Annotated in this window: 53 protein-coding genes and 1 tRNA gene (1 of these 54 cut by a window edge); 36 read left to right on the forward strand and 18 right to left on the reverse strand. The window is 39.8% G+C overall.

The window, feature by feature from the left end:
- A protein-coding gene (gene thiL, locus AAG807_RS09870; RefSeq protein WP_341903051.1) for a thiamine-phosphate kinase crosses the window boundary here: on the reverse strand, positions 1-625 show its 5' portion. 419 nt of this gene lie to the left of the window's left edge; the window shows 625 of its 1,044 coding nt (coding positions 1-625); it begins with the start codon at positions 623-625; its stop codon lies off the left edge, out of view.
- 115 nt (positions 626-740) lie between these two features.
- Between thiL and AAG807_RS09875 the strand changes: the two genes are divergently transcribed.
- Complete coding sequence (locus AAG807_RS09875) at positions 741-2,300, forward strand: PQQ-dependent sugar dehydrogenase (RefSeq protein ID WP_341903054.1); 1,560 nt, start codon at positions 741-743, stop codon at positions 2,298-2,300.
- On the forward strand, positions 2,297-2,773 hold the full coding sequence (locus AAG807_RS09880) for a hypothetical protein (RefSeq protein WP_341903057.1): 477 nt from the start codon (positions 2,297-2,299) through the stop codon (positions 2,771-2,773). The genes AAG807_RS09875 and AAG807_RS09880 overlap by 4 nt, the downstream gene beginning before the upstream one ends.
- Positions 2,774-2,835: 62 nt before the next feature.
- On the opposite strand, the gene AAG807_RS09885 is transcribed toward AAG807_RS09880, so the two are convergent.
- On the reverse strand, positions 2,836-2,964 hold the full coding sequence (locus AAG807_RS09885) for a hypothetical protein (RefSeq protein ID WP_341903060.1): 129 nt from the start codon (positions 2,962-2,964) through the stop codon (positions 2,836-2,838).
- A 70-nt stretch (positions 2,965-3,034) separates the two neighbouring features.
- Positions 3,035-3,532, reverse strand: a complete 498-nt coding sequence (locus tag AAG807_RS09890; RefSeq protein WP_341903063.1) for a hypothetical protein — start codon at positions 3,530-3,532, stop codon at positions 3,035-3,037.
- A 150-nt stretch (positions 3,533-3,682) separates the two neighbouring features.
- Here AAG807_RS09890 and AAG807_RS09895 point away from each other — a divergent pair, with 150 nt between their 5' ends.
- On the forward strand, positions 3,683-4,867 hold the full coding sequence (locus AAG807_RS09895; RefSeq protein ID WP_341903066.1) for an ATP-binding protein: 1,185 nt from the start codon (positions 3,683-3,685) through the stop codon (positions 4,865-4,867).
- A gap of 165 nt (positions 4,868-5,032) precedes the next feature.
- On the opposite strand, the gene AAG807_RS09900 is transcribed toward AAG807_RS09895, so the two are convergent.
- The 5 genes from AAG807_RS09900 to AAG807_RS09920 all read right to left on the reverse strand — a co-directional run bounded on the left by AAG807_RS09900 (position 5,033) and on the right by AAG807_RS09920 (position 7,529).
- Positions 5,033-5,293, reverse strand: coding sequence for a hypothetical protein (locus tag AAG807_RS09900; RefSeq protein ID WP_341903069.1), 261 nt, complete (start codon positions 5,291-5,293; stop codon positions 5,033-5,035).
- Between the two features lie 58 nt (positions 5,294-5,351).
- Entirely contained in the window at positions 5,352-5,915 is a 564-nt protein-coding gene (locus AAG807_RS09905; RefSeq protein WP_341903072.1) for a hypothetical protein, read from the reverse strand.
- Position 5,916: 1 nt separating this feature from the next.
- Entirely contained in the window at positions 5,917-6,303 is a 387-nt protein-coding gene (locus AAG807_RS09910) for a hypothetical protein (protein ID WP_341903074.1), read from the reverse strand.
- 236 nt (positions 6,304-6,539) lie between these two features.
- The gene (locus AAG807_RS09915) at positions 6,540-7,205 is read right to left on the reverse strand and encodes a hypothetical protein (RefSeq protein WP_341903077.1); all 666 of its coding nucleotides are present in this window, start codon (positions 7,203-7,205) and stop codon (positions 6,540-6,542) included.
- A gap of 251 nt (positions 7,206-7,456) precedes the next feature.
- Positions 7,457-7,529 (reverse strand) — tRNA-Gln (locus tag AAG807_RS09920).
- Between the two features lie 183 nt (positions 7,530-7,712).
- Here AAG807_RS09920 and AAG807_RS09925 point away from each other — a divergent pair.
- Positions 7,713-11,870, forward strand: a complete 4,158-nt coding sequence (locus AAG807_RS09925) for a DUF2723 domain-containing protein (RefSeq protein ID WP_341903080.1) — start codon at positions 7,713-7,715, stop codon at positions 11,868-11,870.
- 8 nt (positions 11,871-11,878) lie between these two features.
- Complete coding sequence (locus AAG807_RS09930; RefSeq protein WP_341903083.1) at positions 11,879-12,490, forward strand: polysaccharide deacetylase family protein; 612 nt, start codon at positions 11,879-11,881, stop codon at positions 12,488-12,490.
- Here AAG807_RS09930 and AAG807_RS09935 read toward each other — a convergent pair.
- Positions 12,477-12,992: a DUF2480 family protein gene (locus tag AAG807_RS09935; RefSeq protein WP_341903086.1), complete on the reverse strand. Its 516-nt coding sequence runs from the start codon at positions 12,990-12,992 to the stop codon at positions 12,477-12,479. The two genes, AAG807_RS09930 and AAG807_RS09935, sit on opposite strands and share 14 nt — an antisense overlap.
- Before the next feature lie 135 nt (positions 12,993-13,127).
- On the opposite strand from AAG807_RS09935, the gene AAG807_RS09940 reads away from it, so the two are divergent.
- Both AAG807_RS09940 and AAG807_RS09945 read left to right on the forward strand, forming a co-directional pair.
- Complete coding sequence (locus AAG807_RS09940; RefSeq protein ID WP_341903089.1) at positions 13,128-13,652, forward strand: heavy-metal-associated domain-containing protein; 525 nt, start codon at positions 13,128-13,130, stop codon at positions 13,650-13,652.
- A gap of 28 nt (positions 13,653-13,680) precedes the next feature.
- Positions 13,681-14,442, forward strand: a complete 762-nt coding sequence (locus AAG807_RS09945; RefSeq protein WP_341903092.1) for an alpha/beta fold hydrolase — start codon at positions 13,681-13,683, stop codon at positions 14,440-14,442.
- Here AAG807_RS09945 and AAG807_RS09950 read toward each other — a convergent pair.
- From AAG807_RS09950 to paaZ, 4 genes are all read right to left on the reverse strand, one after another.
- Complete coding sequence (locus AAG807_RS09950) at positions 14,408-14,992, reverse strand: hypothetical protein (protein WP_341903095.1); 585 nt, start codon at positions 14,990-14,992, stop codon at positions 14,408-14,410. The genes AAG807_RS09945 and AAG807_RS09950 overlap by 35 nt on opposite strands.
- A gap of 154 nt (positions 14,993-15,146) precedes the next feature.
- Positions 15,147-16,322: an energy transducer TonB gene (locus tag AAG807_RS09955; RefSeq protein WP_341903098.1), complete on the reverse strand. Its 1,176-nt coding sequence runs from the start codon at positions 16,320-16,322 to the stop codon at positions 15,147-15,149.
- A gap of 3 nt (positions 16,323-16,325) precedes the next feature.
- Positions 16,326-17,450 (reverse strand): energy transducer TonB, encoded by a 1,125-nt coding sequence (locus AAG807_RS09960; protein ID WP_341903101.1) that lies wholly within the window; start codon positions 17,448-17,450, stop codon positions 16,326-16,328.
- Between the two features lie 95 nt (positions 17,451-17,545).
- Entirely contained in the window at positions 17,546-19,621 is a 2,076-nt protein-coding gene (gene paaZ / locus AAG807_RS09965; RefSeq protein ID WP_341903103.1) for a phenylacetic acid degradation bifunctional protein PaaZ, read from the reverse strand.
- Between the two features lie 351 nt (positions 19,622-19,972).
- On the opposite strand from paaZ, the gene AAG807_RS09970 reads away from it, so the two are divergent.
- The 7 genes from AAG807_RS09970 (at position 19,973) to AAG807_RS10000 (ending at position 25,979) form a co-directional block, all read left to right on the forward strand.
- On the forward strand, positions 19,973-20,773 hold the full coding sequence (locus tag AAG807_RS09970; RefSeq protein ID WP_341903105.1) for a MotA/TolQ/ExbB proton channel family protein: 801 nt from the start codon (positions 19,973-19,975) through the stop codon (positions 20,771-20,773).
- Positions 20,774-20,815: 42 nt separating this feature from the next.
- The gene (locus AAG807_RS09975) at positions 20,816-21,499 is read left to right on the forward strand and encodes a biopolymer transporter ExbD (protein WP_341903107.1); all 684 of its coding nucleotides are present in this window, start codon (positions 20,816-20,818) and stop codon (positions 21,497-21,499) included.
- A gap of 10 nt (positions 21,500-21,509) precedes the next feature.
- Positions 21,510-22,142 carry a biopolymer transporter ExbD gene (locus AAG807_RS09980; RefSeq protein WP_341903110.1) on the forward strand — a complete coding sequence of 211 codons (633 nt, stop codon included), beginning with the start codon at positions 21,510-21,512 and terminating at the stop codon, positions 22,140-22,142.
- Positions 22,143-22,146: 4 nt separating this feature from the next.
- Complete coding sequence (locus AAG807_RS09985; RefSeq protein WP_341903113.1) at positions 22,147-23,001, forward strand: energy transducer TonB; 855 nt, start codon at positions 22,147-22,149, stop codon at positions 22,999-23,001.
- Positions 23,002-23,059: 58 nt separating this feature from the next.
- Positions 23,060-23,269, forward strand: a complete 210-nt coding sequence (locus AAG807_RS09990; RefSeq protein WP_341903116.1) for a hypothetical protein — start codon at positions 23,060-23,062, stop codon at positions 23,267-23,269.
- Positions 23,270-23,273: 4 nt separating this feature from the next.
- Positions 23,274-24,182 carry a substrate-binding domain-containing protein gene (locus AAG807_RS09995; RefSeq protein ID WP_341903118.1) on the forward strand — a complete coding sequence of 303 codons (909 nt, stop codon included), beginning with the start codon at positions 23,274-23,276 and terminating at the stop codon, positions 24,180-24,182.
- Positions 24,183-24,365: 183 nt separating this feature from the next.
- Positions 24,366-25,979: a hypothetical protein gene (locus AAG807_RS10000; RefSeq protein WP_341903120.1), complete on the forward strand. Its 1,614-nt coding sequence runs from the start codon at positions 24,366-24,368 to the stop codon at positions 25,977-25,979.
- A 421-nt stretch (positions 25,980-26,400) separates the two neighbouring features.
- Here AAG807_RS10000 and AAG807_RS10005 read toward each other — a convergent pair whose 3' ends face one another.
- Entirely contained in the window at positions 26,401-27,207 is an 807-nt protein-coding gene (locus AAG807_RS10005; protein WP_341903123.1) for a hypothetical protein, read from the reverse strand.
- A gap of 276 nt (positions 27,208-27,483) precedes the next feature.
- Between AAG807_RS10005 and AAG807_RS10010 the strand changes: the two genes are divergently transcribed.
- The 10 genes from AAG807_RS10010 to AAG807_RS10055 all read left to right on the forward strand — a co-directional run bounded on the left by AAG807_RS10010 (position 27,484) and on the right by AAG807_RS10055 (position 37,710).
- Positions 27,484-28,353 carry an energy transducer TonB gene (locus AAG807_RS10010; protein ID WP_341903126.1) on the forward strand — a complete coding sequence of 290 codons (870 nt, stop codon included), beginning with the start codon at positions 27,484-27,486 and terminating at the stop codon, positions 28,351-28,353.
- Positions 28,354-28,535: 182 nt separating this feature from the next.
- Positions 28,536-30,038, forward strand: a complete 1,503-nt coding sequence (gene atpD / locus AAG807_RS10015) for a F0F1 ATP synthase subunit beta (RefSeq protein WP_341903129.1) — start codon at positions 28,536-28,538, stop codon at positions 30,036-30,038.
- An 84-nt stretch (positions 30,039-30,122) separates the two neighbouring features.
- Positions 30,123-30,410, forward strand: a complete 288-nt coding sequence (locus AAG807_RS10020; protein ID WP_341903131.1) for a F0F1 ATP synthase subunit epsilon — start codon at positions 30,123-30,125, stop codon at positions 30,408-30,410.
- A 123-nt stretch (positions 30,411-30,533) separates the two neighbouring features.
- Positions 30,534-31,271 (forward strand): isoprenyl transferase, encoded by a 738-nt coding sequence (locus AAG807_RS10025; protein WP_341903133.1) that lies wholly within the window; start codon positions 30,534-30,536, stop codon positions 31,269-31,271.
- 8 nt (positions 31,272-31,279) lie between these two features.
- Entirely contained in the window at positions 31,280-33,880 is a 2,601-nt protein-coding gene (bamA, locus tag AAG807_RS10030; protein ID WP_341903135.1) for an outer membrane protein assembly factor BamA, read from the forward strand.
- Positions 33,881-33,922: 42 nt separating this feature from the next.
- Entirely contained in the window at positions 33,923-34,441 is a 519-nt protein-coding gene (locus AAG807_RS10035; RefSeq protein WP_341903138.1) for an OmpH family outer membrane protein, read from the forward strand.
- A gap of 89 nt (positions 34,442-34,530) precedes the next feature.
- The gene (locus AAG807_RS10040; protein ID WP_341903140.1) at positions 34,531-35,055 is read left to right on the forward strand and encodes an OmpH family outer membrane protein; all 525 of its coding nucleotides are present in this window, start codon (positions 34,531-34,533) and stop codon (positions 35,053-35,055) included.
- A gap of 110 nt (positions 35,056-35,165) precedes the next feature.
- Entirely contained in the window at positions 35,166-36,044 is an 879-nt protein-coding gene (gene ygiD, locus AAG807_RS10045) for a 4,5-DOPA dioxygenase extradiol (RefSeq protein WP_341903142.1), read from the forward strand.
- Positions 36,045-36,071: 27 nt separating this feature from the next.
- A complete protein-coding gene (murI, locus tag AAG807_RS10050; RefSeq protein ID WP_341903144.1) occupies positions 36,072-36,899 on the forward strand; it encodes a glutamate racemase in 828 nt (275 codons plus the stop codon).
- A gap of 10 nt (positions 36,900-36,909) precedes the next feature.
- Complete coding sequence (locus tag AAG807_RS10055; RefSeq protein WP_341903147.1) at positions 36,910-37,710, forward strand: sulfite exporter TauE/SafE family protein; 801 nt, start codon at positions 36,910-36,912, stop codon at positions 37,708-37,710.
- Here the strand turns inward: AAG807_RS10055 and AAG807_RS10060 are convergent.
- On the reverse strand, positions 37,707-40,106 hold the full coding sequence (locus AAG807_RS10060; RefSeq protein ID WP_341903150.1) for a DUF5686 family protein: 2,400 nt from the start codon (positions 40,104-40,106) through the stop codon (positions 37,707-37,709). The two genes, AAG807_RS10055 and AAG807_RS10060, sit on opposite strands and share 4 nt — an antisense overlap.
- A 104-nt stretch (positions 40,107-40,210) precedes the next feature.
- Here AAG807_RS10060 and AAG807_RS10065 point away from each other — a divergent pair, with 104 nt between their 5' ends.
- The 3 genes from AAG807_RS10065 (at position 40,211) to AAG807_RS10075 (ending at position 44,591) form a co-directional block, all read left to right on the forward strand.
- Positions 40,211-41,233, forward strand: coding sequence for a radical SAM/SPASM domain-containing protein (locus AAG807_RS10065; protein ID WP_341903153.1), 1,023 nt, complete (start codon positions 40,211-40,213; stop codon positions 41,231-41,233).
- 110 nt (positions 41,234-41,343) lie between these two features.
- Complete coding sequence (gene kbl / locus AAG807_RS10070) at positions 41,344-42,534, forward strand: glycine C-acetyltransferase (RefSeq protein WP_341903155.1); 1,191 nt, start codon at positions 41,344-41,346, stop codon at positions 42,532-42,534.
- A 164-nt stretch (positions 42,535-42,698) separates the two neighbouring features.
- Positions 42,699-44,591 carry a cellulose synthase family protein gene (locus tag AAG807_RS10075; RefSeq protein ID WP_341903158.1) on the forward strand — a complete coding sequence of 631 codons (1,893 nt, stop codon included), beginning with the start codon at positions 42,699-42,701 and terminating at the stop codon, positions 44,589-44,591.
- Between the two features lie 66 nt (positions 44,592-44,657).
- Here the strand turns inward: AAG807_RS10075 and AAG807_RS10080 are convergent, their stop codons facing one another.
- Positions 44,658-45,164, reverse strand: coding sequence for a hypothetical protein (locus AAG807_RS10080; protein ID WP_341903161.1), 507 nt, complete (start codon positions 45,162-45,164; stop codon positions 44,658-44,660).
- Between the two features lie 324 nt (positions 45,165-45,488).
- Between AAG807_RS10080 and AAG807_RS10085 the strand changes: the two genes are divergently transcribed.
- The 3 genes from AAG807_RS10085 (at position 45,489) to AAG807_RS10095 (ending at position 50,653) form a co-directional block, all read left to right on the forward strand.
- A complete protein-coding gene (locus tag AAG807_RS10085) occupies positions 45,489-46,328 on the forward strand; it encodes a gliding motility-associated C-terminal domain-containing protein (RefSeq protein ID WP_341903165.1) in 840 nt (279 codons plus the stop codon).
- A gap of 353 nt (positions 46,329-46,681) precedes the next feature.
- Complete coding sequence (locus AAG807_RS10090) at positions 46,682-47,680, forward strand: gliding motility-associated C-terminal domain-containing protein (protein WP_341903168.1); 999 nt, start codon at positions 46,682-46,684, stop codon at positions 47,678-47,680.
- Between the two features lie 12 nt (positions 47,681-47,692).
- A complete protein-coding gene (locus AAG807_RS10095) occupies positions 47,693-50,653 on the forward strand; it encodes a tail fiber domain-containing protein (RefSeq protein WP_341903170.1) in 2,961 nt (986 codons plus the stop codon).
- A gap of 54 nt (positions 50,654-50,707) precedes the next feature.
- Here AAG807_RS10095 and AAG807_RS10100 read toward each other — a convergent pair whose 3' ends face one another.
- Complete coding sequence (locus AAG807_RS10100; protein WP_341903174.1) at positions 50,708-51,274, reverse strand: 5-formyltetrahydrofolate cyclo-ligase; 567 nt, start codon at positions 51,272-51,274, stop codon at positions 50,708-50,710.
- 263 nt (positions 51,275-51,537) lie between these two features.
- Here AAG807_RS10100 and AAG807_RS10105 point away from each other — a divergent pair, with 263 nt between their 5' ends.
- From AAG807_RS10105 to AAG807_RS10130, 6 genes are all read left to right on the forward strand, one after another.
- Positions 51,538-51,897 carry a hypothetical protein gene (locus tag AAG807_RS10105; protein WP_341903177.1) on the forward strand — a complete coding sequence of 120 codons (360 nt, stop codon included), beginning with the start codon at positions 51,538-51,540 and terminating at the stop codon, positions 51,895-51,897.
- A 34-nt stretch (positions 51,898-51,931) separates the two neighbouring features.
- On the forward strand, positions 51,932-53,458 hold the full coding sequence (locus tag AAG807_RS10110; protein WP_341903180.1) for a SulP family inorganic anion transporter: 1,527 nt from the start codon (positions 51,932-51,934) through the stop codon (positions 53,456-53,458).
- Positions 53,442-54,068 carry a carbonic anhydrase gene (locus AAG807_RS10115; RefSeq protein ID WP_341903182.1) on the forward strand — a complete coding sequence of 209 codons (627 nt, stop codon included), beginning with the start codon at positions 53,442-53,444 and terminating at the stop codon, positions 54,066-54,068. The genes AAG807_RS10110 and AAG807_RS10115 overlap by 17 nt, the downstream gene beginning before the upstream one ends.
- Before the next feature lie 3 nt (positions 54,069-54,071).
- Complete coding sequence (locus AAG807_RS10120; protein WP_341903186.1) at positions 54,072-54,749, forward strand: DNA alkylation repair protein; 678 nt, start codon at positions 54,072-54,074, stop codon at positions 54,747-54,749.
- Positions 54,750-54,902: 153 nt separating this feature from the next.
- Positions 54,903-55,466, forward strand: a complete 564-nt coding sequence (locus AAG807_RS10125; RefSeq protein WP_341903189.1) for a sigma-70 family RNA polymerase sigma factor — start codon at positions 54,903-54,905, stop codon at positions 55,464-55,466.
- Positions 55,463-55,669: a hypothetical protein gene (locus tag AAG807_RS10130; RefSeq protein WP_341903191.1), complete on the forward strand. Its 207-nt coding sequence runs from the start codon at positions 55,463-55,465 to the stop codon at positions 55,667-55,669. The genes AAG807_RS10125 and AAG807_RS10130 overlap by 4 nt, the downstream gene beginning before the upstream one ends.
- Here the strand turns inward: AAG807_RS10130 and AAG807_RS10135 are convergent.
- Positions 55,666-56,103, reverse strand: a 438-nt coding sequence (locus AAG807_RS10135; RefSeq protein ID WP_341903194.1) for a T9SS type A sorting domain-containing protein, incomplete at its 5' end; no start/stop codon positions are given. The two genes, AAG807_RS10130 and AAG807_RS10135, sit on opposite strands and share 4 nt — an antisense overlap.

A 56,103-nucleotide genomic window follows, 5' to 3' on the forward strand; every position in this document is an offset into this window, starting at 1 on the left:
GAACAATGTAGTCCTTCCCATCCAAATCGGGCTGGATACTCGGGTTTGATTCAAAAACGCTCTTTTCACGTTCCAAAACCTGCAATCCCATATAAGCAGCACCCAAATCTCCCGATACAACCAACAAATCATTGGCAGCAGCTCCTGAGCGGTAAACCACTTTCGATTTATCCACAACTCCTATAGCCGTAACGGATATAACCAATCCGGATTTCGAAGAAGTCGTATCTCCACCTACCAAATCCACTTTATAATGCTGACAAGCCAATCGGATACCTGCATACAGATCTTCCAAAGCTTCCAACGGGAAACGATTCGAAACTGCTATTGAAACCGTAATTTGCTCCGGAGTTCCATTCATTGCTGCGATATCCGAAAGATTCACTGCCACCGCTTTATATCCCAAATGCTTGAAAGGAACATACATCAGGTTAAAATGAACCCCTTCAACCAACATATCCGTTGAAACCAGGGTGTATTGCTCTTCATTTCTTTCCAGTACCGCAGCATCATCGCCGATTCCAAAAGCTGTAGATTCTCTTGTAATCAAGAAGTTCTTCGTCAATAAATCAATTGTTCCAAATTCACCCAGGGATTCTAAATCCGTTCTTCTTTCTTCTGACATGTATTTAAATATATAGTGCAAAGATACACTTTACTCAAAAGAACCCGAGTTTGATTGCAAAAACGGATAAACTAACCAAGAAAGAATTACATTTATTGAAACAACTAAATCCATTATGAAGAACTTATTCTTCTTTATCCTACTGAATTCCTTTACCGGGATTTCCCAAACCTTTGTCCGATCCGAACTCCCTACTCCGGTATCAACACCTTGGGAAATTACTTTCGGACCGGATTCCATGTTGTGGATCACAGAAAACAACGGAAGGGTTTCACGGGTCGACCCAGAAACGGGAAATAAAACGATTGTTTACACTGCTCCGGATTATTTTGGTGGAAGTCCCTTGGAAAACTCGGTTCTTTGTCCTAATCTAAGCATCGGAGCCGGCACTTTGGGCTTGGCCTTACATCCCGATTTCACTTCTCCCGGTTCTTCCTATATCTTTTTCATGTATTCTTACAATTCAGGAACATCCGGAAGCCCGGCAACCCGTTTTAAGATCCGAAGATTGGAATGGAACCCAACAACCGATCAAGTCATCGCTTACCAGGATATCGTAACAGGAATTTCGACCGGATACGACCATTTGGGAGGAAGATTATTGGCTGTCAAGCAAAACAACACCCCTTATTTATTTGTATCCATCGGTGATCATGGGTCGTCGGAAACAAACAGTCCGCAATGCTATAATCCGCAATCGGATAACCCAAACAATTTTGCGCAGGATCCAACGACTGATAATGGAAAAATTCATCGTTATAACATGGATGGGAGTATTCCGGCAGATAATCCGATTCCGGGGAATTCGTTTTTCACCAGAGGTCATCGCAACCCGCAAGGTCTGGTTTATAACAGCGATCTGAACATCCTTTACGACATTGAACACGGAGACCGCACAGATGATGAAATCAACATCCTGGAAAAAGGAATGAATTACGGCTGGAAAAATGTCCACGGTTATCATTCGGACGACAATTTCCCCGGAGAAGCTGCCTACATCGCGAACTATATCACGCATCCCCAAATTCCAAATGACCACCTGGTAGAACCCATTTATGCTATTTGCGCCGTACAAACACCCAGCTCCAATAATGGAAACACGTGGTGCACCGTTGCTCCTTCCGATGGGATCTATTACAACAGCCATGCAATTCCGGTCTGGACAAACAGCATCCTGATGGTGACACTCAAAAAGGGCGATTCCACCGATATGGAACTTTATCAATTCAAACTGAATGCACAGGGAAGCATTGAAGCCTCAAACGCTCAGCACCCGAATCCCAAAAAATATTTTATGGCAGACCAGCAATTGAATGGACGATTGCGTGATATTGCCGTTTCTCCCGATGGAAAGAAAATTTACCTGATCAACAATGGTGGAGCTGCTTCAGCCACAGATAAAATAACGGTTTACACCTATGTTGACACAACCAACCTGGAATCTCTGCCCTTCACGATCTATCCGAATCCTTCCAATAAAACATTGGTTATTCAGCTTCCGGAAAACAAACCCAGTGTGATTCAAATTTTCGATGCAAAGGGAGCCAAGATCAATGAAATCGAGTCACAATCGGATCTGATCACGCTAAACATAACCGATTTAAAAGCAGGGTTGTATTGGTTGAGCTACGAGTCCGAAACTCTCAAAAGAATTGAACGGTTTGTGAAGGAATGATTAAAAGTATCAAAATTCAAAAATTAACGATCCTCCTTCTATTTATTGGAATGACGGCCTCTTTGTTCCTGCCATTTTACGCGGCAACTTCAGATGGCATGTTCTATTCTCAATTTACTGTATTAGGCGATTTTTATGAATCTGGCGACTACTTTTCAATCTACAATGGTTTCAATTCCTTATTTGGGATGTTCAACTTATTTTGTACATCAGTGATTATTCTACTCAGATTTTTTGCTCCTGCCAAATCAAAAGTATTCAGCATCATTTTACTAGTTATCCTAATTTGTTCTTTGCTATTCAAAGGAATTGAAATGGCGACATCAGAATATGTGCTCTCACCTCCGGATAAACTGCTTGCAGGTTTTTATGTATTCACTCTCTGTGAAGCCTTCATAGTATTCTTACTTTTTAAGCAGAATAAGCAATCTCTTAAAAAAGTGAATGAGGATTTACTGGATTATTTTAGGTAAAAAACCAAAAAGCTTTCCGCTATAGTGAAAAGACTTTTTAAATAACCTTAGATTATCCCCCCTTAATGCACCGGCGGAGGCGTATTTGACGGACAAGTCGGATTCGGACATTGGGTCAGCCCATCCGGTAAAGCTGTACCGCAAGCCGGACAAAACTTCTGTTCTTTTGAAAGATAAAATTGCTTTTTCATGATCTTCACTTTTTCGTTACCCTGTAAGTTAGGAAGAAATGAGCTGGAAGAAAGTTAAAGAGTGTTAGCGTTAATTGGAATCGGATTTCTTCTTCCTTGCAAAGACCCAGATAAACAACCCTGCAATCAGGCTGCAAACCAAAGCATAATCGTAGAAGTAAATTTGGTTCAAAGGAATATCACTTGCAACATCCGAAGCCAAGGGTTCCGATGCGATAACTCCAAAGGACAATAAGATGAGAATAAACTTGATAAGGAACCCGACCAGGTAAGCGAAACAGACAACCATCAGAATCAAGATCAGTTTACTATTCGGATAATCCGGGTTCTTAGTTCTTCTAACAAGCTGAAAAAATCCAAATGAAAGCAAAGGAAGTACCCCGAATGAAAGAGCGGTTTTCAACCGGATCGTAAATTCCTCATTCATCGAACTAACCGTGATCTTAAATGGCATTGCCGGATCGATTAATTGTTTCATTAAGGCATCATTCAACAAAGGAAAGATCAACCACATAATGAAGAAAAACAGAACGACAAGAATGGATGTAAGTAAAATCGGCTTTTGCATGGGGTGAAAATAGTGAAAAATACAGAAATCTATAGGCGAAGTCTGAAGAATCAAATCCGTACAAAAAACAAACGGAGAACTGATACAAACCAAGATCTTTGCATATTCATAAATAAATAACTATATTGCACTATAATTAAATATATTCTTATGGATCCTATTCTAAATCCCTATAATCCAGGAGCAGGAAGTCGCCCTTCTTATTTAGCAGGAAGAGATACTATTTTAACCAAAGCAAACATTTTGTTTAAGCGAGTTAAAGCCGGGCGGGCTCAAAGATCAATTATGCTTTATGGTTTAAGAGGGGTGGGCAAGACTGTATTACTTAACCGTCTCAATAACATGGCTACAGAAGATGGTTATATCGTGGAACAAATAGAAATGTCTGAAAACGACAAGTTCGATCTTAAAATGACAAATCATATTCGGAAGATACTTCTACAAATCAGTTTATTTGAGAATGCTAAGGATAAACTAAAGAAGGCATTCCGTGTCTTAAAATCTCTTTCTCTAACCCTACCCGATGGTCCCGAAATAAGTATTGATGTCGATGCAATAGCAGGAGAAGCCGATTCCGGAAATTTCGAAACCGATTTGACTGATATGTTTGTGCATATAGGCAATGCCGCTAAGGAAGAAGGAAAATCAGTTTGTATTTTAATAGATGAGACACAGTACTTAAAAGAATCAGATATGGCAGCATTGATAGCCTCGTGTCATAAAGTTTCCCAGCTTGAATTACCACTTGTTGTTATTTGTGCGGGACTACCATCAATTGCAGCAATGGCTGGCGACGCTAAATCATACGCAGAACGACTATTCGAATTCATCCCTGTCAGCAATCTAGTAAGCCCTGAAGTGGAATTAGCCATTTCTCAACCAGCTAAAGATTTGGGTGTTGAATTTACAGATGAAGCCGTTCAGGAATCAATTAATATTACTAAGGGGTATCCTTATTTCATCCAGGAACTAGGCAAACACACTTGGAATTATGCTTCAAAATCTCCTATTTCGGTTGATGATGTTGTTGCAGCAAAAACGGAGACATTAAATGAGTTAGATAACAGCTTTTTTAAAGTGCGGTTTGATCGTGCGATAAATAGCGAGAAAAAGTTAATGGCTGCGATGGCAGAATTGGGTAACGGTCCATATTCCATGTCTGATGTTGCAGCTAAAATGGAAGTCAGACCAACATCTGCAAGTCCAACACGAGCCACCTTAATAAGAAAAGGATTCATTTACGCCCCTTCTCATGGTCAAATTGATTTTACAGTACCCTTGTTTGCTGACTTTTTAAGACGAGCCAAAATCGGTGAGTCCGATGAAGAAGATTGATCCTATGTTAAGTCAACTTTGTGCTGCCCCCAACCTTCAGGCAGTTTTTGTAGTGTTCGGCTTACTCATACTACCCCACCCCGTTTTGAAATTTAAGATTGGTGCGGAAAGTGAAGGGCTAATCTAGGAACTCCCCATCAACTTTTTGAGGGGAAAACCATATTACTAACGATTAACCCACCATTGTTCTATTGTCTCGTTTGGATAAACATTGATCTTTTTTCCAAAATCATTCGTAAAACAGTAATAAGGAATCCCATTTTGTCTGCAAAATGTTGCCAACTCATAACCCCATTCTTCCAGTTCTTTTGGGCTTCCATGCAGAGTTGAAGGATGGAAAAACAACGAATTGTGATTTGGAACATTCGGTGCTGGGTACTTTCCTCTGCGTACAATTTGGTCTGGTCTTAATTCAATGCAATCCATAGTTGTTCTTTTGATTTATTAAAGTAACGGTTCGATTTGATTCAGTTACAATCGGAATTTAAATGTCGAATAGGTTACGCACTGTTTCGCTTTCAAGACTAGCGATGTAACATTCCAGATTACTAGATACCTTATCTAATACTCTCAAAAGATAGGGACTAACCGTTGCTATACTTAAAACTTTATCCAAAGGAAACCCATGATAATTATTCAAATGCTGTTTTATGTCATCTATTTCATCAATGGTTAGCTGTTGAAATGGGTTTTCGTTCCGATAGTCTGCCATTGGCGAAAGATGTATAAATGCACATCCTAATTTATATACTGAATTTGTCCATCCATGTAAAGAATCCGCAAGATCCACCATGTGCCTGTCAGTTATTTGTGTCTTAGAATTAGGTCTTGTCCATTTCTCATTATTCAAGGTTTGGTGGATATAATGTTGTCGTTCGGTTAAATCATTACTCAGTAAGAAAACCGCTCTTACCAATGAATCAAGTTCCTGCCTTAAAATTGAAACGACTTGTCCATAGTGTCTATTGGCACATAGTAGTTGACCCGCAGATGTGTGCTCTGATGAGCGTTCTCTTAGAATCCTGCAAAATTGTTGTGTTTCTGTCATATTATTTTCTTAAACCCACAATAGGAAAGCTCTTGTCTCTCAACCTCAGATCCTTACGTATCGATTTGATCAATTCTGTCAAACACTCATCGTGCAAGTTATTCTGATCTCTCACTTCCGCTTCAAACAGTATCATCATTTTGATTACGTCTTCACTGGCAATCAGCAGAAGCTTATCCCGAGCGTATGTATACTCCTTGCCATACTTAGTACTTTGGTTATCCGAAGCGAGATTATGCAATGCTTCTAAGAAAGCAACATAGTGTTCTTCCTTTAGCTTTCGAGTTTGCAGAATTATGCTATTGCGGTTTGCAAACCATGCTCCAATAATAGATACTGTGATTGCTACTGCTCCACTGAGGATTGAAATTAATAGTGGTATTGACATTGATTCAATTTTGAAATGTGGTACGAATTTATTTAAATCGGCAATGCAGGGTCTAACTCACCTACGATTTCCATTTATTAGACCTCTGATTGCAAGAATTATTATAACCAAAGTTACGACCCAACTAATCCAACCATGTCCACTTTCTTCTTCATACTCACGCCCCATTTGACTATGGACTCCGAAGGCTAATATACAAAAGAATAGAACGATTATTTTCTTCATAATTAAGGACTTCAAATTTTGTCAATATCCAATCTCATGAGTTCTATTAGCTTTGCTTTCTTTTCTTCCGTTTCTTTACGTATTCCCTCAACTTCGGAAGTAATTGGTGACAAATCCTGCTCACCCGCAAATATCTTCTTTAACGATTCAGAAATGGAATTAGAAATTTTACCCACTTTATCATAGTTGGCTTGAATACTTTCAACAATAGTTACTATTTCTGGTGTTGCGATAAGTTTCAACTCATTCGTTTCCTTTGCAATCTCTTTAATACCGCCCAACGCTTCTTGAACCATTTCGTCAATACTATTGTAAAATAGATTAATCGCTTCCATTTTCTTCCCATCATCAGCATCAGATTGAGACATTGCATTTAGCAAAATTGTTACCTGCCTATTCATCTTATTTTGGTCAAGAAACGGATTTTTCTCACTATCGAATTTGTCGAGTAAGCCATGATACTTGGAATAAACTTCGTGTTTTTTCTCGTACTGATATTTACGTTTTTCGTGGTCAAGTTTGTACGCCGCTATTACCCGTTCTTGTTCTTCGGTTATTTTTGCCTTTGTTTCGAGTTCAGCTTGAAATTTAGCCTTGGCGTTTGTGTAAGTCGTTAGATATGTAATCAAGGCTGAACCGATTGCTGAACCAACAACCCAAAAGATATTAACTTCCATGGATAGAGTTTGTGAAAATAAAAGTACTTAAATAACCAAACTGTACCAAATTCCGTCCACACTCCAAAACCTCAAATTTCACTCTCCCACTCACCAAACTATTGGCCACAAAAAAGGAGCTTATTTCTAAACTCCTTCTCTCTTGACCCACTAGGGCTCCCCGACGAATTGCTTTGCAATTGTCGGGATAAACTTCTCACCCAAGCGGGTGGAAAACAAAAAAGCTCCATCTTTCGATGAAGCTTTTATTGTTGACCCACTAGGGCTCGAACCTAGACTCTTCTGGACCAAAACCAGACGTGTTGCCAGTTACACCATGGGTCAATTGCGAGGGCAAAGTTAATACTAAATTCTTTTCACACAAGGAAACCAATAAAAAAAATGGAGTTTTTCGTTGAAAAAGGAGAAAAAACATTGAAATTCATCCATTTAGCATTTTTCAACATTTCTATGCCGAATCGTCACAATATATTTATAACTTCGCGAGTTAAACTTTCAAAGTAAATCATGACTTACAACAAACTGAATAACCTTACAGGCTGGTTGGTTTTCTTAATCGCAACGATTGTTTATTTCCTAACCATTGAAGATACCGTTTCACTTTGGGATTGCGGGGAATATATTACAGCAGCAAATAAATTAGAAGTTGGTCACCCTCCGGGCGCACCGTTATTCATGGTATTGGGACGTTTGTTCTCCTTCTTTGCAGAGCCTGAAATGGTGGCAGTCTGGATCAACCGTCTTTCAGCTTTGAGTAGTTCATTCACTATCCTGTTTCTGTATTGGTCCATTACCATGTTTGGTAAGAAGATCATGCAACGCAAAGACAGAGATTGGTCTAGAGGTGACCAGATCGCAACGATCGGTGCCGGAGTCCTTGGTGGATTGGCATATACATTCTCCGATTCATTCTGGTTCTCTGCTGTTGAAGGTGAGGTTTACGCGATGTCATCCCTGTTTACAGCTGCCATTTTCTGGATGATCTTAAAATGGGATGCCGAAATGATCGGTATCAAACATGGAGAGATAAAAGACGGAAGATCACCGATGCGTTGGATGATCTTGATCTGGTTCATGTTTGGTTTAGCAATCGGGGTCCATTTATTGGGACTACTTGCTGTACCGGCAATTGCTTTCGTTATGTACTTTAATTTGTGGGAAAAGACGACAATCAAGGGAATAGTCCTGACAGGTTTGATTTCCGTAGTGGTTCTTGCATTCGTTCAGGAAGGAATTATCCCGGGATCGGTTGCATTGGCTTCTTGGTTTGAAGTTGCTTTTGTCAATTCATTTGGCTTGCCATTCTTCTCCGGAACCATTTTCTTCTTCCTTTTATTGATTGGCTTATTCATGTGGGCTTTCAAATATGCGAAAAGAAAAGCGAAACCGATTTTGAATACGGCCTTGTGGAGTTTAGCATTCCTGATGATTGGTTACGGTTCATTCGCAGTAATTGTTATTCGTTCGAACGCAAATACTCCATTGGATGAAAATGACCCGGAGAACCTGGTTACGCTTCATGCTTACTTGAAACGTGAGCAATACGGTTCCTGGCCGATCTTGAACGGTAATTACTGGAATTCGACACCAGATGCACAAGAAAAATACGGAGATGCAAGTCCATTCTACTTACGTCGTTTTGTAGTTGAAAACGAATCGACCGGAATGGATGCAAAAGCATTTATCGGGGAGAAAGAAGCTACCGACTGGGCAAAATCAAAAGGCCGAAATTATACCGTAAAGGAGAAATACTTCTCCAGTAACGAAAGTGTACGGAAAAACAGCAAACAGGTATATACACAAACAACCTTCTTGCCGCGGATGTACTACACATCCAACAATCCAAACGATCCGAAAATTCTCGCTTATAAAAATTGGTCGGAATACGATCCATCAGATGTGACGGATGCAGACGAACTGGGAACAGACGGCATGCGAATCCCGCATTTCGGTGAAAATATGAGATACATGTTCAGTTATCAGATGAACTGGATGTACTGGCGTTATTTCATGTGGAATTTCTCCGGTCGTCAGAATGATTTCCAGGGACATGGGGATGACATGAGAGGAAACTGGATTTCCGGATATTCATTCATCGACGATGCCCGCTTGGGTAGTCAGGAAAATGCTCCTTACTACACTTTGGAAAATCCGGCTCATAATAATTTCTGGTTGCTTCCGCTTGTTTTAGGAGTGATCGGAGTGATCTTCCACTTCTACAGAGCTCCGAAAGATGCATTTATCGTCTTTTTGACCTTCTTCTTTACGGGGATCGCCATTGTTATTTACCTGAATCAAAAACCGTTCGAACCACGTGAACGTGATTATGCTTATGCAGCCTCGTTCTATGCCTTTGCATTCTGGATAGGACTCAGTGTACTGGGCTTGTATGACGCTTATAAGAATTTCAATAAGGCAGATTGGAAAAACATCCTGATCGGATACGGTTCATTGACTGTATTCATCTTGTTTTTTGCATTTTCCGGTGGTGGGGTCATTTTATCAACCTGGTTGGTAATTGCATTTATTGGACTGGCACTGCTCGGACTGGCTTACGGAATGCGGAAAGCTTTGAAGAACAACACCGTTGCAGCAGGATTTTTCACGGTTCTGACTTTGTTTGTTCCATATATTATGGGTGAGCAAGGATGGGATGATCATGATCGTTCGGACAAAACATCCGCTCATGATTTGGCATACAATTACTTGAAATCATGTGCTGCAAATGGAATCATCTTCTCTGTTGGTGACAATGACACATTCCCTCTTTGGTATTTACAGGAAGTGGAAGGTGTCAGTACAGATGTTCGTGTTTGTAATACGAGTTTATTCGATACGGATTGGTATACCAACCAGATGAAAATGAAGATGTACAAATCGGAGCCGCTTCCTATTACTTTCAGAGAAGACCAGATCCTTCAATGGGCTGGTGGAACGGACCAGGCATTCTTCATGTCTTCAACTCAATTATTGAATCAAGGGATCAACCGCGAAACAGTGACGAAGTTGTTCAAGTTGAAATTGAAAAACAGCCCAAGAGAGTTCAAACAATCCTTTGCACAATTCGCAAACACAGCTTCGTCTGTTATTGCAACTGTTAAAGCAAAAGATCCTGCATACGAACCGCGAATCAGTGAGATTCGTCAAATATTCAGTAATGCAAGTGCTGATTCCGCGAATATTGAATTGGTGGAAAGCATGGAAAATGGTGTTCTGGAAATCTTCGAAGGATACAGAAATCAATTGCTTGAAGCAGATGTAAAAGGTTTGGAAGCATTGCAGGAAGTGATGGCTTCTTGGGAAGACAATTGGTCATTCCTTCCAATCAAGGAAGTCATTTCCTTTATGCAGGATGATAACAACATGATCAAATACGGAACGACTTATTTGAGAGTTATCCCAAGTACAGGTTTCATTCTTCCGGTTAACAAGAAAAATGCACTTGCATCAGGAATTATCTCGAAAGAGGAAGTGAAAAACTGCGAGAACGAAATCCGTTTCCGCTTTAATTCCAGATCCGTTCAGGCAATTACAAAATCTGATATCATGATTTTGGATATGTTGGCTAACAACGACTGGAAACGACCGATGTATTTCACTTCTCCTGGTAATACGGAAATTTCAACAGCAATGTATCAAAGCGGGCATTTACGCACGAATGGTATGGCTTGGGAAATCACTCCAATCCTGGCTCAGGGGAAAACGCCGATCAATGAAAAATTGATGTACAAGCATTTGATGGAAACCTACCATTATGGTAAAATGAGTGATCCGGATGTATTGACTGATTACTACGCAAGAAGACAAACCGTTCAATTCAGAACAATGTTCGCTCAATTGGCGGAGTATTATGTAACGGAAGCAGAGCAAATGGAAATGAGTAGAGAACAATATGGTCCGATGCTTAAAAACCTACGTGCTTCAGGTCAGGCAAGAGTTGCCGATTCATTGGAAAACTCCTTCAAAGGAACTATGGGAATGACCACTGCTCAATTGCGTAAAAAAGCGGCTCTTGTGATTCAAAAATCATTGGAAGTGATGCCAGCCGAGATTGTACTTGATTATGGTGAAAGACCGAATCAGGCTGCACCAATCAAAGATGCAAACGGTGTCGAATATGCACAATACCAGGACGGGGTACTACAGGATTACGTAGGTCTTCTTTACCGGGCAAATGACAAGAAAGGTGCTGAAAAACTGGGAGCTGAAGTAGCTCGTCAATTGGAAAGCATCATGGGTTATTTCAAAAATAGTCCGGCAAACTTCGCTACTGCGAACGAAACAGATTATATCGCTGCAGTGATCAATTATGCAACCATTCACAAGTTCGCAGGTGATCCACGTATCGGAAATCCGAAAGGAGCATTGGTGAACAGAACTACAAAAGGTCTGGAAGCTCTTTACAATGTGGATCTGACGCGTATTTATGCTGAACTGGACCAACTTTCATTGGAAAACGGTGAAAGCCAAACAGACGGCGACTATGCTACCAAGAAAGCGCGTCTGCAAGGAACCATGAATGCAATCGACTTCAGTTTCGAATTGACAGGAACACAAGTTCCAACTGGTCCGAAACCGGCTCCGACAGGTATGCCTGCAGGAGATCAAGCTATCTTGAACGAAGATGTATTGAACAACGTTCAACCTTCTGACGATTCAATGTAAGATTGAATATGAAATTGTTTAAACCTCCACGCTTGACCAATTGGGTTTTCCCAAAGTTAAGGTGGAGGTTTTCCATTTCCGAACCAACCGTCTTCATCACATTCGATGACGGACCGAATCCTGAGATCACGCCATTTGTTCTGGATCTCTTGAAAGAATACCATTGGAAAGCAACCTTTTTCTGTGTGGGACAAAACATTACCAAGCACCCCGAATTGTTTCAGCGGATCATAGCCGAAGGACATGCAATCGGTAACCACACCATGAAGCATTTGAATTCCATTAAAACGGAAAACGGGACCTACCTGGATTCTTTTCGTGAATTCGAGCAAATGCACCCCACCAAACTGTTCCGTCCACCTTATGGCAGGATCAAACCAAGTATTGCCAGGGAAATCGGAAAGACACACCAAATCATCATGTGGTCGTGGTTATCCTATGATTACGATCTGAGTGTATCCACTGAACGGATCCTTTCAGAAGCGAAACGGATCAAAAAAGGGAACATTTTGGTATTACACGACAATCCAAAGATTACCGAAAGACAAAAACAATTATTACCTCAGTTGTTTCAGCTATTGAAGGAAAAAGGATTTGAATCGAAGGTTATTTCTGTTTAGGCTTCTTGTAAATCGGAACGGTAGAACATGGTTCTCCATACATGATACTCGAACAAACAGGTTGAACTTTTACTAAGAACTGAGACATGGCCGCTTCCGGATTCGGAATATCCGAACATCCTTTCACAATCAGTTTTCCATCCGTAAATTGCGTGATATCCAATTGATCAATACTCCATTCCAATGCTTTTTGTTTTGCATCAGCTTCGCCTCCGATTGTTACAGAATCAGCAATTCCTACCAGTTTCGAGCTCACCAACATGAAAGCCCAAGAAGGCAAAATTGCATCTACCGAACAAAACAAATAAACGTGTTTCCCCTGAAATTGATTCCAGTCAAAGTCCTTCACATATTCGCGGAAATCCTTTTCTTTCAGCACCAATCCCTGCCATAAGGACGGTTCGAAATCAAAACCTGCAAACTCAGAATTCTTCGGACAGTATTCTGCCAAATCAACGGCAATCAATCCACTTTGTGCTACCTTATTTACAATCTCAGACATGCTGTAAAATTACGGATTTCTCTTCTTCGGATTTCCGGAGATGTTAAAGTTAAGGGTTCAGACAATCATTTTAACAAAAATTAGTGAAACTCCTCTCCCGTTTGCCTTACATTTATGCCCAATAAAAGTGAAACCATGAAACACGCGATTTTTTTAGGACTGGCTACTGTATTGGTATTAGGTTCTTGTTCTTCCCCTGAGAAAAAGATTATTTCCATTGAGAAAAAGGTGGCCTATAAAAAATTAGATCCTGTTCAGGCAGATCGCAAACTGGCAATCGAGGTTTCCGGTATGACATGTGAGCATGCTTGTGGAGGTTCAATCCGCATGGCTTTGAAAGAAACCGGAGCTGTTGATCGTGTTTCCTATGATTTCGAAACCGGAAGAAAGACCAATACTGCTTACATCACGTTTGATAAATCGAAGATTTCTGCTGATAAGATCGTTTCCATTATCGAAACCTTGAATGAAAAGCAATTCACAACAGGAAAATCGACTTCCACGGATTTGGAAGAAGAGACCAAATCAAGCAGCCCTTCCACAACGAAAACAACAACGGTGATTACTGAAACGAAGACTTCCAAAGTCGACGTAGATGTTCCTGAAACATCTTGGGAAATTCCCAATATTTTCGAGTTTTTTTCTCATTTGGTCAGCTAAAAACAATCGCTATTTGTAGTTTTGTATCATGAAGCTGCAACATCGTATTATTGGGGAAGGAAAACCGCTAATTATTCTTCACGGACTTTTTGGTTCTTCAGACAATTGGCAAACCCATGCCAAACGTTTCTCCGATTATTTTCAGGTCATTCTGGTCGATCAACGCAATCACGGTCATACCGATTGGAGCGATGAATTTGACTATGATTTATTGGCTGCAGATTTACACGAACTTATTACCGATCTAAAACTTGAAAAAGTAAACCTTTTGGGTCATTCCATGGGTGGAAAAACGGTCATGCGTTATGCACAACTTTATCCTGAGACGATTGAAAAAATGATTGTCGTGGATATGGGAATAAGAGGTTATCCTCCGCATCATCAGGAAATTTTAAAAGGGATTGATGAAGTCAATGCCTCCCCGATGGATTCACGTTCAGCCGCAGAAGCGATATTGCTTCCTTTTGTGCCTGAAAATGGAACGAGACAATTTCTCATGAAGAACCTGTATTGGATTGAAAAGGGAAAACTGGCTTGGCGCATGAATGTGAAAGTTCTTGAAAAAGAAATGCCTAATATCCTGAAAGCCATTCCCGATCAGGAAGTTCTGGTTCAGACACTATTTATACGGGGAGCGCTTTCCAATTACATCGTTGATGAAGACATTCCTGCCATTGAAGATCAGTTCCCGGATTCGACTTTTATAACCATTGAAAATGCCGGTCATTGGATCCATGCAGAGCAGCCGGAAGAATTCATGAATGCGGTTTTGGAGTTTTTGCTAAGATAGGGACGCGATGCATCGCGTCCCCAACATCCCCAACCTTCCCAACCTTCCCAACCTTCCCACCAGATTTCCATTTGGAAGGATTTTCCAAAATATATCTTTGAACATTTTCAAATTGTTCCCGGGTTTTGACAATCACATCATAATACCGGGATTGCCAACAAAAATCAAATCCCCCAATTTTGCATCTCATTGTAACCGCAGATTTGAATCCTCTGATAATTGATCCCAGATTATTTGATTGAGGTTTAAATTGATTATTCCTGAGATTGCCAAATTCATCCGAAGACAAATCTGTTCCATTGAATTCCGTCATCCCGATAGTAAGTAGAGCATGAAAGTGATCTGGCATTACGATGAAATTATGCAGTTCCAGTTTCATATTAGGCCTCAATTTGGAGGTTTTCAACCATTCTTCGGAAACAATCTTACCCACATGGTTTAATTCAACTTTTCCATCAAAAATTTCCCCGAAGAACGGACATTTATCTTTTGTACAAATAGTAATAAAATACGTTCCTGCGTTAGAATAATCCCACCATTTGGCCCTCAAAGAATCATTTTTATACTTCAATCCCATTGTTCTTTCTTCTTTAATTTAAGAAAAAACATCTTTTCAAAGAAGAAACAAATTATAAAATTAAATTATTTATGCATCATGTAGGGACGCGATGCACCATGTGGGGACGTGATACATCGCATCCCTACTAATCCAATTCAATATTGATTGGCAAAGAATACCAGGATTTCACCGCTTTTCCATTGTTCTTTGCAGGAATCCAATTGGGCATTGCTTTTACAACCCGAATGACTTCCGCATCACATTCGGGGCAATCTTTTACTCCTTTTTTCATCTGCACGTTCGAAATGGAGCCTCTGTCGCTTACAACGAATTGAACATACTGCGTCGAAGGTTGAATTCCCATTTCTTTAACTATTTGCGGATAACGAATATTTTCGCTCAGGTATTTCAATAAGGCTGCGCGACCTCCGGGAAACTCTGCCTGCTCATCAGTTACATCAAAAATTTCAAGTTCCGGAACCGGTTCAACAGTTTTCGGAGCCACTAATAGTTCACCTTCTATCGAACCTACATTATCTCTTCCCCCAAATCCTTCCGTCGTTTCAACTCCAAAATCGATTGATTCAATTCTTTCAATCATAATAGGATGAACCTCTGGAAACTGATCCCGGTAAGCTTTCGAGAACCCGTTCGGACCTTTCAAGCGGTAATTTTCACGTGCAAGCTCCAGTTTCTTTAGTAGCAAATCGTTTTTACTTTCTAATTCTGTGTTTAGTGCTTGATACACCTGTAACAAGGAATCAATTCGTGGATAAAATGAAGTGATTTGTTCGATGTAATTCCGCTGGGTCTGAATATTCATCTGATTGCGTTTCTCGTAATCCTGATATTTCCGGATCAGCTGTTTCAATAATTCATTTTGCTCTTTCCGCTTGTATTCATCCACATTCAATTCGTCTTTTTTAAGCGCATGAAACTCCACAAATTGATCTCTTGCTTTACTCAAAGGTTTGACAAATGTTTGATATTTTGGAAGGAAATTGAAATCAGCTCCATCCGGATACACCTCTTTCGTGTCAATCTCTAAATACTTCAAGGTGTTTATCAAACCGGTAATAGACGAAGCCGTTTTTCTCCATTTTTTATCCTCCGGATAAAGGTTCGTTTTAGTTTTAATCCGAATATCATCCCGGACTTGCTCCAAAATCTCCGCTTCCTCTAAAAACACCTTTTCGGAAGAATCCTGCTTTTGCTGATGTACCAATAATTCAGCACGTAATTGGGTGTTGATTTTTTTTGCAGATTGCCCGAAAACAACATCACTTCCAATGATCAGCAATAAAAACAAAAGTAGTTTCATAACTTATAACTCAAATTTAACAGGTAATCCGACATAGGATTTTACCGTTGTACCATTCTGTTTCCCAGGAATCCAATTCGGCATGCTTTCCACTAAACGAATTGCTTCTTCGCCACATTCAGGACATCCGGAAATACCCTTCAACACTTCAACAGCAGAAATTTCTCCGGTTTCAGAAACGATAAACTTTACATACACTTTTCCGAAAACAATTCCTTGTTCCACACTTTCCGGGTAGCGGAGGTTCTTGGCAATGAATTTGTCCATTGCATCTTTTCCTCCAAAAAAAACAGCAGCATCTTCCGTCGATTCATAAATATCCGGTTCGCTATGTTTAATCCCAGCAGGATATGAATCCTCAAACACCGTATTGTATGCCGGAGCAGTAAGATTTAACTGCGATTCCGCGGAAAGGAAACCGGGAAAAACATCGGGAAAAATGCGGAAATAAACTTCCGGGAAGTTATTTGGTCCTTTTTTCCGGAAACTTGCTTCCAATTGGCTCAGTTTATCCTGCATCTTCCAGCTATCGGAAGTCAGTTCATTTGCAATTAATTCATACGCTTTCCCTAAGGAATCCATACGCGGCAAAAAGGCACTGATCCGATCCCCGTTATCCTTCATTTCTTCCAACCGAATGGAATTTGAAAGCGCATAACGCTTGTACTCATCCAGCTTTCTTTTCAGTACTTTGTTTTGCTCCTTTCTGCTCAAATTTCCCATATCCATTTTATCAGACACCCTTTCAAAAATGGGCACGGCATTTAACGGATTGCGGATTGGTTCTACAAATACCTGTTGTACCGGAACTTCATCACTTTTGAAGCTACTGATCAATGGAGGAAGTTCTGACTCCAATTCTTCGAGCTGATAAAGAAGAGCTGAGTAGGTAAAAAAACGATCCAAAATCTTTCTTTCTCCCTCTTTTAAAACCCCGATTTGATCATTTCCAAGCAATTTAAGCGAATCAAATACTGAAAGGGATTTTCTGAAAAGCACACTAGCATCTTCCTGATTTTGTTGTTGTACCTGCAATTCAGCACGCAATTGCTTATTCAGCTTTTTTGCGCATTGCCCGAAAGTGCCAAAACTGAATAAGAGAAGAAAAAAGATCAAACAGGTTTTCATGCACGAAAGATAACAATCTGCAAATGATTATAAAAACAGTAGGGATGCGATTAATCACATCCCTACCTTATCCTTATCGCAAGCGATGTTTGCTCTTATTTCGATTGATCCAATCGCTTTACCATCGTGAGGATCGTAGCAATACCTACTAATGGTTCATCCGTGTCATCCAACATTTCAACCAGCCATTTCACTACTCCGCGTTGAATCAATGTCTTCGGATCTTCCTCATTCGGAGTTACATCCGTACTGATTTTCTCCTTACACGTAAATCGGATATGGATATTTGCTCCTGCATAGACCGGTTTCGTAAAACGCAAATCATCAATACCATAGTTCAGAAGAACGGGATTGATTTCGTAACTATCCACAAATAATCCTGCTGAAATACTCATGATCAGATATCCATGAGCAACCTGCTCATCAAACATGGTTCCGGCAAAATTGGTTTCCCGTTTATGTGCATAGAAATTATCTCCACTCAATGCAGCAAACGCATCGATATCCTCCGGAGTGATCATACGACTCTCCGTGATCAGTTGATCCCCAATTACTAATTCCTCGTAGTGTTTCTTGAACGGATGAACCGAACTGATGATTCCTTTCGCACCTTGTTGGTATTGCTGAGTGATTTCCGTAATCGTTGTCGGGTGACCTTGAATTGCCGTACGCTGCAAATAATGCATTATACCGCGTTTTCCACCCATTTCTTCACCGCCTCCTGCTCTACCCGGACCACCATGCGTCAATAATGGCATTGGAGAACCGTGACCTGTACTTTCCTTCGCACAGTCCTTATTTAGAACCAAAATTCTTCCGTTCACGCAAGCTGCTTCAACTACAAACTCGCGCGCTTCTTTATCGTCGGCAGTAACGATGGTCGTTACCAATGAACCTTTCCCCAATTTGGTCAATTCAATCGCCTCATCCAAATCTTTGTAAGGCATAATCGTTGAAACCGGTCCGAAAGCTTCCACATTGTGGACATCCTGTTTATCGAACGGAGCATCATTCAGGAACAAGATCGGGGAAAAGAATGCCCCTTTATCCTTATCCGCACCAACCACATCAAACTGGTCCATGTTTCCATAAACAATCTGCTGCGATTTCGCCAACAATTCCACATTCTCACGAACACGATCCACTTGCAATCTTGAGATCAAAGATCCCATGCGGACACCTTCCACTTTCGGATCACCGATTGTCGTGGAAGCCAAGCGAGCTGAAACTCCTTTTTGAACTTCTTCAATAAAATTCTCAGGAACCAAGATCCGACGAACAGCCGTACATTTTTGACCGGCTTTAATGGTGATCTCCTTTGTCACTTCTTTCACGAACAAATCAAACTCTTCTGTTCCCGGAGCAGCTTTCTGCCCCAAGACCATTGCATTCAATGAATCCGCTTCCAGATTGAACGGAACCGATTCCTCCAACAATCTCGGATGTGCTTTCAATTTTCTTCCGGTAAAAGCACTTCCGGTAAAAGTCACCACATCCTGATTGGTCACATGATCGATAATTCCACGCCCGTGCCCGGAAACCAGTTGCAATGCACCTTCAGGCAAAATCTTGGAATCAATGATATCCTTCACCATGACTTCAGTCAGGAAACTCGTATACTCGGAAGGTTTCACCACCGCCGGAACACCAGCCATTAGATTCACTGCAATTTTTTCCAACATTCCCCAAATCGGGAAATTGAATGCATTGATATGAACCGCAACACCTTGCTTGGGAACCATGATATGATGCCCGATAAACGATCCGTTTTTGGACATCGGAGCCGCAGTTCCATCCACATAATAAGGTAAATCCGGGAATTGTCTTCTCAGAGAAGCATTCGCAAAGAGATTTCCGATTCCTCCTTCGATATCAATCCAGGAATCCACTTTCGTGGCTCCGGTCCAGGCAGAAACTCCGTAATAGGCATTCTTGCGTTCCATCAGGAAAAGAGCCAATGCTTTTAGCATACGACCACGTTCCTGGAAAGTCATCTTGCGCAATTGTTTTCCACCAACCGCTCTTCCATAGTTCAATACCGCCTCATAGTCCAATCCGGCACTTGAAACAGAACCGATCTGGTCTCCTGTAATGGCATTGTAAATCTTTTGTTCTTCGCCTTCACCGGCTACCCACTGACCGCATATATAATTCTTTACCTGTATCATCATTTATTCCTTCTGAAATTTCATTTCAAATATACAACGCTCAATCAGCACGGTTGCAAAACGAAGCAATTTCTTTCTAAAAAATCTGTCCATTGAACCAAATAAAGTTTGGACTGTACCGGATCTTGAACTATCAATTGTTCATTTTAGGATAATGTAGATTTGATTTTAAGGTAACATTCCACAGAATCAATCATTTCTTTCGTTCAATTGATAATTAAGGTACTTAAAACGCATTTTGAAACATTTTGATAAAAAAGGCAACTCATTTCACTAAAAGGATTGGAACTAATTAAAACCTTTTTAGTATGTTTGAGCCTTAAACATGTAAAAAGTTTCAATAAAGACTAAATTATGAGCAAGACAAAAACAGGAGGAGGTTTTTCATCATTAGTTGCCTCATTATCTATTGCAATTGCATTAGGAATTGGATTTCTTATCTATTATTTCATTTTAGGGGATCCTGCAAATTTCGTTAATGGTGATCCGAATGAGCACCCGATTGACAACAACACGCTTGGTACAATCTACAAAGGAGGTATCATCGTACCTTTCTTGATGGCAGTGAACATCATCGTAATTATTTTCTCTGTTGAGCGTTTCATCAGTATTTCCAAAACTAAAGGTCGTGGTAACATCAACAAATTTGTTGAGAACGTTAAAGCTTCTTTAGAGTCTAACGATTTAGAAGGTGCAATGGAAGAATGTGACAAACAAAAAGGTTCTTTGGCGAACGTTATCCGTGCTGGATTAGAGAAGTACGAATCAGTTCAGAAAGATTCTACTTTGGATAAAGAGCAAAAATCCGAGATCATCAAAGCTGAAATCGAAGAAGCTATTTCTTTGGAAGTTCCGATGATGTCTAAAAACTTGGTAATTATCTCTACGTGTGTATCTATTGGTACATTGATCGGTTTGATCGGAACGGTATTGGGGATGATCAAATCATTCCAGGCGATGGGTGCTGGTACTCCGGATACAACAAAACTATCCATTGGTATCTCTGAAGCCTTGATCAATACGTTCTTTGGTATCTTCGCTTCCACTTTGGCTACAGTTATGTACAACTTCTTCAACACGAAGATCGATCAAATGACTCATGCAATGGATGAAGCAGGATTTGCTATCGTTCAAAACTTTAATGCTAACAATTAATCTTCATTCGTCAACTGACGAACGGAAATAATATAAGTAAGAATGGCTAAATTAAAATTACCTAAAGGGTCCCCTTCCATTGACATGACGCCAATGGTTGACTTGGCTTTCCTTTTGGTTACATTCTTCATGCTAGCAGCTGACTTCCGTACAGACGAAGTTGTAAAAGTCGAAATCCCTTCTTCCATCGGGAAAGACGATATTCCTCAAAAGACCTTGGTTATGGTGACCGTGGACACAAAAGGAAGAGTCTTTTTCACTTGTTCAGGAGAAGAGGTTCGTAAAAAAGTTCTGATGCAAATGGCAGCGAAATACAAAGTTCCATTTACAGAGGAGAATATTACAACTTTCAGCAGAATGGAGGGAGGTTTTGGATGTAGCATAGGAGAGCTTCCGAAATACCTTTCACTTGAAAGTGAAGAGCGCAAAAATTTACCGAATGCAACGATTCCAGTTGATACAACAGCAAAAAATGAGCTGGCAGACTGGATCAATTTTGCAAATCGTGAAATGCTCGATTACGGAAAAGTGAAATTTGAAGAAGAAAGTGCCAAACAAGGAAAGGGGGGGGTACCTCTGAAACCGGAAGATTTTAAACCGAAATTTGTATTGAAGGCGGATATGGAGGCTGAATATGTCAAAGTGAAAACGGTGATCGAAGTATTCCGAAACTTGAAATTGAACAATTTGAACTTTGTGACTTCCCAGGAAGCTCAGCAATTATAAGAAACAAGTTATGGCAGAAATAGTAGAAAGCGGCGGCGGCGACGAAAAGGGTGGCAAAAAACGCCCTAAGAAAGGTTCAGCCCGCATAGATATGACTCCGATGGTTGACTTAGGTTTCCTATTGTTAACGTTCTTCGTATTGACTTCCACTTTTGCGAAACCGAAAGTGATGAGTTTGACTTATCCTGCAAAAGAAGAAAGCCCAGAACCGCCTAAAAAGGTTAAAAATGGTATGACATTCTTGGTTTCCGATGACCGTGTATTTTATTACACGGGTGAATTCTATGCAGCTGGCAATACAAAAGGTGAAGCACCAACAGAGTTAACTGAAACGAACTTTGGTCCGGATGGTATACGTAAACTCCTTCAGGAAAAGAATACCTACGTCTTGAATAAAATCACTGAACTACAGGGTAAACTTAATAGGAAACAAATCAGCGATTCGATTTATAAAAAGCAATTGATTGAAGCAAAAGGAGCAAAAGAAGCTTTAAAAGTATTGGTGAAAACCGATATGAAAGCAAAGACTCGTAACTTCATTGATGTAATTGATGAATTGTATATCAATCAGATCGGGGTAATTGCTCCTGTTGATATCACAAAAAGTGAGCAAGCATTGTTGGACGAAAAATTAAAACAGTAAACATATGTTAGTAGCAGTTGTTGTAATTCTTGTGGCTGGACTCTCATTGTATGAGTATTTCAGTTCAAAGTCTTGGCAACAAGTAACATCTGACGAACGTAATGAAATCGTATTTGAAGATCGTAACCACGAATATGGTGCGTATCAGATCCGAACCAATTACAGCCGAAACTTGATACTTGTTATGGCCGGTGTAGTCCTGTTCATTGGAACAACTTTCGGGATTTATAAGTTAATTATGAATCTTCCTACGGAAAAACCAAAAGAAGTTCCTTTGGATTTAACAGCATTCGCTGTTGATGCTCCTTTGGAGAAAGAAGACATCGTTGAACCATTGGAACCGGAAGTTCCACCAATGGAAAAAACCATTCAATTTACTCCGCCGGAAATTTCAGATACCGAAGATTCTGAGGTTCCTCCACAAGATGCAGTAAAGGATGTAAAAGCAGATACAGATACTCATGAAGAGACTGATGCATTTGCCAAGCAAACTGAAGTCGTAGTGAAAAAGGAAGAAGTCGTACAGAAAAAAGAAGAGATCATTTATGATTTCGTTGATGAACCGGCAGATTTCCCAGGAGGTCGTGCAGCATTGTTGAAATACTTGAGCGAGAACATCCGTTACCCTCAAGTTGCTCAGGAAATGGGGATTCAAGGTAAATGCTACCTGACTTTCGTAGTGAGTGAGAATGGTTATATCTCCAATGTAAAATTGAAAAAAGGTGTAACTGATTGTCCTGAATGTGACGCCGAAGCGATTCGCGTTGTAAAAGGGATGCCGAAATGGGCGCCAGGAAAGAACAATGGAAAGGCAGTTAATAGTGTCTTCTCTCTTCCTGTAACGTTTAAATTGAATTAATTCATTTATTCTTAAATAGTCCCCCTCTGCTTAGCCGAGGGGGATTTTTCGTATTACAATGTATAAAAACGTCACCAATTTTGCTGCAGGATTCATGGTGATCCTGTGTCTGATCTTCAGTTATTATCTCTTGTTCACAGATGTCTTTATTGACAAAGTATCTGGTTTCAAACGCCAGGCATTTGGGATTTTATTCCTGTTGTATGGTATTTACAGGGCATTCCGTCTGTACTACCTAATCAAAAAAAATAAGAGCGAAGAAAACTAAGACTATGAAGAAGCTTGTAATTTTCAATCTGGGTCTATTGGTTGTTTTGGGAATTCAGTTCTCATGCAATACCAATCAAACACCCGATGACACTCCTCGTCGCGGAAAGAAAACCATGTATCTGGATGAGTCGTTCAAACCATTGATCAAAACCGCATCCGAGGTGTTCTCAGGAATCTATCCGGAAGCAGAGTTGAACTTGGTTTACACCAGTGAATCGAGTGCAATGAAAGCCTTGTCAGAAGGCACAGCGCGAACAATATTCACAGGAAGAGATTATACCAAAGAAGAAAAGAACTATTTACGGTCCCGTAACATCACAGTTACCTCCGAAATCTTTGCACACGATGCAATTACCTTCATTGTGAATTTGGCGAATATGGACACGTTGCTCACCCAGGACCAACTTCGAGATTTACTATCCGGAAAAAGTTCCACCTGGCCAATTTCCCAAAAACCGATAGAAGTTGTATTTGACCGCGTGCAATCAGCAAACTTCAATCATATGCTAAATTGGATCGGCTCCGATTTCGGGAAACAGGTTCATGCAGCAAAAAACACCGAAGACCTGATTAACTATGTACAAAACAACCCAAACACTTTGGGCGTCATTGGTTACAACTTCATCAGCGACTTTGACGACCCAAATGTAAAAGTCCGACTCAAAAAATTCCGGGTTGTGGGAATTCAAGGAAACGACAAATACTATTGGAGACCGACGAAAGCAAATATCACGGAACGCAAATACCCATTTTGGAGATCAATCTGGGCAATCAATTCCGGAGCACCTGATGGATTAAATACCGGGTTCGTAAATTTCCTGACTGGACGTCAAGGTCAGATGCTACTGGAGAAATGTGAGATCGGACCTGGGAAAGGTACTCCAAGAGAAATCAATTTCATTACAGAGTAGCGATATTCACCTGATTTAAAGAATAATATCATTCAATTTCGAGATACCTCATTACAATCAATCAATGATACATGCCAATTGATTAATATGAAATAATCGTTAAGAAAAGAACCTAATTAATCAGTTTGTACTAATTTGGCAAAGGAATTGTAATGGATCAATACGTTGAAAAGACAAAATAACATGAACAAGTTAAAACTATTCGTTTTTGCACTAGGTTTAGGAACAGTCGCACAGGCTCAAACATTGCAGGACGCAAACAAGAAAACTGAAAACGAGCGCTATGATTTGGCTCGTAAGGATTATCAAAAGTTAATTCAAGTTGATCCGACTAGTGTGGAGAACGCATTCTTTTTCGGAAACTTCTATGCATTAATCGGAGAAAAGGATTCCGCTATCACTCTTTGGAGAAAAGCGGGTTCAATCAACCTGGAAGACAAGTTGGGTATGGTTTCTGCTGCGAAAGCGCTTTATTTCTCAGGAGATACAACAACAGCCGGTCAACAGTTTTGTGAGATCATCAAAAAGACAAAACGTAAAAACCCTCAAGTTCTTCACCGCATTGCTGAAACTTATGCAACAGGTCCGATAAAAAACCTGAAGATGGCAGAAGTATACTTGCGTGATGTGATTCGTTTGGATTCGAAAAACCTGGATGCGTATGTTCTATTAGGAGATGTTTTGTTAGCTCAAAGCAATTCAAATGCTACAGCTGCAACGGAACAGTACAACAATGCTTTGGCAATCGACCCGAATAATGCACGTGTGATTGTTCGTAAAGCTCAAATCTACCAACGCGTTCAAAACTACAAGTTGGCAAATGACGAGTACAAAAAAGCACAAGCTGCAGATCCGAACTACGCACCTGCTTATAGAGAAAATGCCGAATTGAACATTATGTTTGATCAATATAAAGCAGCAATTGAGGAATGGGAAAAGTATTTGAAACTGAATGATACGGACGAAGCTCGTTACCGTTATGCAAGTTCTTTATTTGGAGCTAAACAATATTGCAACACATTGCCTCAGATCGAGCAACTTGAAAAACATGGTTTTACAAACATGTACACCAAGCGTATGTTATATTACTCCTTGTACGAATGCAATGAATCAGGAGACAGCTTACGTTATGTTCAGGCATTGAAAGAAAGCGAGAATTTCTTCAAAACAGTACCGAAAGAAAAGATTATTTCCATCGACTACAAATACCTTGGTATGATCTACGATAAATTAGGTCAGGAGGATAAAACAGTTGAACAATATTATTTGGCTGCGGCAATGGATACAGCAAAAGCTGCTGAATACCTTACCGATATTGCAGCAATTTATGCAGAGAAGAAAAACTATCCGAAGTTGATCGAAGTGTATACTCAGAAAATGAATCAATACCCTGCTAAAATGCAAGCACTTGAGTACTATAATTTTGGACGCGCTTATTATTTCGGACCAAAGGATTACAAAATGGCTGATTCTATTTTCGGACGTTTGGTGACAACTTCTCCTGCATTTGCCGGAGGACCTTTCTGGCAAGCAAGAGCACGTGTTCAATTAGACCTTAATTCCAAGCCTAAGGCTTATTTGGCAAAAGCTCAATACGAAAGTTTCTTAGCAGTACTTACTCCGGAAGACATTGCTTCAGGTACTTACAAATCATACATCATTGAAGCTTCCAAATACCTGGGAGATTACTACGTGAACTCTCCGATGAAGGATAAGGTGAAAGCAGATGAAATGTGGAACAAGGTTTTGGAATTAGATCCAAACGACACACAAGCCAAAGCATACTTCAAGAAGTAATTTCTGAAAACAGATATTCGAAATCCTCTGGCGTCATCGTCAGGGGATTTTTTTTGTTCAAAGAGTTATCCCATCCTAATCTGAAACTGAATTTCAAATGCTCATATCTGAGCCATCTCAGTTCGAATTTCACATCTGTCGTTCTCTATACACCCCGACTAACTTATCATGGCACTCAAAACTAACCATATTGGAAATCTTGAGAACGACATAATGCCATTTATGCATTCACCTAAAAGCTATTGAACTAAACCACAGAAACCTTTCTGCTTCTAAAACAGATTTAGACACTATCCGTCATGGAGCACTGATAGCTGAAATTCAGTATCTGGTTAATTCAAGTTGGCAATAAAAAAACGCCAATCATCTGACTGGCGTTTTTTCAATTATGGGGTTTCAAAATTGAACCCTTTGAACCTTTCTATTTCTTCCCGATTGTCAATGCTTCATTCCACTTTAAAGGAATAATTGCTTTCTCTAATTTAAGCTGGGTACTTTCCTGGAATACTCCATTAAAGATCAACCACATTTCAACTAGTTGCATATCGTTTTTGGAACCACCTTCCATTTTGAGCCAGGTTGCAGTAATGGATTCTGTTTTTCCTTTTTCAATGGCAACCACATCCGCTTTTGTCTTTGCAGTGGCGTAAACATTTCCGTCGGGCATTCTCATCGAAATCTTAGCCGGTGAAACGAAACCTAATCCTTCCCCGTTGTAAGTAACATTAAACTTTACATCTGTTCTTGCAGTAGATTTGGAAGAATTGACCAAAACCACTTTGAAATTTTCAGCAACAAATTCATTGGAAGAAACCGGCAATTTGAATTCAGGAGATTTGGAAGGATCCTTCAAGCGCACTTTATAAAATCCGTCGCAAACAAAGTTGAAAGCCCTTGCATCATTCAAGCCGGCTCCCGTTGCACGTAGAACACGTTTTTTGTTGTCGTAAGGAGGAATCAATAATTTGTCCTCTTTAAAGCTTAAAGGCTTACCGCCAAGTTCGAATTTTCCTTCTTCAGGAACATACAGAACCCAATCATTGGTTTTATTGGTGATCGTCATTCGAAACTTCACCTCTTTAGGAAGTGCAACGATATTGTCAATTTCCACTTTGTAGTTATCTGTCTCGAATAGGGTGTCTTTGTAAAAGACCTTCTCATATTGGCCAAAAACAGTTCCGGATAGAGCCATACTCCCCAAGAAACCAGCCATCATTAATACTTTCATAGGTTATAAATTTAATTTTTCGCCAAACTTACCAAATTCGTGCCAATCCACTCAGCCTTCTATCCTATTTCGATGCCCCCCAATCATGTAATCACCTTAAAAACAAAACCCTATATTCATTAAATTCTTCCGTGCTACCGTTAAATAAGGCATTTCAACAGATAAAATTCTTTTGAAAAAAGGTATTCAAAGTATTGTTAGATTAGAATATAGTAAAACCAAAAAGGCCTATTGGATTTACGTTTAGCTAGATAATAAACTTAAAAAAACCAAATCATGGTACTTACACTTTCAATCATGTTAATCATCGTAGCATTTTCGCTTTATGATTACTTCTCTTCCAAGTCATGGCAACTAGTGACCTCGAAAGAGCGCAACGAAACCGTATTTGAAAATCGGAACAAGGAATACGGCGCATACAAAAACCGCAACGATTACGACAAGCGAATCCTATTGATTTTTCTAGGATTTACTGTTGGAGTTGGTGCCTTGTGGGGAGCTTCCAATTTATTCAAACCGCTTGAGCAGAAAAAGCCTACGGAGATCCCTATGGACACATGGGCCGCAAAGCCAATAGAAGATGAGGATGAACCGGAGATTCCAGAACCAGTAACGGAGGAAGTTGCAACCCCTACAAAAGCTGAAATAGTGGCATTCAATGTAATTGAAATCACAGACAAACCTGAGTTAGACACCAAATTGATTCCTGTGGATCCAACAAAAAACATTGGAAATGAAGCCCAAATAGGAGAAAATGACGGTGAATTCGACCTCGCAATCCTTACCAAGGAAAAAGGAAAAGGTGGTGGCGGAGTCATTGAAATTAAAGAACCAGAAGACAAAATTTATCCGGTTGTAGATGAGGACGCAAAATATCCAGGAGGAATTCCTGCTTTGCACCAATTCATCGCAGACAATATCGAAATGGATATGATCGATGGAAATGCCAAAGTCTATTTGAAATTTGTAGTTGATATAGATGGAACCGTTTCAGGAGTGACTGTGACTAATACAAGTGAGGATTGCAAATCATGTGAAAAAGCTGCAATCAAAGTGGTTAAATCATTGTCCAAATGGACACCTGGAAAAGTAAATGGTAAGCCGGTAAGAAGCTACTTTAGAATTCCTATCAATATCAAAAATTAAAAATCCTTTCTTCATAATCAAAAAGGGTGAGTATGCTTCGGCTGCTCACCTTTTTTGTTTTGGTGACATAGAACTTGCTTAATTCTAAAATTTTAGGAAGTTTTGTTCAATAAAAATTGGATAAAAAAATAAAAAACGTAACTTTGCGCCCAAATTAAGGAATACACTTAAAAGGCAACAAAATGTCCAAAATTCAAGGAAAAATATCACAGGTTATCGGACCGGTTGTCGATGTAACATTCGACAAAGGCATGTCACTTCCAAACATCTATGACGCATTAGAAGTGTTCAAAGTAGATGGAACAAAGGTCGTACTAGAGGTACAATCACACGTTGGAGAGAATTCAGTGCGTACAATCTCTATGGACTCAACTGATGGATTCCGTCGTGGAATGGAAGTAACTTCAACTGGAAGCGCTATTAAAATGCCAATTGGAGATCAGATCAAAGGCCGTTTGTTCAACGTAGTTGGAGAGGCAATTGATGGAATCGGAGCTGTTGACAATTCAAATGGTTTACCAATTCACCGTGAAGCACCAAGATTTGAGGATTTATCAACTGCTACTGAAGTGTTATTCACAGGTATCAAAGTAATCGACTTGATCGAGCCTTACGCAAAAGGAGGTAAAATTGGTCTATTCGGTGGTGCCGGTGTAGGTAAGACAGTATTGATCCAGGAATTGATTAACAACATCGCTAAAGGACACGGAGGTTTATCCGTATTCGCTGGTGTAGGTGAGCGTACTCGTGAGGGGAACGACTTACTACGTGAGATGTTGGAATCAGGAATTATTAAATACGGAGAAGGATTCCTTCATTCTATGGAAGAAGGTGGATGGGACTTATCCAAAGTTGATTTGAACGAAATGAAAGAGTCTAAAGCTACTTTCGTATTCGGACAAATGAATGAGCCTCCAGGAGCTCGTGCTCGTGTTGCACTTTCCGGATTGACAATGGCAGAATATTACCGTGATGGTGATGGTGAAGGGCAAGGAAAAGATATCCTTTTCTTCGTTGATAACATCTTCCGATTCACGCAAGCTGGTTCTGAGGTGTCTGCACTTCTTGGACGTATGCCTTCAGCAGTAGGTTACCAACCAACATTGGCTACTGAGATGGGTGCGATGCAAGAGCGTATCACTTCAACAAAAAGAGGATCCATTACATCTGTACAAGCGGTTTACGTACCTGCGGATGACTTAACGGATCCAGCACCGGCAAATACATTTGCTCACTTAGATGCAACAACGGTATTGTCTCGTAAAATTTCAGAGTTAGGTATTTACCCAGCTGTGGATCCATTGGATTCTACATCTCGTATCCTTACTCCGACTATTTTGGGTGAAGAGCATTACAACACTGCTTCTCGTGTAAAAATCACGTTACAACGTTACAAAGAACTTCAAGATATCATTGCTATCCTTGGTATGGATGAGTTGTCCGAAGAAGACAAAATGATCGTTCACCGCGCTCGTCGTGTGCAACGTTTCCTTTCTCAACCATTCCACGTAGCTGAGCAATTTACAGGAATCCCGGGTTGTCTGGTTGACATTCAGGAAACTATCAAAGGTTTCAACATGATCTTGGATGGTGAAATGGACAAATACCCTGAAGCAGCATTCAACCTGAAAGGAAGCATCGAAGATGTGAAAATTGCAGGTGAGAAAATGTTAGCTGAAGCTTAATAAAAGACATTAGACAATAGACATTAGACTAAAGACACAAATCAAGTCTTTGGTCTATTGTCTTTAGTCTTTAATCTAAGAAATATGCAATTAGAAATCATAACTCCTGAAACTTTAATCTACAAAGGTGAAGCGACTGCTGTTCAATTTCCTGGATTAGATGGATCATTCCAAGTATTGAACAACCACGCTCCGATTATCTCTGGATTAAGCGCTGGAACAATCAAAGTAGACTTGGTGGAGGCTTTCAAAGTTACTACCAAGACGAATCCGAACATTACAGCTGAAAACAATGGTAAAATCATCCATGTTGCGATCAAAGGTGGTGTTGTGGAAATGCAAAACAATAAAATCATCGTATTAGCTGAATAATACGTAGTAATAAACCGATAAAGAGGGGCTCGCCACAGCGAGTCCTTTTTTTGTTAAGGTCTGTTATAAAACGTATTTTTGCATGAATACATAAGATTCTTTAATTATTTTCGTTCTGTAATCATGAATCTGCAGGATCAAATAGATTTGACAAACGTCCCAAAGCATATTGCCATCATTATGGATGGGAATGGACGCTGGGCTAAAAAACAGGGGCAAGAGCGCCTATACGGTCACTCATTCGGAGTTGATTCAGTTCGTGCTACCCTGACAGCCTGCAAAAATATTGGGATCAAATTCGTTACCATGTATGCTTTCTCCACGGAGAACTGGAGCAGACCACAGGACGAAGTGGAAGGATTGATGGATTTACTGGTTTATACCATTGCAAACGAAGTAAATGAATTGAATGCTCAGAATGTTCGCTTACTGAGTATCGGCGATACCGACGGATTACCGGAAGACTGCCAGAATGAATTATTCAACGCAATTGAATCAACCAAAAATAATACAGGAGTAAATCTCGTTATTGCACTAAACTATAGTTCAAGATGGGAAATCGCTGAAACATTTAAAGAATTGGCGACTCAAGTGAAAGAAGGTAACCTCGATATATCAGCAATAACACCCGAGTTGATTTCTGCTACGTTGTCAACTAAAAACATTCCTGATCCCGAGTTACTGATCCGAACAAGTGGTGAACACCGTTTGAGCAACTTCCTGCTTTGGCAGGCAGCTTATAGCGAATTTCACTTCACACCTGTTTTGTGGCCCGATTTCCGAGAGGAAGATTTATACAAAGCAGTTCTTGATTATCAGTCAAGAGAAAGACGTTTCGGAATGGTATCCGAGCAATTATAATATATTCTATGAAAAAATCCCTATCAATTTTATTTCTTACGTGTGCTTTGTTGTCTTTTGGACAAGTAGACACAAATGCTGTAAACAATACTACAGATAAAATTGATGATTCCATCAAGTCATCCGGCACTACGATTGGTGGAGGGTTGGATTTCAACTACGCAAAAGCAGAAAAATACATCTTAGGACCTATTCGTATTGAAGGTGCTGACAATTTCGACCCGCAAGCAATCAAACTGATTGCCGGATTGAAACAAGGGGAAGGGATCACCATCCCTTCAGACCGGATTAGTAATGCAATCAAAAACCTATGGAATGAAGGTTTATTCTCCCATATCGCAATAGAAGCGGAAAAGGAAGTGGCAGGAGTCATTTACCTGGTCATCAAACTGACCCCGAGACCAAAACTTTCACGCTTCCGATTTACAGGTGTTTCGAAAAGAGAAGTGGATAAGATCCGGGAAGAAATAGACCTGTCATCCGGACAGACCATCACGGAGAACTTATTATTCAAAACCAAAAGTAAGATTCGTGGTTACTTCCTTGAAAAAGGATTTAACAATGCCCAAATTACGATTACACAAATTCAAGATACCTTAATCAACAATTCCGAAATATTCTTTATTGATATTGACAAGGGAAAGAAGGTGAAGATTAAACATATCATCTTTGACGGAGCTACTGCTGTTAGACCATGGAAATTAAGAAAGGCCATGAAGGATACCAAAAGAAGATCCATCATGCGCGTCTTCAAACGTTCTAAATTCAATCAGACAGCATATATCAGGGACAAAGAAGCCGTTCTGGACAAGTTCAGAGCAGTTGGTCTTAGAGATGTTCAATTCACAGTAGATTCGGTCTATAAGATCAACAGTAGAAACATCGGTATCTACTTGAAAGTGGATGAAGGTCAGAAATATTACTTCGGTGACATCTCCTGGATTGGAAACACGAAATTCAGCTCGGGAGTTTTAGACACCGTTCTGGGAATTAAATATGGTGACATCTACGATAAACCATTATTGGAGCAGCGTCTGAAACAAAGTCCGGACGGAAGAGATATCACTTCCCTTTACATGGATAGAGGCTATTTGTTCTTCCATCTGGAACCGGTAGAAACGGGTGTCAAAGACAATCATATCAACTATGAAATGCGTCTTGTTGAAGGGAAAGAAGCCCGCGTAAAAAATGTGATCATTAAAGGTAACTACAAGACAAACGAACACGTAATCCGTCGGGAAATCCGCACAAAACCAGGCGACTTGTTCAGTCGAAACGACATTATCCGTACCCAACGTGAATTAGCTCAATTGGGTTATTTCAATGAGCAGGGATTCCAGGTGAATCCGATTCCGAATCCACAGGACGGAACAGTTGATATCGAATACATCGTAGAAGAAAAATCTGCGGATCAGATCGAACTTTCAGGTGGTTATGGTGCTGGTCGTATCATTGGAACGCTTGGACTAACTTTCAGCAACTTCTCAGTTAAGAACATTTTCAAACCAAATTCATGGAGCCCGCTTCCAACCGGAGACGGACAACGACTTTCGATTCGTGCACAAACAAACGGAAGAATCTATCAAGGATATAATTTCTCTTTCACGGAGCCATGGTTAGGTGGAAAAAAACCGAATTCATTTACCTTCTTTTTGAACCATACATCTTTCGCGGCCAGTACTACGATCAAAAAAAGAGATCCATCCTATTCTGGTGTAGGTATTACAGGAATGGGTGTCGGATTGGGAAGACGCAAAAAATTCCCGGATGATTATTTCAGTGCATACTATGAATTGTCATACCAATACTATGATGTACGTAACTATTCGTCTTTGTTCCCAAGTTTCAACGACGGGTATGCGAACGATATTAGTTTGAAGTATGCATTGCAAAGAAACTCGATTAACTCTCCTATTTATCCGACGGAAGGATCGAAACTTTCATTTACCGCGAAAGGAACACTTCCGTATTCTTTAATGGATGGAAAAAAAGATTTTAGCAACATGTCTGCTCAAGAGACATTCAAATATTTGGAGTATTACAAATTGAAATTCACGTTTGAATACTATTTGCCTTTGACTCCGGATAAAAAACTGGTTTTGATGCCACGCATCGGATTCGGTTACATGGGAGCATACAATGCTGCTAAAGGATTAACTCCATTCGAGCGTTTCAATTTAGGTGGTAGTGGTCTTTCCGGAGTAAATCAATTTGGAGGTCGTGAGATCATTGCTTTAAGAGGATACGATGATAATGCATTGTCTTCCGATGGTGGAGACCCGATTGTTGCGAAATACACCATGGAATTGCGTTATCCTATCTCATTGAATCCTCAGGCAACATTCTTCGTATTGGCATTTGCGGAAGCGGGTAACACTTATACAAACTTCAAAACCTTCAATCCTTTCAATGTGAAACGAAGTGTTGGTGCCGGGGTTCGCATCTTCCTTCCAATGTTCGGTATGCTTGGATTGGATTACGGTTGGGGCTTCGACAAATTGGATAAGCACTCTTCCGGTTATGGTGGATCAATCGATCAATCTATCGATTCGAAAGGTTACTTCCCTAAATTCACATTCACCATCGGGATGAATCTTGGTGAGCTATAAACAATAAAAATGTTATCTTCGTCGTTCTTTCAAATTTCGCCTATGAAAACTCTTGTTTTATCTTTCTTAATGGTCTTTGGCATGACCTTTGTCAGCTCTGCTCAGAAGTATGGCTATATCGACTCCGAATTCATTTTGGGTAAGATGCCGGAATACAAAGAAGCTAAGGAGCGTCTAGACAAATTAGCCGAACGTTGGACTAAAGAAATTGAAGAGCGTTATGAAATGATCAAAAAGAAAAAGGAGAATTTTCTACGAGAAGAAAGTTTATTACCTAGCGAAGAGAAAACGAAACGCGAAGCGGAAATTGACACATTGGAATCTGAAGCTATGCAAATGCAGCAATTACGCTTTGGAGTAGCTGGAGATTATTTCCAGAAAAGACAAGAATTGATCAAACCCATTCAGGATCGAGTTTATGAAGCAATGCAAACTGTTGCATCAAAACGAAATTATAGTTTTATCTTTGACAAGTCAAATCAAAGTAACCTGGTTTATGCCGATAGTAAATTCGATCTAAGCGACGAGGTTCTTCGAGAAATGGGTGTCAGCACCAAATAAGAGAAAGCACTGCTTTCGATAAATCAGCTCAAAAGCTGATAAATCAAAAAGTAGCGCGATAAACAACAAAAACGAAACAAAAACCAAAAATGAAAAAAATCCTATTTGCCCTAGCACTAACGGTATGTGCAATCGCAACTACACAAGCTCAAACAAAGATTGGGCATGTGAGATCTCAAGTATTGTTGGATACAATGCCATCCAGAAAAGCTGCTATCAAAGAAATCAAAGATATCGAAGCAGCAGGTTTGAAAGAGTTGAAAGATGCGGATAGCGCTGTTCAAGTTGCTTATATCAAGTATCAAAAAGATGCACCGGGAATGTCTGAAACAGTAAGACAATATGAAGAAAACCGTATTCGTCGTATGCAACAGAACCTGGAAGAACGTCAACAACAAATTGATGCTCAATTGCAATCCATGACACAAGAAATGAATATTGTCATTCTTGATCGTGTTAAGAAAGCAGTAAACCTGGTTGCAACAGCGAAGAAATTCAACTACATCATTGATGAAAGCACAACGCTTTATTCAGCTGGCGGAGTAGACGTAACAAACGATGTAATCGTGGAGTTACTAAAACTAGAAGCAGAGGCTAAGAAGACTGGTAAGTAATCTTATACCATATTTATAAAAAAGGTCGGGGTGAAAGATTTTTCACCCCGACCTTTTTATTTAACAGACTTTAATTACCATGGTAATTAATAAGATCGTATCTTTACACCATGAAACGCCAATCATTTGTAAAAGGTATGTTAGGATTTGCAGCACTCGGTGGATTGACTTCCATTAGTTCACTTGGAAAATTATTAAAGGAAGAGGATTATTCCTATCCTGTGATATTCATCGGTCATGGCTCTCCTATGAATGGAATCGAGGACAATCATTTCTCCAGACAGTGGAGAAGTGAAGTGGAACATTTTCCCAATCCGAAAGTGGTTCTGGTGATCTCCGCACATTGGTTAACGAATGGAACATACGTTACAGCTATGGAAAAACCTCAGACCATTCATGATTTCGGAGGTTTCCCGGATGAATTGTTTGCAGTCCAATATCCAGCGCCAGGAAGTCCGGAATGGGCACAACAAACCAGGGAACTGGTGAAAAGTACGACTGTTGAATTGGATCACGAATGGGGATTGGATCACGGTACCTGGACAGTTGTCCGACATATGTATCCGGATGCTGAAATTCCTGTTATCCAACTTTCGATCGATTACAACAAACCTGCGGCATACCATTATGCCTTAGCACAGGAATTAAAATCACTCCGCAAAAAAGGTGTCCTGATTATCGGAAGTGGAAACATGGTGCACAACCTGAGAATGGTAGCCTGGGATCAATTGAACACACCCAATTACGGTTACGATTGGGCGATTGAAGCCAATGAGACATTCAACAAACACCTTCTCGACCGGAACCATCAGGCATTGATCGATTACAACAAGCTGGGGCAGTTTGCCCAATTAGCCATCCCGACTCCTGATCACTACTTTCCACTCATCTATAGTTTGGGACTATCCAATGAGAAAGATGAGATTACAATATTCAACAATGAATTGGTCGGCGGATCACTGAACATGACGTCCGTTCGATTTGGGTAAAACAGAACGAATGTGTACATTTGGCCCATGTCAGTGAATGGTCCTATTGGTGTTTTTGATTCCGGATACGGTGGTTTAACCGTTCTGAAGGAAATTAGAGAAAAACTACCTGAGTACGACTTCCTTTATCTTGGAGACAATGCCCGCGCACCTTACGGATCAAGGAGTTTTGATGTCATTTATGAGTATACCTGGCAAGCCGTTCAGGCACTATTTGACAGAGGTTGTTCCCTTGTCATCTTAGCATGTAATACCGCATCAGCAAAAGCATTGCGGAATATCCAGCAAATCAAGCTTCCGGAATTACATCCCGGCAAACGCGTTTTAGGAGTCATCAGACCGAGTACGGAAGAGTTGGACAAACACACCCACACAAAACATGTGGGTGTACTGGCAACGGAAGGAACAATTCGTTCGAACAGTTACCAGATTGAACTGGCTAAATTTGCACCGGATTTGGTTGTCAACCAACATGCCTGCCCGATGTGGGTTCCATTAGTGGAGAACAATCAATTCGATACTCCAGGTGGAATTTACTTCATCCAAAACGATTTGATTCAGCTTCTGGAAAAAGATCCTAAAATCGATACGATTCTATTGGCATGTACCCACTACCCCATTCTACAGGAACAACTGCGACGTCTACTACCCGACCACATCGAACTATTGGCACAGGGAAAAATTGTAGCGGAAAGTCTGGCGGATTATTTATTCCGTCATCCGGAATTGGCTGATAAATGCACCAAAAATGGCTCCGTAAGATACCTGACCACAGAAAGTGCCAAAGATTTTAGCGAAAAGGCTTCCCTGTTGATGAATACCGAGATTCAGGCTGAACACTTAACATTACACTAAATCGGATTCCTTGACTTTAGAAATAATCGGATATTTTTTAGCTCTTTTCGTAGGGCTAGTACTTGGAACCCTTGGAGGAGGCGGTTCCATTCTTGCTGTTCCCATTCTGGTGGTTTTTTTCCAGATGCAGCCCCAAAATGCAACGGTCTATTCCCTATTTATTGTCGGCGTCACTTCCCTGTTCGGAGCTATTCAGCATTTCAAATCCAAATTGATCCATCCAAAAAACGCCTTGTTGTTTGGAATTCCGGCTGTAATCAGTATTTCCCTGACCCGTTTACTCATTGTTCCGATCATACCGGAAATTATTCAATTAGGAGAGCATATTGTCTTTAAGAAAGACACCTTTATCATGTCCTTGTTCGCAATACTGATGATCCTTGCGTCTATTCCCATGATCAAAGGTCAAAAGGAACTTCCTTCGACCAAGAAGAACAGACCGACTATTCTGGTTATTTTCGGACTTCTGATCGGATTGATCAGTGGTTTGGTAGGTGCAGGCGGTGGATTCATGATCATTCCATCCCTTTCGATTTTCATGAAAGTACCGATCAAAAATGCCATTGCAACATCCATTGTCATTATCGCAATCAATTCCCTAAGCGGATTTACGGCAGAATTGTTCACACCCAATCTAAAACTGAATTGGGTAATTCTTTTGGGCTTCACCTTGATTGCAACAGCCGGACTTATCGTAGGATTAAAGCTCAATCACAAGATCCAATCCACCAATCTTAAAAAAGGTTTTGGGATATTTGTCCTTCTGATCGGAATCTCGATTCTAGCAATGGAGTTTATCTCCGGTCATTAAAACAAGGAGATATTCACACTGAACTTGGCAGTGATGTTGTTTTCAACTTTCGGTGAAATGACTCCTCCTGCGTAATGATAAAATCCTCCAATTCCAAATCCGACTCTACTGAAGATCAACAAACTGTTTGCAAGTATTCCGGTTTCAGCATATCCTTTATCCAATGAATTGAACGCAATGGAATGACGCCCCATATCCTCCTTACTTCCGTAACCCACCGCATGATGAATTGCAAACTGTGGTTTCGTCCATTTCTTACCTGTTTTAATAGCTTTAAAATCGAAGCGCGTAAACAAAGCTGCCATCTTGGAAGAATAATAAGTCGAGGCGATCATTGTCTCAAAGGAATTTGCCGCAGACAATTTCCACATTCCACCGGTACCTTCCCCCACCTGTTGCAATAATAAGGGAGAATCACCTTCAACTGCCGTTCCCATTAAAACATAAGTCAGTTTACCAACTGCACGAAGTGGAACGATCTGCTGAACACCTGCAGTGATCCGTGTATAATCGATCTTAGCTGCTGTAACTCCCGGTAAACTCTTCGTAACCTTCAACGTAAGAATAGGCCATTTCGAACCCAAAGAAACGCGTTTCGTTCCTAAGGACATCACTTTGTCCCGGATTGCCCAAGTCAACTCCAGCGATGTTTCAGCAATATCATAGTGATCAATAGAACCCATTTCCGGGTTGGACCACTGGTATTGATACCCTTCCGTGAAATTGATTCGTTGATAAGAACCTGAAAGACGGAATTTCATCCGGGGGAAAACATATCCGGAAAAGGCAATCTCCCCAATTCGTTGTTTGTCCATCTGACGGATGTAAATATTCCTGTAGAATGAATTCAACTGAGTAACAACCGGTTCAGAACTCAAGCCGGTTCCACCGCGTTCAACGATATCCTGCTGGTATCTCGCTTCGAAATCAAGGAAGTATTTCGGAAACAAGGTCACTTTTCCGTAACCACCGTATTTCCACATTTTATCCTTGAAACCATAGGCGAAATAACCTCCAACACGAAAACGATCGGATAATTTGTCACTAGTTTCCAATCCAACTCCAAGTCGGAAACCTTCATAGTCCCTAAAATTGACCAATCTCAGAATATCTGCTTGTAAATATCCCAATGGAATTTTTCCTTGTAACAAGGACTGAAGTGTTTTCAATTTTCCTTCCAGGTTTTCCTTTTCCGAAAGACTATCTATATAATCATACGTTCTTAAATCCTTCTTATCCAGATCGTATTTCCGTTTTTCCTCCCAGTGCGCGCTGTCCTTACTGTTGGCATCCCGGGCAGTTTCCACAAAGACCGCATTGAATTTCTCATCCTTGAGATCGGCATCTAAAACCACTTTATCAATATAGGTATTTCCTTTCCCGACCAAGTAGGCATCCTTTATCTTGGAAGTGAATGACAAACCCGGGACTTTCACTTCTGTAGACAACTTGTAAGGAAACCATTTTTTGCCTTCCAAATAGGTGTACTCCTGAATAATTCGCGGATTCATTCCTCCCTTATCCTCTGCCGGTTCCGCATCTACTTTTTCTACTGCATAACCTCGGGTATTGATATACAAGGTTCCTTTCATTCCTTCGAAATTCTTATCTCTTCTAGGTTGAAAGCGAATAGTGTATGTGGTGTCTCCGGGAGCAGTAATCGTCGTATCTTCCAAAATGAACAGGTATCGACGAATAGACCCTAAGGCTAACGGATTCAGGTAGGAACGACCAAGGATATCGAATTGGTTATCGTAAAAATTGAAGGATTGCAATTCATTTGCAAAGGTCGAAAACATCGGATCAGAAAAACCAGAAACGCGGTATGCACTAATGACTTCTTTTTCTTTGAACGGTGGTTTGAAAAACTTTGTAGAGGTACTTTCCAACAAGAAAATATGTTGCTGGTCAAAGAATTTTCTCAAATCAACCAAATTGGTATCCGCAGTGGTGTCCGAAATTTGTGCCAAAGCATCCTGGTTGATCGTAAACACGAACTTGCTATAACTATCGTATTTAAAAGCAACATCCGATTTCGGGTGATTCTTCTTTCTATTCTCGATAGCCAATTCCATGATCCGTTCTGCAGGATTAACACCAGGAAGGATCACAACCTCATCAATTTCACTGGCTTGTTCCGTCATAAACACAATCATGTCGCCGGTAATTTCAATAGTCGTATCGCGGAAACTCGTCATTTTCAAAGTGACTTGCGTATTTCCAGGAGGGTTTTCAAATCGCCCATCCAAATCTGCCAAAAAAGGTTTCCCAACTTTAGGATAAACCTTCACAAATGGGATAGGAGCATGTGACACATCTTCCTGTATCTGAATTTGTTGAGCAAAGAAGAATTGGGATATAAAAAGGGTAAATAAGCTGAGTAAAATATATTTCATGTGATTCATTGTCTTATTTGTAAGACAAACTAAGTCAAAAAAAGTTACAGTTACTCAAAAAAAACAAGAAGTTTCGATGGACTTCCGTAAATTCGTAGAGCAAGATGGGCACATTTAAGGATCAGCGAAATATTATCAAACATCTTAACATTCAACGCGTTTGGAATATTGTCATGCTTCGCTTTTCCTACGGTTTGGCTCGTCTATTCAAAGTTCAGAAAAACTGGGGAAATCCCTTCGCTTTAAGCATCGAACCAACAACAGCTTGCAATCTGGGTTGTCCGGCTTGTCCAAGTGGTTTAAAGGCTTTCAGCAGACCAACGGGGAAAATTGATCTGGTCAACCATCAGAATTGGCTTTCGCAAGTTGCCGATTCGGTGTTCTATATCAATTATTACTTTCAGGGAGAACCTTTTCTACACCCTCAGTTTTTGGACCTTATCAAAGAAGCGAAACAAAAAAAGATCTATACTGCAACGTCTACGAACGCACATTTCATCGACGAGAAAAAAGCCCAAGAGATTGTAGCTTCAGGGTTAGACCGTTTGATTATTTCGATTGACGGATTGACTCAAGAAACATATGAATCGTATCGCGTTCATGGGAAATTGGAAAAAGTGATTGCAGGTTCCAAAGCGTTGGTTCAAGCAAAAAAAGAAGCTCAAAGCACTACTCCTCATTTGATCTTTCAATTTTTAGTTGTAAAGGCAAATGAGCATCAGATTTCAGAAGTCCAGGAACTGGCAACAGAGATTGGAATCGATGAAGTACGTTTCAAAACTGCCCAGGTTTACGATTACGAGCATGGCAATGAACTGATTCCGGATAACGAAGCATATTCGCGTTATGTCAAACAAAAAGACGGAACTTACCGCTTCAAATACAAAGGCGGAAACAGTTGTTGGAGAATGTGGTCGTCGAGTGTATTGACTTGGGATGGACAAGTGGTCCCCTGTTGCTTTGACAAGGATGCTCATCATACTTTAGGAAGTCTTCAAGACCAATCCTTTAAGACCATCTGGAAAAGTCCGGCTTATCGTTCATTCAGAAATGCGGTTTTACAAGATCGAAACTCTATTGAAATTTGCACCAATTGTTCGGAAGGAGCAAAAGTGTGGGTGGAATAATTATGAATTCAAAATGAAAAATTCAAAAATTGAATCCCCTTTTGCATTTTGCATTTTGACTTTTGCATTTCCAATTAATTCTATCTTTGCTAACAAAATAAACTAAGGTCATGTACGGAAAAATGAAAGAATACCTTTCCGAGGAATTGAATACAATCAAGGAAGGTGGAATATTTAAGAGAGAACGCATCATTACATCTCCACAGGGAGCAAAAGTACATGTCAGTTCAGGTGACGAGGTAGTCATCATGTGTGCAAACAATTATCTTGGACTTTCCTCTCATCCTTCTGTTATTCAAGCTGCGAAAGATGCTCTGGATACGCATGGTTTTGGAATGTCATCCGTTCGTTTCATTTGTGGAACTCAAGATATTCACAAGGAACTGGAAGCAAAAATTGCCAAGTTTTACGGTACGGAAGACACGATTTTATATGCTGCTGCATTCGATGCGAATGGTGGTGTTTTTGAACCTTTGTTTGGGGAAGAAGACGCAATTATCTCGGATGAATTGAATCATGCTTCTATTATTGATGGAATTCGTTTGTGTAAGGCACAACGTTACCGTTACAAACATTCCGACATGGCTGATTTGGAAGAGCAGTTGAAAAAAGCACAAGCACAACGTCACCGCATCATTGTTACAGATGGTGTATTCTCTATGGATGGTGATATTGCCAAAATGAATGAGATTTGCGATTTGGCTGATAAATACGACGCATTGGTCATGACTGACGAATGTCACAGTGCCGGTTTTATTGGTAAAACTGGTCGTGGAGTTCCGGAATACCACAACTGTCAAGACCGTGTGGATATTATCACAGGAACTTTAGGGAAAGCTTTAGGTGGTGCAATGGGTGGCTACACTACAGGGAAAAAAGAAGTGATCGAAATGTTACGTCAACGTTCAAGACCTTATTTGTTCTCCAATTCATTGGCTCCTTCCATTGTTGGTGCTTCCAACGTGGTTTTCGATATCCTAAGTTCAACAACTGAATTGCGTGATAAATTGGAGTCAAACACGAAATACTTCAAGGAAAGAATCCTTGCTGCCGGATTTGACATCAAACCGGGAGATTCACCGATTGTTCCAATCATGTTGTACGATGCGGCATTGTCTCAGCAATTTGCAGACAAATTATTACAAGAAGGTGTTTACGCAATCGGATTCTTTTATCCGGTAGTGGCAAAAGGTGCTGCCCGTATCCGTACTCAGATTTCTGCTGCACACAGCATTGCTGATTTAGATAAAGCAATTGCAGCTTTTATTAAGGTTGGAAAAGAGCTGAATGTCATTAAATAAACCTTGAAATAAAGAAAATGTGTTCGTAGGTGCGCGATTAATCGCGCACCTACGAACACCACAAAAAAAACCATTGGTTCAATGGAATAAAAACTATCTTTGTGCGCTAAAAATCTAATGCATCAAGTTTGTATTAGTAATCGAACATTTAACAAAGAAAATCTATGACAAGGTCTTTACTTGTTTTATTTTGCGCGGTATTCACGCTATCTGCCTTTGGGCAAATCAAACGCGATGTATCTGGTTATTACCAAGACTACAGAACAAAAGGTCCTTCAGAAGAAGTTCCGGTTCAATTGGTAAATAAGGAAACAGGAAAAACCTACCAGGCGATTACCGATGAAAATGGTAAATTCCTATTCAAAAATGTTGCATTGGTTCCGAATGCGGATACTACACTTTTTGAATTATCTGTTTCAAACAAAAAATACAAACAAGAAGTATTTACCATTAAGATTGATGACGATCATACAGGTGAATACAAAATGGACCAGAAAAACCCATTCAAAACTTCTACGAAAGTAACGTGGATGTTTAACTGGGGAGATTGGAATGGAAAAGAAAATTATTGGTCACACTTTGCTGCAAAAGCAGTATTGGTCATTTATGGATTTTGTTTGGTATTGGTATTCATTTACTCCTTGCTTCAACTTTCACTATCCATTGCATACGCAAAAAGCAAAAGAAACAAATCACAAGAAGTAAAACCAGTTTACAATCCGGATACAGCTCTTACGGTTACGGTTCAGTTACCCATGTACAATGAAATGTATGTTGCCGACCGGATCATCGAAGCTGCAGCAGCATTTGATTACCCGAGAGATAAATTTGATATCCAGGTTTTGGATGATTCAACGGACGAAACGAAGGATTTGATCGCGAAAAAAGTGGCGGAGGTTGCTGCTCGCGGAATTCGTATCGAGCACATTCACCGTACAGACAGAACAGGATATAAAGCCGGAGCCTTGGATTCTGCCATGAACAAGGTACAAGGTGAATTCATCGCAATCTTCGATGCCGATTTCGTTCCGGAAAGTGACTGGTTGCAACGTACCATGCCTTATTTCGAAACAGATGACAATATTGGTGTTGTTCAGACGCGTTGGGGACATTTGAATAAATCATACTCTTTATTAACCGAATTACAAGCATTTGGATTGAATGGTCACTTTGCCGCAGAGCAAGGAGGTCGTAATGCTGCAGGACATTTCATCAACTTCAACGGAACAGGTGGTATCTGGCGGAAAAAATGTATCGAAAGTGCAGGTGGTTGGGAACATGATACACTAACAGAAGATTTGGATTTGAGCTACCGTGCCCAGTTAAGAGGTTGGAGATTCAAATACCTGGAAGATGTAGTTGCTCCTGCTGAATTACCGATTACGATGTCTGCCCTGAAAGCACAACAACACCGCTGGATGAAAGGTGGAGCCGAGTGTTTCGTGAAAATGTGGAAAACCATCCTGACATTTAAAAATGTACGACTTTCCAATCGTGTTCACGGAATGGCGCATTTGTTCAACTCTTCTGTGTTCATGTTCATTTTAATCATGTCCTTATTGAGTTTGGTGGTCTTACAAATCAAAGACAGCTTCTCTGATTTGAACTATGTGATCCAATACGGTTCTGTGTTCATCCTGAGTACTGTTTTCCTGATGTATTATTACTGGTTGGCCTACAGAGATAAAACGGCAAACAAATTCACATCCTTCATTCGATTCATTGGTCGCTTCTTTTTATTCCTTACAGTATCCTTAGGTCTTTCCTTAGCGAATACGATTGCAGTACTGGAAGGATTTATGGGAATCAAGAGTTCGTTCGTGAGAACGCCTAAATTCAACGTAAATAAGAAAACGGAGTTCAAAGGAAACAAATACGATAAGAAAAGCATTTCCCTGATTACAATCGGAGAAGGAATCCTGATGTGCGTATTCGGATTCACTGTTGTAAACAGATCCATTTACGGAGATTTGGGAATGGTTCCTTTCCACTTGATGTTAACCATCGGATATGGAATCGTATTCTTCAACTCCTTGAAGGAATTGAGAAGAAATTAAATTCAATCAATCTAAAAGTAGGGACGCGATGCATCGCGTCCCTACTTTTTTTTACCCAATACCATTTTATTGAATGAACTTGTAATTCTCAATCCAGGTGGAATCGCTTACATCGTAAAGCAGCTTCCAAAAACTGGTATCTACAATGTAATCGAAATCCAATTGTTTGATGTTATATCGTTTTGCCAGGTATTCCTCCTGCTTCAAGCTCGGTCTCATCTTATTCAAACTCCAACCCGCCTCATTTTTCCCATGGAAAGGCCAATCGGAATAGCGAATCTTCCATAAGCTGTCCAGAGAAGGGCAATACCCGACTTCCACCCGGATCGTATCATTCACAAAAACACCACCAATGACATGATTTTCCTTGAAGTGGTCGATCTTATTCGGATTGAACGGACTTGGCCAATAACCGCTCAGGACTTTGATGAATTCATCCTTACTGGTATAAAACCGTTTCGCTCTCAGGATTCCATCATCCGAATACTTCATTGCAACAAAGCTGACTACTGTTGAATTGACACCTGCGGAAATCCGTGCACCAAAAACATACCGATAGGTCGGCGGTTTCACTTTCGAGAATGAAAGCGAAAAAAGAAGCAGAAAAAGTAGCACACCGTATTTCACAAATCCTTAAACGGTGGTTGTGTGGAATTTGTTTCTAATTCAGTAAAACAATTCCCTCAAAAATCAGTTACATGCAATTTATTTCACACAAATGAGTAATTCGATTCCAACCCTTGATTGATTTGTGCATCTACTCCAAACGAATAACTACTCTTTACTCAGCACAGTCAATTGATAAAACCTGGTTTTTATATTACTATTTTACTTTCTCTGTTTGTCTGTAAAGCTCAAGCATAACAAAACCTTGTTCCTAATGGGAGTTTTGAGGAATTGATTAACTGTCCACTTGGCGCTGATATTCAAAATGCAGTGGGATGGTTTTCTCCAAACCCTGCAACTCCTGATTTATTTAATAGTTGTGTTGATATTTCTCTTAATTACAGTGTACCAACTAATGGATTTGGTTATCAAGCTGCACAAGAAGGCAATGGTTATGCCGGAATAGTGACTTATTCATACAATTCTTCATCAATTATTTACCGTGAGTATGTAGAAAAAAAACTCGAAGAGCCGTTAAAAAACAACACATTATATCATATAAGTTTTTATATGAGTCAAGCAAATACTTCACCATTAGCAACCAATAATCTAAGTTTTGGTTTTGTTCAAGATACTGCAATGCAATATCTTCAAGATGTAATAACACCTACGGTGTATAAATCAAACACCACGATTTTTCTTGACACTTTAAATTGGAAAAAAATTGAAGGTTATCAAACTGGAACTGGGCTTGAAAATTATATAATCATTGGAAATTTTCATGACGATACCTCAACTGATACTTTGTCATCAGGAATGCCTCCCACAGACGTATATTATTATATAGACAACGTTCTCGTGGAAGAGGTGCTGGTTGGGGAGGAGAATATTTTCACACCTAATAATGATGGTATCAATGACATTGCATTTAAGGATGAAAAATTATTGGATTTAAAAGTAGATATTGTCAATCGGTGGGGTGTGCTTGTAAATTGTGTTAGTATGGTCAATGGGTGGGATGGGACAAATTTCCATGGAAAAAAACTTACAGAAGGTATTTATTTCTTCGTGATACGAATGGAGAATAAAAAAGAAATCATTAAAACAGGATTTATTCAATTAATAAGATAGCAACAACTCTGTAACTGATTGATTTTTTTGCATTTATTATCGATAGCACTATTCAAAAAACGCTTATAGTTATAACTTTACTCACTATGAATTCCAACTTCTTATTCTTTTTGCATCTACAAAGGATGAAACAAACAAAGAAGATTTGCCATTCAAAAAAATGACTATCTTCCATATGAACAAACACTATTTACTAATCAAAAACTGAAATTTATTACTACTCAGAATCCAACTATTCACTGGCGAAGACGTCTATTATCTATTAATAGATTTTGTTTGCAGGAGGTAAACACTTCGAAAACTCATTACCCGAATGAGGAACAATTACTTATTTTTATAATTAAACTTATCAATTGAGTAAACTTGTTTTTTATATCACTATTTTACTTTCTCTGTTTGCATCCAAAACACAAGCACAGCAAAACCTTGTCCCTAACGGGAGTTTTGAGGAGTACAATTGGTGTCCAAATACAGTCAATGGTTATTATATTGAGACCGCAAAGGATTGGTATCTTCCAACATTAGGTTCATCAGATTACTTTAATAGTTGTTCTTTAGAGGATGATGGATTTGGTAATAAATTATTTAGTGTTCCAAGCAATTACGAGGGATATCAAAATGCTAGAACAGGGAATGCCTATGGTGGATACTATGCCGCACTGACTCCAAGCAACATTAACTATTATGAGTATTTATCGATCAAATTGATAACTCCTTTAAAAGCAAATAAAAGTTACAAATTAACTTACTATGTAAGTGTTGCAGATTCATTTTATAGTCATCCACAACCTTTACAATTTGTCAATCATTCAGCAGCATGGTTTTCCGATTTTCAGTATCAATCTAATAATTCGGAAAAAATTCCATTTACTCCTCAAATTAAAAGTAATCCTAATGAATTTTTAAATGATTCAATTGGCTGGCAGAAAATTGATGGAATTTTTATTGCAAATGGAGGAGAAGAATATTTGACAATTGGTTATTTCTGTAATTATTCTGATTTAGAATATAACTATTTACCATCTTCGAATTCAGATTCGACCATTGCGGTTTATTATTTTATAGATGATGTATTATTAGTCGAGTACGATCTTTCAGAGCTTGTCCCAAACATTTTCTCGCCAAATAACGATGGAATCAACGATTTGTTTTTGTTCGACAATACTATTCTTAAAGCAGAAGAACTTCTCATTTTGAATCGTTGGGGAAATGTTGTTTTTGAATCAAGGGATATCTTTAAATGGGATGGAACAGATATGAAAAACCAACTAAAGTGTTCTGAAGGAGTTTATTACTTCAAAATCAAAACATCGAATCAAGATATAAACGGGTTTATTCAGTTGGTAAGGTAAATATTCCTTACTATGAAAAAGAAATTATTGGGATTGATTTCATTAATTACATGTTTTCAATTTACTTATAGTCAGTCTACTAATGGAACTGGCGCAAATAGTTATGTAACTACAAGATATTTAGGCTGGGATTTTTCAAACGGCGCTAACCCCCTATTTTTCAAAACCAACGCTATCACACGCATGTCCATAAACGGAGCAACAGGAGCGACAGCCGGTTTTGTGGGAATTAATACAACTAATCCACTATTTCGTTTACATGTAACTGGAACCGGAGTAGCAACTGGGCAAGGGTGGACGAAGGGAATCCTACTCTCGAATTCTGCAGCCTTGATGTGGGAAGGTTCTCCATATACCGGACGCAACTATTTTATGGCGCATTCTTCCGCTTCCCCCACCGGGGATTTCTATCAGGGTTATTCAGAGGGAATCGGAGCTTCAGCAACTGTGAATTATGCTTCAAAGGTTTATGTAACAAGTCCTTTTCCTGGTCCTTTGGCAAGTACACAGATCTTCAAATGGCTAGTGGTCCAACAAGATGGTTATGAAAGAAGAGTTGGAGTTAATACGATTAATCCATTTCGAGTAACTGAAATCAAGTCCAATCTGACCATAGATCCACAATTGAGAATAACGACAAATAACAATGCCTGGGTCGACTTCCAAACCCTTACAACTGGTAATTTGGATATCCAACCGCAAAATGGAAGAGTTGGTATCAACTTGACGACAAACCCTACAGCCAATCTGGATGTAAATGGGAATGCACGGATCCGAAATGTGCAAGCTGCTGTTCCGAATTCCATTCTTGTTGGAGTCAATGCAAACGGTGCATCTGACGTGAATGTTCGTAGATTGGATTTTACCGGAAATCCGAACCAAGTTCTTTTGGGTGATGGAACGTGGGGTACTGCTGCTGTACCTCCTCCTTTGGCAAATAATGGTGTTTCTCGAAATGTGACAGCAAATGGACCTTATCAATTAGGAGACCTCTATACGCTTCCAGGTACAAGTACTCCTTTAACGGCAAACCGTCAAGTGCGCTTGGGTGGTAATAACTTGATTTTTTCCGGAAACGGAAATGTAGGAATTGGTTTAAATGCCCCGAATCTTCCAACTGAGAGACTAGATGTAAGGGGAAATGCGCGTTTTAGAATTGTTCCTGCTCAAGGTGGTCAATCATTGATTCTCGGTTTACAAAATGGCACGAATGTCAATGATGTGGAATTATCCAGGCTGACTTTCCCAAATGACAATACTGTGGCTTTGTTAGGTGATGGAACATGGGGTACTGTTACCGGACCCGCTGGACCAGCAGGTCCGATGGGGGCAACTGGACCGGTAGGAGCAACAGGACCAGCGGGACCTCAGGGAGCAACAGGATCTCAAGGTCCGGCAGGATTTTCAACCGGAGCTCATAATGGAACCTCTATTTCTACTATTGATAATACGAAAGTTTCATTTGGACAAGATTTAGGAGATCCTATAAATCCAGCATTATTGCTTAATAACAGAGAGATTCCAATGAATGGAAATAATGTTTTATTTACAAGTAATAACAATTCAAATAGTAATAGAATTGGTGTTGGAACATCAGCTCCACAAAATAGACTTCATATTAAATCTAACAATCCAAACAATGACGGATTGTATTTAGAGAATTCAGTGGGAGGATCAGAAATCAATTTCCAAAATGGTTCAAATAGCATATCTAGAATTGTTAAATCAATTAATTCTCCATTGACTAGCCTTCCGAATACTCTTGGAATAGAAAATCAAGGTGGAGATATTGAGATTTTTGCTGGTGGAAATACAATTCTCGGAAGTTTAAACACTAATGGTTTCGTAGGAATGTATGTAAATTCTACAACCAGTCTACCATCTAATACAAAAGGTGCTTGCAGTGGGCTTTTTACCATTGAATCCGCTTTTAATGGATTTCCACAATTAAATATTATTAAACATCAAACAACTCAAACTGGAGCCTATGATCAACTTGCTATTTTAGGTGCTAATGCTAATGCAGATGGAATGATTCAATTATATTCAAGGAACACACAGAATTCGGCAAACATTTATTTTAATGCTCAAGAAGGAGGAGTATATCCATCATATGTTGCTAATGGAAGCTCTTTAGGGATTAATACAAAAACTCCACAAGCTATGTTAGATGTTAATGGAAGCATTCTTCAAAATGGAATGGCTGTTACATCAGATTCAACATTAAAGCATAGTATTCAAGATTTGAATCTGAATGCAGATAGTTTGTTGAACTTGCTTCGTCCAAGAACATTTGAATGGAATACCGTTCAAGATACATTTATGCTGGGAACGCAGTACGGATTTATTGCACAAGAATTTGAAACCGTTCTTCCGGATTTAGTTAAATCGGGAAGAGACAGTATCAAGCACATCAGTTCCAGTGGATTATTCCCCATCTTAGTTCTGGGTTATCAAAACCAAAAGACTCAAATCGATTCTTTGAAAACTCAGAATATTGATTTACAAACAAGTCAAGATAGCTTGGAACAGGTCGTTGCTAATCAGAATGCTCAAATCGAAGACCTCAACAACCGTCTTGCTCAACTGGAAAACTGTTTATCCGGAATCTTGCCTTATTTGTGTCAGTTGAGTCAAAGCGCAATTCAGGCAAATACGCCGCAAACGCAAGAAGCGATTCGCAGTGAACTTTCAGTTCGTTTGAGTAATCATGAAACTATTATTTTGGATCAAAACGTTCCGAATCCATTTGCCGAGCAAACAGTGATTAACTTCACGATTCCGGCTACAGTGCAAAAAGCACAAATCCATTTCTATGACGGACATGGAAAATTGATGCAATCTGTTGATGTGAGCGAAAGAGGATTGGGAAGATTGACCGTATTTGGTTCTGATCTGAGTTCAGGAGTTTACACCTATACTTTGGTTGCAGACGGACAAGTTGTTGCAACAAAGAAAATGATGAAAGAGTAAATTTAATAGCGAAAGGTCAGTCGGTTCATTTATCGGCTGTCCTTTTCACGGATTCTAATCAAACCGAATCACTTTATTTGGTGTCACCACTGCATTCAGGCGGATATCAGTTGGCAGTACATCTTCAATTTTGGGCTCCAGATCGTAGTAATGCAAACCTACGAACAGGCAATTTGGGGCGCACTTGCGTAAAAAACGGTCGTAAAATCCTAAGCCGTACCCTACCCTGTTTCCTTTCACATCTGCTGCTAATAAAGGAACAAAGACGATATCGAATCGGTCAGCCGCAATCACCTTTCCCTTTTTCGGTTCCGGAATCCCTTTTTGATTGATTTCCAACTGATCAGTTGATTCGAACAGGTAATGACGCATTTCCATGGTATCGAAATTTGTTTTCGGAATAGCCACCGTCGCACCAATTCCCATCGCTCTCTCCCACAAGATGTAAGTATTCACTTCACGCTGTCTTTCGATAGGAAGAAACAGGGAAATTGTTTTTTCCGAAAGCTGAAAATGTGTCAATGCTTGTTCAACAATGGTTTCTGAAAGACGCTCAATCTCACCTGGTGAAAGTTGAAGCCTCATCTCTTTATATTTTTGACGCAATTCTGCTTTTGTCATACTGTACTTTTGAACCAAACTCCTAAATACCAACTGAATGGTTCATTTCTTTTGGGAGAATTTTTTCTGTTTAATGTGTGAATGCTCATTCCGATTCCTTGAACTGATAAACTCAGATTCACTAATTCAAGGATTTCTCGGCTAAATTAGTTGAAAGACAGTAATTAAACAAAACTCACGCGAATTTATCTTCAAACGGTTTTTTTAACAAAAAAGCAGTACCTGTTGACCCAAACCTTTTAGTAAGTGACTATATTTACATCGTGTATAAAAGTTTGCGCCTCATTTCTATCATCTGTTTTTTGTCACTAGCAAGTAATTTGGTAGGCAATTTGGTTTGGACTTACCTGGAGCACAAAGAATCCATCAGTTTATCTTCTGAGGAAGAGGACGATGATTCGGAAGAGCGCGATACAGATACGGACGAAAACAACAGAAGTAATAAACGAGGAATCAACTTATTGGAAGAAGAGCTTCATTTAGCCGATCATACAATCCTATCACTTGATTTTGACATGAACTTGGTTGAACGAACTCATTTTTCTGTCATTACTGACAAAACTAAAGGTTCTGAAAAAGCGCCACTAGACAATCCCCCAGAAATTGGAACTGAATTCAGCTAAGATCAATTAGTAGTTTATTCATTTTCAATTTTTCATGAAAAATTTATTCCAGACTTGGAAGCAGGATTTTCCTGCCGGCTTGGTCGTATTTTTAGTTGCAGTTCCGCTTTGTCTGGGAATTGCATTGGCATCTGAGGCGCCTGTGTTTTCAGGATTGATCGCAGGTATTATAGGTGGAGTTGTTGTTGGAAGTATTTCCGGATCGGCTATCGGAGTTTCCGGACCCGCTGCGGGACTTGCCGCAATTGTAGCAGCTGCCATTGGCGATTTGGGGTCCTTTGAGATTTTTCTTGCTGCAGTAGTAATTGCCGGAGTGATTCAAATTATTCTTGGAATTATCCGAGCCGGTTTCATTTCCTACTATTTTCCAAATGTGGTGATTAAAGGAATGCTTGCCGCCATCGGACTCCTGATCATTTTCAAGCAGATTCCGCATGCAGTTGGATATGACACAGACTTTGAAGGGGACGAATCCTTCTTCCAGAAAGACGGACACAATACCTTTTCAGAACTCTTTTATAGTTTGAATTACATTACCATTCCAGCAATTATCATTTGTGTGGTGTCTATTGGAATTCTTATCCTTTGGGATAGCAAACGCATTCAGAAAACATTCCTGAAATACGTTCCGGGACCGCTAATTGTGGTAGTGCTTGGGATTATTGCGACCATTGCACTTCAGGGAACCTCCTGGAATTTAATTCCAAAGCATCGGGTAGATTTAGGAATCAGTGGTAAACCATTCAAAGAACTGTTCACTTTTCCGGACTTCAGTCAGTTGGGGAATTACAAATTGTACCTTACAGCCGCTACGATAGCAATTGTAGCAAGTTTGGAAACCCTTCTAAGTGTAGATGCTTCGGATAAACTGGATCAAAAGAAACGGATTACTTCAGGAAACAGGGAGTTACTGGCTCAGGGTGTTGGGAATATTGCTTCCGGAATGATTGGAGGACTTCCGATTACTCAGGTGGTGGTGCGCACATCTGCTAACGTGAATTCCGGAGGAACGAATAAACTTGCTGCAATTATTCATGGATTACTTATAGGGATTACCGTTTTCTCTATTCCGCATGTATTTAGTTTTATACCCTATGCATCGCTTGCGGCAATTTTGATCATGGTTGGATTCAAACTGGCAAAACCAAGCCTGTTCAAGAAAGTTTTTAAGGAGGGCTGGCTTCAGTTCATTCCTTTTATTGTGACCATTATCGGAATTCTTTTTACGGACTTGTTGGTAGGGATTTCAATTGGATTAGGGGTTTCATTTTTGGTGATTCTCTATTACAATTTTAAATTATCTCACTATCTTTCCGTAGACGGAAATGTGTACAAAATCCGATTGACAGAGCACATGACTTTCCTGAATAAAGCATCATTGATCGAGACCTTATTGAAGATTCCGAATAATGTGAAAGTGATCATTGATGAAAGTGAAGCCAAATTTTTGGCAAATGATATTATTGAGTCAATCGAAGACTTTAAAATACGTGCAAAAGACAAAAACATAGAAATAGAAATTATAACTCCAAACGAATTAGAATATGAAAGAGATCTTTGAAGGAAACAAAGCATGGGTTGAAGAAACATTGGCGAAAGATCCAGCATTCTTCGATAATTTATCACAAGGACAAACGCCTGAATACTTATGGATCGGGTGTTCCGATAGCCGTGTTCCAGCAAATGAGATTGTCAATCTTCCTCCGGGAAGTATTTTCGTTCAACGTAACATTGCCAATCAGGTAATCAATTCCGATATGAATTTACTAAGCGTAGTCTATTACGCAGTGAAATACTTAAAAGTAAAACACATCTTGATCGTAGGACATTACGGTTGTGGTGGTGTTGCTGCAGCAATGAGTAACAATAGTTTTGGTTTCCTGGACAATTGGCTAGTGAGTATCAAGAATGTTTACTTGAAATATCATACAGAGTTGGATGCTATTGTTGACATCGAAGAACGAACCGATCGATTGGTAGAATTAAACGCGATTCAACAATCCATCAATATGGCGAAAATTTCCTTTATCCAGGAAGAATGGAACCAAGGAAATCCTTTGGAAATTCACGCATTGGTTTACAGTCTGAAAGACGGTAAATTGAGAGATATGAATACTTCGATCAGTAAGGCAACAGACTTGAAACCCGTTTTCCAGTTTTATCAATTTTAATACATGATTGAGGAAGCGGTTGATCAACTAACAGAACTTTTTGAGCCTTTTCGAAATGCCAAGCGCGCGCAAACCGCGAGTGCATATATGCGGGATCAATTTCCATTTATCGGAATGCGAACCGAAATTCGAAGAAGTGCCCAAAAAAGTTGGATCGACTCACTCAAAACATTGGAAAACAGAGTACTTCGATGGTCAATTATTCGCGCTCTTTGGGAAAAAGAAGAGCGCGATTACCAATATGTTGCAATCGATTTATTAAATTCATGGCCAAAAAAATTCTTTTCAGAAGACGATGCGGTGGAATTGGAGTGGATTCTCAACCGTAAATCATGGTGGGATAGCATTGATTCAATTGCTTCCAATTACTTGGGAAAATGGGCATTGGTTTTTCCGGAAAAAGCAAGAGAGACATTTGAAAAGTGGCGGTACCATGAATCTTTCTGGCTACAACGTTCCTGTCTGATTTACCAGCTCAAATACAAAGATGAAGTGGATACTGCTTATTTAGAAAACCTCATTCAACAGATGAACAGCAATCCCGAATTTTTCATCCAAAAAGCCATCGGATGGTCTTTGAGGCAATTATCCAAATATAAGCCGGAAGAGGTCGTTCAGATTCTTGCCAATAATCCGATCAAGGGTTTAGCGTTGAGAGAAGCAAGTAAATACTTAGATTAGTTACAAACAAAAGGAGCTTCGACTCCGCTCAGCTACCTTTTGTGAAATAAACAGCAATCAATTTAGGTGCCTGAGCTGAGTCGAAGTCACCTAAAATTTGCATTTGTTTGTTACTTTTCCAAAATAGGACATTACCTATGAAAACCAAAGACTTTGTTTAAAAAGAAAACCCATACTGCATTTAACGAAGCCCAGCAAATTGAACTTGCTCAAAAAGACCACAGGCATTTCGGACCACTTTACGAGCGCTATTTCGAACAGATTTTCCGATTCATCTTTAAAAGACTCGGAGGAAATGAAGAGGTTGCCGGCGATCTGGTGCAGCAGTGTTTTATGAAAGCAATGGCTAATATCACGAAATATGAAGACCGGGGACTTCCATTCAGCGCTTGGCTTTATCGCATTGCACAAAATGAAGTCAACATGTTTTTTCGGTCCGAAAAAAAGAACTATTCTGTTGAGATAAGTGACCGACAGCTTTATTCAATTCTGGAGGAAAATGGTGAAGGAGCTGTTCAACAAGAAGATCTGGACCAACTGATTGAAATAATCAATAACTTAGATGAAACTCAAGCAGATTTAATCGAATTACGGTTTTTCCAAGAGCTCAGTTTCAAAGAAATTGCGGATATCTATCAAATTAGCGAAGCAAATGCTAAAATGCGGATTTATCGTTTATTGGAAAAAATCAATACAAATTGGAAACGCGAATCATGAGAAAATTTAAAAGAATAACGAACGAAAAATCAAAGGAACCTACCAAGGAACAATTGGTGCGTTACAAGGATTTTGCCTCGCTTTCTCATAAATATGAGCGTTTGGCAAAACGTCCGAAGAGACCTTTGTACAAAGATCCCAAATTGTTTCTGCTCCTGCTGATAATCGGATTGATGTTCTTATTGGTATTCCTTGAATCCTAGAATCCCTCAATATCCAATTCCCGCATTGCAACGAAAGATTTCAATACCCGCTCTCCAATTCCAGGTACTTCCACATGGATCAGGTAAACACCTGAAGCAACCGGAATTCCTGTCTTGTTAGCCAAAGTCCAATCAATGAATGTCTGAGCATTATCCTTCTTGAACTGATTCACCATTTTACCCGACATCGTGTAAATGGTAACCGTACAAACTTCCGGGAGATTGACAATCTTAATCCGTTTATCCACCTTGTTACGCTCGTACTCCGAGAATGCATAGTAAGGGTTCGGTACCACATTGATCAGATCCAATGCGCTTGCCAATACATCTCTGCTAGCTGTCGTTGTTTGTAACAAATCCATTGACCAGGAATACATTGGGCGACCGCCGTTCAAACCGGTTGCTGTATACTCCTCGTATTGCTTGTTCACTCG

This window comes from Fluviicola taffensis DSM 16823 (assembly GCF_943372375.1).
Classification (GTDB): domain Bacteria; phylum Bacteroidota; class Bacteroidia; order Flavobacteriales_D; family Crocinitomicaceae; genus Fluviicola; species Fluviicola taffensis_A.

Bases quoted from the DNA above. Each gene is read 5' to 3' on its own strand.
- AAG807_RS09875 (WP_341903054.1), top strand. From the start codon at position 741: ATGAAGAACTTATTCTTCTTTATCCTACTGAATTCCTTTACCGGGATT.
- AAG807_RS09880 (WP_341903057.1), top strand. From the start codon at position 2,297: ATGATTAAAAGTATCAAAATTCAAAAATTAACGATCCTCCTTCTATTT.
- AAG807_RS09885 (WP_341903060.1), bottom strand. From the start codon at position 2,964: ATGAAAAAGCAATTTTATCTTTCAAAAGAACAGAAGTTTTGTCCGGCT.
- AAG807_RS09890 (WP_341903063.1), bottom strand. From the start codon at position 3,532: ATGCAAAAGCCGATTTTACTTACATCCATTCTTGTCGTTCTGTTTTTC.
- AAG807_RS09895 (WP_341903066.1), top strand. From the start codon at position 3,683: ATGGATCCTATTCTAAATCCCTATAATCCAGGAGCAGGAAGTCGCCCT.
- AAG807_RS09900 (WP_341903069.1), bottom strand. From the start codon at position 5,293: ATGGATTGCATTGAATTAAGACCAGACCAAATTGTACGCAGAGGAAAG.
- AAG807_RS09905 (WP_341903072.1), bottom strand. From the start codon at position 5,915: ATGACAGAAACACAACAATTTTGCAGGATTCTAAGAGAACGCTCATCA.
- AAG807_RS09910 (WP_341903074.1), bottom strand. From the start codon at position 6,303: ATGTCAATACCACTATTAATTTCAATCCTCAGTGGAGCAGTAGCAATC.
- AAG807_RS09915 (WP_341903077.1), bottom strand. From the start codon at position 7,205: ATGGAAGTTAATATCTTTTGGGTTGTTGGTTCAGCAATCGGTTCAGCC.
- AAG807_RS09925 (WP_341903080.1), top strand. From the start codon at position 7,713: ATGACTTACAACAAACTGAATAACCTTACAGGCTGGTTGGTTTTCTTA.
- AAG807_RS09930 (WP_341903083.1), top strand. From the start codon at position 11,879: ATGAAATTGTTTAAACCTCCACGCTTGACCAATTGGGTTTTCCCAAAG.
- AAG807_RS09935 (WP_341903086.1), bottom strand. From the start codon at position 12,992: ATGTCTGAGATTGTAAATAAGGTAGCACAAAGTGGATTGATTGCCGTT.
- AAG807_RS09940 (WP_341903089.1), top strand. From the start codon at position 13,128: ATGAAACACGCGATTTTTTTAGGACTGGCTACTGTATTGGTATTAGGT.
- AAG807_RS09945 (WP_341903092.1), top strand. From the start codon at position 13,681: ATGAAGCTGCAACATCGTATTATTGGGGAAGGAAAACCGCTAATTATT.
- AAG807_RS09955 (WP_341903098.1), bottom strand. From the start codon at position 16,322: ATGAAACTACTTTTGTTTTTATTGCTGATCATTGGAAGTGATGTTGTT.
- AAG807_RS09960 (WP_341903101.1), bottom strand. From the start codon at position 17,450: ATGAAAACCTGTTTGATCTTTTTTCTTCTCTTATTCAGTTTTGGCACT.
- paaZ (WP_341903103.1), bottom strand. From the start codon at position 19,621: ATGATGATACAGGTAAAGAATTATATATGCGGTCAGTGGGTAGCCGGT.
- AAG807_RS09970 (WP_341903105.1), top strand. From the start codon at position 19,973: ATGAGCAAGACAAAAACAGGAGGAGGTTTTTCATCATTAGTTGCCTCA.
- AAG807_RS09975 (WP_341903107.1), top strand. From the start codon at position 20,816: ATGGCTAAATTAAAATTACCTAAAGGGTCCCCTTCCATTGACATGACG.
- AAG807_RS09980 (WP_341903110.1), top strand. From the start codon at position 21,510: ATGGCAGAAATAGTAGAAAGCGGCGGCGGCGACGAAAAGGGTGGCAAA.
- AAG807_RS09985 (WP_341903113.1), top strand. From the start codon at position 22,147: ATGTTAGTAGCAGTTGTTGTAATTCTTGTGGCTGGACTCTCATTGTAT.
- AAG807_RS09990 (WP_341903116.1), top strand. From the start codon at position 23,060: ATGTATAAAAACGTCACCAATTTTGCTGCAGGATTCATGGTGATCCTG.
- AAG807_RS09995 (WP_341903118.1), top strand. From the start codon at position 23,274: ATGAAGAAGCTTGTAATTTTCAATCTGGGTCTATTGGTTGTTTTGGGA.
- AAG807_RS10000 (WP_341903120.1), top strand. From the start codon at position 24,366: ATGAACAAGTTAAAACTATTCGTTTTTGCACTAGGTTTAGGAACAGTC.
- AAG807_RS10005 (WP_341903123.1), bottom strand. From the start codon at position 27,207: ATGAAAGTATTAATGATGGCTGGTTTCTTGGGGAGTATGGCTCTATCC.
- AAG807_RS10010 (WP_341903126.1), top strand. From the start codon at position 27,484: ATGGTACTTACACTTTCAATCATGTTAATCATCGTAGCATTTTCGCTT.
- atpD (WP_341903129.1), top strand. From the start codon at position 28,536: ATGTCCAAAATTCAAGGAAAAATATCACAGGTTATCGGACCGGTTGTC.
- AAG807_RS10020 (WP_341903131.1), top strand. From the start codon at position 30,123: ATGCAATTAGAAATCATAACTCCTGAAACTTTAATCTACAAAGGTGAA.
- AAG807_RS10025 (WP_341903133.1), top strand. From the start codon at position 30,534: ATGAATCTGCAGGATCAAATAGATTTGACAAACGTCCCAAAGCATATT.
- bamA (WP_341903135.1), top strand. From the start codon at position 31,280: ATGAAAAAATCCCTATCAATTTTATTTCTTACGTGTGCTTTGTTGTCT.
- AAG807_RS10035 (WP_341903138.1), top strand. From the start codon at position 33,923: ATGAAAACTCTTGTTTTATCTTTCTTAATGGTCTTTGGCATGACCTTT.
- AAG807_RS10040 (WP_341903140.1), top strand. From the start codon at position 34,531: ATGAAAAAAATCCTATTTGCCCTAGCACTAACGGTATGTGCAATCGCA.
- ygiD (WP_341903142.1), top strand. From the start codon at position 35,166: ATGAAACGCCAATCATTTGTAAAAGGTATGTTAGGATTTGCAGCACTC.
- murI (WP_341903144.1), top strand. From the start codon at position 36,072: ATGTCAGTGAATGGTCCTATTGGTGTTTTTGATTCCGGATACGGTGGT.
- AAG807_RS10060 (WP_341903150.1), bottom strand. From the start codon at position 40,106: ATGAAATATATTTTACTCAGCTTATTTACCCTTTTTATATCCCAATTC.
- AAG807_RS10065 (WP_341903153.1), top strand. From the start codon at position 40,211: ATGGGCACATTTAAGGATCAGCGAAATATTATCAAACATCTTAACATT.
- kbl (WP_341903155.1), top strand. From the start codon at position 41,344: ATGTACGGAAAAATGAAAGAATACCTTTCCGAGGAATTGAATACAATC.
- AAG807_RS10075 (WP_341903158.1), top strand. From the start codon at position 42,699: ATGACAAGGTCTTTACTTGTTTTATTTTGCGCGGTATTCACGCTATCT.
- AAG807_RS10095 (WP_341903170.1), top strand. From the start codon at position 47,693: ATGAAAAAGAAATTATTGGGATTGATTTCATTAATTACATGTTTTCAA.
- AAG807_RS10100 (WP_341903174.1), bottom strand. From the start codon at position 51,274: ATGACAAAAGCAGAATTGCGTCAAAAATATAAAGAGATGAGGCTTCAA.
- AAG807_RS10110 (WP_341903180.1), top strand. From the start codon at position 51,932: ATGAAAAATTTATTCCAGACTTGGAAGCAGGATTTTCCTGCCGGCTTG.
- AAG807_RS10115 (WP_341903182.1), top strand. From the start codon at position 53,442: ATGAAAGAGATCTTTGAAGGAAACAAAGCATGGGTTGAAGAAACATTG.
- AAG807_RS10120 (WP_341903186.1), top strand. From the start codon at position 54,072: ATGATTGAGGAAGCGGTTGATCAACTAACAGAACTTTTTGAGCCTTTT.
- AAG807_RS10130 (WP_341903191.1), top strand. From the start codon at position 55,463: ATGAGAAAATTTAAAAGAATAACGAACGAAAAATCAAAGGAACCTACC.